Annotated in this window: 50 protein-coding genes (2 of these 50 running past the window's edge); 18 read left to right on the top strand and 32 right to left on the bottom strand. The window is 67.6% G+C overall.

What is annotated here, in order from left to right:
- The 3 genes in view from ABE485_RS03970 to ABE485_RS03960 are tightly spaced (each overlapping or abutting the next) and all read left to right on the top strand, a layout consistent with a single transcriptional unit that may run on beyond the window.
- A protein-coding gene (locus tag ABE485_RS03970; protein ID WP_346513624.1) for a TetR/AcrR family transcriptional regulator crosses the window boundary here: on the top strand, positions 1-73 show its final stretch. 542 nt of this gene lie to the left of the window's left edge; 73 of the gene's 615 nt are visible here — the last part of the coding sequence; its start codon lies beyond the left edge, outside the window; the stop codon is at positions 71-73.
- On the top strand, positions 70-513 hold the full coding sequence (locus tag ABE485_RS03965) for a PaaI family thioesterase (protein WP_346513622.1): 444 nt from the start codon (positions 70-72) through the stop codon (positions 511-513). The genes ABE485_RS03970 and ABE485_RS03965 overlap by 4 nt, the downstream gene beginning before the upstream one ends.
- Entirely contained in the window at positions 510-944 is a 435-nt protein-coding gene (locus ABE485_RS03960) for an NAD(P)-binding domain-containing protein (RefSeq protein WP_346513621.1), read from the top strand. Before ABE485_RS03965 ends, ABE485_RS03960 begins: the two co-directional genes overlap by 4 nt.
- On the opposite strand, the gene ABE485_RS03955 is transcribed toward ABE485_RS03960, so the two are convergent.
- From ABE485_RS03955 to ABE485_RS03905, 11 genes are all read right to left on the bottom strand, one after another.
- Positions 915-1682 (bottom strand): phosphatase PAP2 family protein, encoded by a 768-nt coding sequence (locus ABE485_RS03955; RefSeq protein WP_346513620.1) that lies wholly within the window; start codon positions 1680-1682, stop codon positions 915-917. The genes ABE485_RS03960 and ABE485_RS03955 overlap by 30 nt on opposite strands.
- Before the next feature lie 47 nt (positions 1683-1729).
- Entirely contained in the window at positions 1730-2521 is a 792-nt protein-coding gene (locus tag ABE485_RS03950; RefSeq protein ID WP_346513618.1) for a metallophosphoesterase family protein, read from the bottom strand.
- Positions 2518-3492: a diacylglycerol/lipid kinase family protein gene (locus ABE485_RS03945; RefSeq protein WP_346513617.1), complete on the bottom strand. Its 975-nt coding sequence runs from the start codon at positions 3490-3492 to the stop codon at positions 2518-2520. The genes ABE485_RS03950 and ABE485_RS03945 overlap by 4 nt, the downstream gene beginning before the upstream one ends.
- An 88-nt stretch (positions 3493-3580) precedes the next feature.
- A complete protein-coding gene (locus tag ABE485_RS03940; RefSeq protein WP_346513615.1) occupies positions 3581-5380 on the bottom strand; it encodes a gamma-glutamyltransferase family protein in 1800 nt (599 codons plus the stop codon).
- Positions 5381-5698: 318 nt separating this feature from the next.
- Positions 5699-7192 carry an ABC transporter substrate-binding protein gene (locus ABE485_RS03935; RefSeq protein ID WP_346513613.1) on the bottom strand — a complete coding sequence of 498 codons (1494 nt, stop codon included), beginning with the start codon at positions 7190-7192 and terminating at the stop codon, positions 5699-5701.
- A gap of 245 nt (positions 7193-7437) precedes the next feature.
- Entirely contained in the window at positions 7438-8337 is a 900-nt protein-coding gene (locus ABE485_RS03930) for a LysR family transcriptional regulator (RefSeq protein ID WP_346513612.1), read from the bottom strand.
- Complete coding sequence (locus tag ABE485_RS03925) at positions 8334-8993, bottom strand: helix-turn-helix transcriptional regulator (RefSeq protein ID WP_346513611.1); 660 nt, start codon at positions 8991-8993, stop codon at positions 8334-8336. The genes ABE485_RS03930 and ABE485_RS03925 overlap by 4 nt, the downstream gene beginning before the upstream one ends.
- Before the next feature lie 57 nt (positions 8994-9050).
- Positions 9051-10538, bottom strand: a complete 1488-nt coding sequence (locus tag ABE485_RS03920; protein ID WP_346513610.1) for a TolC family protein — start codon at positions 10536-10538, stop codon at positions 9051-9053.
- 16 nt (positions 10539-10554) lie between these two features.
- Positions 10555-13659: a MexW/MexI family multidrug efflux RND transporter permease subunit gene (locus ABE485_RS03915; protein WP_346513608.1), complete on the bottom strand. Its 3105-nt coding sequence runs from the start codon at positions 13657-13659 to the stop codon at positions 10555-10557.
- A 15-nt stretch (positions 13660-13674) separates the two neighbouring features.
- Positions 13675-14799, bottom strand: a complete 1125-nt coding sequence (locus tag ABE485_RS03910; RefSeq protein WP_346513607.1) for an efflux RND transporter periplasmic adaptor subunit — start codon at positions 14797-14799, stop codon at positions 13675-13677.
- Positions 14800-14950: 151 nt separating this feature from the next.
- On the bottom strand, positions 14951-16918 hold the full coding sequence (locus ABE485_RS03905; RefSeq protein ID WP_346513606.1) for a BCCT family transporter: 1968 nt from the start codon (positions 16916-16918) through the stop codon (positions 14951-14953).
- A 138-nt stretch (positions 16919-17056) separates the two neighbouring features.
- Here ABE485_RS03905 and ABE485_RS03900 point away from each other — a divergent pair, with 138 nt between their 5' ends.
- On the top strand, positions 17057-17437 hold the full coding sequence (locus ABE485_RS03900; RefSeq protein WP_346513604.1) for a VOC family protein: 381 nt from the start codon (positions 17057-17059) through the stop codon (positions 17435-17437).
- A gap of 30 nt (positions 17438-17467) precedes the next feature.
- Here the strand turns inward: ABE485_RS03900 and ABE485_RS03895 are convergent, their stop codons facing one another.
- Positions 17468-18091, bottom strand: coding sequence for a TetR/AcrR family transcriptional regulator (locus ABE485_RS03895; protein ID WP_346513602.1), 624 nt, complete (start codon positions 18089-18091; stop codon positions 17468-17470).
- 153 nt (positions 18092-18244) lie between these two features.
- Between ABE485_RS03895 and ABE485_RS03890 the strand changes: the two genes are divergently transcribed.
- The 3 genes from ABE485_RS03890 to ABE485_RS03880 are packed head-to-tail and all read left to right on the top strand — an operon-like array spanning position 18245 to position 24070.
- A complete protein-coding gene (locus tag ABE485_RS03890; RefSeq protein ID WP_430795387.1) occupies positions 18245-19417 on the top strand; it encodes an efflux RND transporter periplasmic adaptor subunit in 1173 nt (390 codons plus the stop codon).
- Entirely contained in the window at positions 19414-22587 is a 3174-nt protein-coding gene (locus tag ABE485_RS03885; RefSeq protein WP_346513601.1) for an efflux RND transporter permease subunit, read from the top strand. The genes ABE485_RS03890 and ABE485_RS03885 overlap by 4 nt, the downstream gene beginning before the upstream one ends.
- Position 22588: 1 nt before the next feature.
- Positions 22589-24070: an efflux transporter outer membrane subunit gene (locus ABE485_RS03880; protein WP_346513599.1), complete on the top strand. Its 1482-nt coding sequence runs from the start codon at positions 22589-22591 to the stop codon at positions 24068-24070.
- A 44-nt stretch (positions 24071-24114) separates the two neighbouring features.
- Here ABE485_RS03880 and ABE485_RS03875 read toward each other — a convergent pair whose 3' ends face one another.
- Positions 24115-24885 carry an IclR family transcriptional regulator gene (locus tag ABE485_RS03875; RefSeq protein WP_346513598.1) on the bottom strand — a complete coding sequence of 257 codons (771 nt, stop codon included), beginning with the start codon at positions 24883-24885 and terminating at the stop codon, positions 24115-24117.
- A gap of 222 nt (positions 24886-25107) precedes the next feature.
- Here ABE485_RS03875 and ABE485_RS03870 point away from each other — a divergent pair, with 222 nt between their 5' ends.
- From ABE485_RS03870 to ABE485_RS03850, 5 genes are all read left to right on the top strand, one after another.
- Positions 25108-26127, top strand: a complete 1020-nt coding sequence (locus ABE485_RS03870) for a Bug family tripartite tricarboxylate transporter substrate binding protein (RefSeq protein ID WP_346513597.1) — start codon at positions 25108-25110, stop codon at positions 26125-26127.
- A complete protein-coding gene (locus tag ABE485_RS03865) occupies positions 26127-27026 on the top strand; it encodes a polysaccharide deacetylase family protein (protein WP_346513596.1) in 900 nt (299 codons plus the stop codon). Before ABE485_RS03870 ends, ABE485_RS03865 begins: the two co-directional genes overlap by 1 nt.
- Positions 27023-27799, top strand: a complete 777-nt coding sequence (locus ABE485_RS03860) for a polysaccharide deacetylase family protein (RefSeq protein ID WP_346513595.1) — start codon at positions 27023-27025, stop codon at positions 27797-27799. The genes ABE485_RS03865 and ABE485_RS03860 overlap by 4 nt, the downstream gene beginning before the upstream one ends.
- Before the next feature lie 86 nt (positions 27800-27885).
- Entirely contained in the window at positions 27886-29022 is a 1137-nt protein-coding gene (locus ABE485_RS03855) for a C45 family peptidase (protein ID WP_346513593.1), read from the top strand.
- 35 nt (positions 29023-29057) lie between these two features.
- Entirely contained in the window at positions 29058-30620 is a 1563-nt protein-coding gene (locus ABE485_RS03850) for an ABC transporter substrate-binding protein (RefSeq protein WP_346513592.1), read from the top strand.
- A gap of 63 nt (positions 30621-30683) precedes the next feature.
- Here ABE485_RS03850 and ABE485_RS03845 read toward each other — a convergent pair whose 3' ends face one another.
- The 9 genes from ABE485_RS03845 to ytfE form a co-directional block, all read right to left on the bottom strand.
- Entirely contained in the window at positions 30684-32243 is a 1560-nt protein-coding gene (locus ABE485_RS03845) for an ABC transporter substrate-binding protein (RefSeq protein WP_346513591.1), read from the bottom strand.
- A gap of 189 nt (positions 32244-32432) precedes the next feature.
- Positions 32433-33053 (bottom strand): GntR family transcriptional regulator, encoded by a 621-nt coding sequence (locus tag ABE485_RS03840; protein ID WP_346513590.1) that lies wholly within the window; start codon positions 33051-33053, stop codon positions 32433-32435.
- An 84-nt stretch (positions 33054-33137) separates the two neighbouring features.
- Positions 33138-34793: an ABC transporter ATP-binding protein gene (locus ABE485_RS03835; protein ID WP_346513588.1), complete on the bottom strand. Its 1656-nt coding sequence runs from the start codon at positions 34791-34793 to the stop codon at positions 33138-33140.
- A complete protein-coding gene (locus ABE485_RS03830) occupies positions 34790-35611 on the bottom strand; it encodes an ABC transporter permease (protein ID WP_346513587.1) in 822 nt (273 codons plus the stop codon). The genes ABE485_RS03835 and ABE485_RS03830 overlap by 4 nt, the downstream gene beginning before the upstream one ends.
- Positions 35608-36552 carry an ABC transporter permease gene (locus ABE485_RS03825; RefSeq protein ID WP_006223711.1) on the bottom strand — a complete coding sequence of 315 codons (945 nt, stop codon included), beginning with the start codon at positions 36550-36552 and terminating at the stop codon, positions 35608-35610. The genes ABE485_RS03830 and ABE485_RS03825 overlap by 4 nt, the downstream gene beginning before the upstream one ends.
- A 16-nt stretch (positions 36553-36568) precedes the next feature.
- The gene (locus tag ABE485_RS03820; protein WP_346513586.1) at positions 36569-37438 is read right to left on the bottom strand and encodes an alpha/beta hydrolase; all 870 of its coding nucleotides are present in this window, start codon (positions 37436-37438) and stop codon (positions 36569-36571) included.
- A gap of 187 nt (positions 37439-37625) precedes the next feature.
- Positions 37626-38543 carry a DUF808 domain-containing protein gene (locus tag ABE485_RS03815; protein ID WP_346513584.1) on the bottom strand — a complete coding sequence of 306 codons (918 nt, stop codon included), beginning with the start codon at positions 38541-38543 and terminating at the stop codon, positions 37626-37628.
- A 130-nt stretch (positions 38544-38673) separates the two neighbouring features.
- Positions 38674-39084, bottom strand: coding sequence for a hemerythrin domain-containing protein (locus ABE485_RS03810; RefSeq protein WP_346513583.1), 411 nt, complete (start codon positions 39082-39084; stop codon positions 38674-38676).
- Positions 39085-39144: 60 nt separating this feature from the next.
- Positions 39145-39816, bottom strand: coding sequence for an iron-sulfur cluster repair protein YtfE (gene ytfE / locus ABE485_RS03805; protein WP_346513581.1), 672 nt, complete (start codon positions 39814-39816; stop codon positions 39145-39147).
- A gap of 151 nt (positions 39817-39967) precedes the next feature.
- Between ytfE and norR the strand changes: the two genes are divergently transcribed.
- The gene (norR, locus tag ABE485_RS03800) at positions 39968-41497 is read left to right on the top strand and encodes a nitric oxide reductase transcriptional regulator NorR (protein ID WP_346513579.1); all 1530 of its coding nucleotides are present in this window, start codon (positions 39968-39970) and stop codon (positions 41495-41497) included.
- Between the two features lie 68 nt (positions 41498-41565).
- Here norR and ABE485_RS03795 read toward each other — a convergent pair whose 3' ends face one another.
- The 3 genes from ABE485_RS03795 to ABE485_RS03785 all read right to left on the bottom strand — a co-directional run bounded on the left by ABE485_RS03795 (position 41566) and on the right by ABE485_RS03785 (position 42625).
- Complete coding sequence (locus ABE485_RS03795) at positions 41566-41910, bottom strand: gamma-glutamylcyclotransferase family protein (RefSeq protein ID WP_430795386.1); 345 nt, start codon at positions 41908-41910, stop codon at positions 41566-41568.
- Positions 41911-42122: 212 nt separating this feature from the next.
- Entirely contained in the window at positions 42123-42380 is a 258-nt protein-coding gene (locus ABE485_RS03790; RefSeq protein WP_346513575.1) for a hypothetical protein, read from the bottom strand.
- A gap of 41 nt (positions 42381-42421) precedes the next feature.
- Positions 42422-42625 (bottom strand): cold-shock protein, encoded by a 204-nt coding sequence (locus tag ABE485_RS03785; protein ID WP_346513574.1) that lies wholly within the window; start codon positions 42623-42625, stop codon positions 42422-42424.
- A 451-nt stretch (positions 42626-43076) separates the two neighbouring features.
- Between ABE485_RS03785 and ABE485_RS03780 the strand changes: the two genes are divergently transcribed.
- Positions 43077-43514 carry a hypothetical protein gene (locus tag ABE485_RS03780; protein ID WP_346513572.1) on the top strand — a complete coding sequence of 146 codons (438 nt, stop codon included), beginning with the start codon at positions 43077-43079 and terminating at the stop codon, positions 43512-43514.
- A gap of 54 nt (positions 43515-43568) precedes the next feature.
- Here ABE485_RS03780 and ABE485_RS03775 read toward each other — a convergent pair whose 3' ends face one another.
- Positions 43569-44021, bottom strand: coding sequence for an RcnB family protein (locus ABE485_RS03775; protein ID WP_346513570.1), 453 nt, complete (start codon positions 44019-44021; stop codon positions 43569-43571).
- A gap of 193 nt (positions 44022-44214) precedes the next feature.
- Between ABE485_RS03775 and ABE485_RS03770 the strand changes: the two genes are divergently transcribed.
- Both ABE485_RS03770 and ABE485_RS03765 read left to right on the top strand, forming a co-directional pair.
- The gene (locus tag ABE485_RS03770; RefSeq protein WP_346513568.1) at positions 44215-45501 is read left to right on the top strand and encodes a hypothetical protein; all 1287 of its coding nucleotides are present in this window, start codon (positions 44215-44217) and stop codon (positions 45499-45501) included.
- A gap of 85 nt (positions 45502-45586) precedes the next feature.
- Positions 45587-46522, top strand: a complete 936-nt coding sequence (locus tag ABE485_RS03765) for a LysR family transcriptional regulator (protein ID WP_346513566.1) — start codon at positions 45587-45589, stop codon at positions 46520-46522.
- 65 nt (positions 46523-46587) lie between these two features.
- On the opposite strand, the gene ABE485_RS03760 is transcribed toward ABE485_RS03765, so the two are convergent.
- From ABE485_RS03760 to ABE485_RS03735, 6 genes are all read right to left on the bottom strand, one after another.
- Entirely contained in the window at positions 46588-48132 is a 1545-nt protein-coding gene (locus ABE485_RS03760) for a M81 family metallopeptidase (RefSeq protein ID WP_346513564.1), read from the bottom strand.
- 11 nt (positions 48133-48143) lie between these two features.
- A complete protein-coding gene (locus ABE485_RS03755; protein ID WP_346513562.1) occupies positions 48144-49736 on the bottom strand; it encodes an ABC transporter substrate-binding protein in 1593 nt (530 codons plus the stop codon).
- Positions 49737-49782: 46 nt separating this feature from the next.
- Positions 49783-51633: a dipeptide ABC transporter ATP-binding protein gene (locus ABE485_RS03750; protein WP_346513560.1), complete on the bottom strand. Its 1851-nt coding sequence runs from the start codon at positions 51631-51633 to the stop codon at positions 49783-49785.
- A gap of 3 nt (positions 51634-51636) precedes the next feature.
- Positions 51637-52470, bottom strand: a complete 834-nt coding sequence (locus ABE485_RS03745; protein WP_346513558.1) for an ABC transporter permease — start codon at positions 52468-52470, stop codon at positions 51637-51639.
- The gene (locus tag ABE485_RS03740; protein WP_346513556.1) at positions 52470-53411 is read right to left on the bottom strand and encodes an ABC transporter permease; all 942 of its coding nucleotides are present in this window, start codon (positions 53409-53411) and stop codon (positions 52470-52472) included. Before ABE485_RS03740 ends, ABE485_RS03745 begins: the two co-directional genes overlap by 1 nt.
- 250 nt (positions 53412-53661) lie before the next feature.
- The gene (locus tag ABE485_RS03735) at positions 53662-54561 is read right to left on the bottom strand and encodes a LysR family transcriptional regulator (protein WP_346513554.1); all 900 of its coding nucleotides are present in this window, start codon (positions 54559-54561) and stop codon (positions 53662-53664) included.
- A 100-nt stretch (positions 54562-54661) separates the two neighbouring features.
- Between ABE485_RS03735 and ABE485_RS03730 the strand changes: the two genes are divergently transcribed.
- Together ABE485_RS03730 and ABE485_RS03725 are read left to right on the top strand one after the other, a co-directional pair.
- Positions 54662-55993 (top strand): arylsulfatase, encoded by a 1332-nt coding sequence (locus ABE485_RS03730; RefSeq protein ID WP_346513552.1) that lies wholly within the window; start codon positions 54662-54664, stop codon positions 55991-55993.
- 42 nt (positions 55994-56035) lie between these two features.
- On the top strand, positions 56036-56439 hold the start of the coding sequence (locus tag ABE485_RS03725; protein WP_346513550.1) for a Bug family tripartite tricarboxylate transporter substrate binding protein. 565 nt of this gene lie beyond the right edge of the window; 404 of the gene's 969 nt are visible here — the first part of the coding sequence; it begins with the start codon at positions 56036-56038; its stop codon lies off the right edge, out of view.

Below are 56439 nucleotides of genomic sequence, written 5' to 3'. Positions count from 1 at the left end.
CCGCCTGAAATCCCTGGGCCAGCAGGCCGAGGCGCTGCTGGACAACTACTGCCACGCCCTGGAGCAACGATGACCGCGACCACCCTTGCCGCCGAGTCCGGCGGGCCCCTGATCAGCCTGGCCGACTTTCACATCCTGCTGGCCGACCAGCATCCGTTCTCGCTGCTGCTGGGCATCGACGTGCTGCATATCGGCCGCGGCACGGCCCACGCCGTGCTGCCGGCGCGCGACATGCACCAGCGCCTGGGCGGCATCGTCGCCGGCCCGATGCTGATGGGACTTGCGGACCTGGCCATGTATGCCGCGGTGGTGGGCGCCACCGGGCAGGCCCACGCGGTCACCGCCAGCCTGACGATCAATTTTTTGCGCAAGAGCCCGGCCGGCGCCGTCCATGCCCACGCCCGCCTGCTGAAGGTGGGCCGCCTTTCCGCCGGCGAAGTCACCCTGACGGGCGAAGGTTCGGACGAGCCGCTTGCCCATATCGTGAGCACGTGGTCGGTGCCCAAGCCATGAGCCTGCGCGTCAGCATCGTCGGCATGGGCCGCGTCGGCACGCTGGCCGCCCGGCGCCTGCTCGCGGCGGACCCGGATATCGCACTGACGCTTTATGACATCGAGGCGGAGCGCTGCGAGGATTTCCGGGGCAGCGCCACGCTGGCCACATCGGCGCGGGAAGCGCTGGCCGAGTCGGACACGATCGTGCTGGCCCTGCCCCGCGAACGCGAGATCGACCGCACGCTGGAACGGTTCAGCGACGGCCAGGTCACGGCCCCGATCGCCGGAAAGCTGGTCGTCGACCTGGCGCCGCCGCCCGCCGAGCAGGCGCTGCGCCTGGCGCGAGCCATCGCCGGCGCGGGCGGGCGCTACACCTGCGCCCCCCTGCCCGCCGTCGGCGCCGACATGCCCGAAGCGCGCCTACTGGATGCGTTGCGCCGGGCTGCCTGAGAGGCGCAGGCGTTCGACCGCGGCGATGCAGATCCCCAGCCAGCCCAGGCTGACCGCCAGGCCCGCCACGACGTCGCTCGCGAAATGCACTTGCAGCAGGACGCGGCTGAGGCCGATCGCCATGATGAGCGCGGCCATGAGCGCCACGCAAGGCATGCGCCATGCCGGCGGCGCCAGGCGCCACAGCAGATAGCATGCCGTGCCGTAGACGGCCATGGAGGCCGACGAGTGGCCGCTGGGAAAGCTCCAGCCGGTCGCGCTGACGTAGCCGTGGTCGTGCTCGGGCCGGACGCGTTCGAAGGTGTGCTTGAGCAGCCAGTTGAGCGCGCCGCCCAGGCCGGTCGTGACCGCGCAGAACAGCGCCAGCCCCCACAGGCGGCGCCAGAGCAGGCCGATGGTCATCAGCACGCCTAGCACCGTGAGGAGCGTGCGGTCGCCCAGGTAGGTGAACCAGGACAGCAGCCACAGCATCGATGTCGACATCGACATGCTCAGCGCGTTGGCCAGCGCGCCGTCAAACGCCACCACGACGCCCTGGCTCCCGACCGCCAGGGCCAGCATCAGGAAGATGGCGAGGGAGACGCCGATGGTCGTGGCGGACAGCACTGCGCGGCCGCCCGGAGACAGCCGGCGGTAGCCGTGCATGAACAGCAGAGCCCCGCCGGCCGACAGGAGCGGCAGGGCAATGAATAGTTGCAAGGCATGGGCCGCGGCCCATGCCGCGTAGACGTCGGTCATGAATGCGCCATCAAGAGGAAAGGGGCGCGGCGGGGCCGCGCCAAACGCTACAACGTGACAAGGGTCTTGTCGACGGGGGCAAACGCATGCGTTCCGCCGGCGTAATCCCACCGCTCGACATGGCACACCAGCGCTCCGTCCTGCTCCTGCCGGGTAATCACGCCAAGCGAATTGGGCACGCTGCCCCGCACGCGGTGCGAGCACGCGGTTCCGGCCTGGACGATCCAGCCGGCCGGCCCGGATGCCGCCGTCAGGGGCAGCACGTAGGGCAAGTGTATGTGACCGCCCAGGACCAGGTCGACTCCCGCCTCGGCCCAGGCCGCAAGCGCGCGCTCCCTGCCGATGAGGAGATTCGACAGATCCGACTCCACCTTGGCGCGCACGGGATGGTGCGCCACCACGATCCGCAACTGGCCGGGCCGTGCCTGCCGCAGGCGCTGGGCGACCCGGGCAATCTGCGCATCGGATATTTCGCCGTCCTTGTGCCGCCTTGGCCGCGTGGTGTTGATGCCAATCGCCAGCAGGCCGTCGCTTTCGAAGACGGGCTCCAGGATCGGCCCCAACGCGCGCTTGTAGTTGCCGTAGGGGTTCAGCGCCCGCGCGAACACGTTGAACAACGGGATGTCGTGATTGCCGGGCACCGCCAGCACGGGCAGCGCCAGCCGTTCGATGAACCGGCGGGCGGCGGCAAACTGGCCGCGCCGGGCTCGCTGCGTGATGTCGCCGCTGAGGACGACGAGGTCCGGCGCCAAAGAGCGGGCCAGGTCCAGCACGGCCTCGACCACCGCCTTGCGTTCGGTGCCGAAATGGGTATCGGATATGTGCAGGATCCGCGTCATGAGCGGTCCAGGTACTGCGAATCCGAGGGCACAACCAGCGGCAGGCGATCTGGCGCCACCTTGAATTCGAGCGGCGTATCCATCCAGGAGATCTCGCCGTCCATCGCCACCTTGACGCGGCGGCGGCCCCGCACGCGCACCGTCAGGCGATCGAAGGCGAAGCTGACGACGTGTTCGGCGTCGCCCAGGCGGCTGAGCAGACCGCGCACCAGCAGGCCATACAGCGCCAGGGTGCCCACGGGCCGCGCCGCCATGGCAACGAGCCGGTTGCGGTCGAGTTCCTGGGACTCGATGCCGATGTGTTCGAGCTGCAGCTTGTTGTTGCCCACGACCAGCGTCGGGGACCGCAGGCTGCGCGCCCTGCCCTCGTATTCGAGCTGCAGGCCGAGCTGGCGCGGCTCGCGCAGCAGCGTGACCAGCCCCGACCACAAGGCAACCCAGCGCTTGCGGCCGAATCTCTGCTTGTAGGCCTCGCGGTCTTCCAGCAACTGCGGATACAGGCCGAGGCTGGCATTGACCAGAAACAGCCGGCCATTGAGCATGCCGACCTGCACAGGCCGCACGCTGCCCTGCAGGAAGCCGCGCAGGGAGACTTCCGTATCCTGGGAAATGCCGTAGGTGCGGCCGAAGTAATTGAACGTGCCTTGCGGGAGGATGCCGAATGGCACGCCCTGGCCCAGCACCGTGCCCGCCACCGCGTTGAGGGTGCCGTCGCCGCCGGCGGCAATGACGACGCCCTGCTCCTGCTGCGCTCTCGCGACAGCCTGGCGGGCGACGTCGGTCAGGCGAGACGGATCGTCCACCGCCAGGAGCTCGTAGCGCCGGCCGGCTTCGTCCAGGATGCGACGGATGGTGTCCTGCAGGACCTGCGCGTCGCCGCGCCCCGATCCAGTGTTGAGGACGATGAAGAGGGGTTCGTTTCCCGTGAGGGGTCGAGCCGCTGGTGCCGGGCTCTGCTCAGAAGGCGTCATGCGACAAACATACCCCATGCGAGCAAAGCGCCGCAAGAAGCCGGGCGGCGCACGGTGTCCGGATGATCGAAACCGTGCGCCGCCGCGTTCAACGCCCGATGGCGTACGCCTGCATCAGGCGCGGCGTGGCCGCCGCGTGCAGCAGCCCGTCCGGATCGCGCGAAGCCGCGGTCAGGCGGCCCACCGACCATTCGGGCACCTCCTCGATATCGTGCCCGCGCTGGCGCAGGGCGTCGATGACGTCGCGGCCGAAGCTGGCCTCGAGCGCCAGGTGGCCCGGTTTGCGGTCCCTGGGATAGAAGGACGTCGGGAAGTGCATGGTGTGCGACATGGGCAGGTCGATGGCTTCCTGCAGGTTCAGGCCGTGGTGCACATGGCGCAGGAAGAACAGCAGTTGCCATTGCTCCTGCTGGTCGCCGCCCGGCGTGCCGAACGCCAGGTAGGGCTTGCCGTCGCGCAGCGCCAGCGACGGCGTCAGCGTGGTGCGGGGCCGCTTGCCCGGCGCCAGCGTGCCCGGCAGGCCTTCTTCCAGCCAGAACATCTGCGCGCGGGTGTTGAGGCCGAAGCCCAGTTCGGGGATGACCGGCGAGGACTGGAACCAGCCGCCCGAGGGCGTGGCCGAGATCATGTTGCCCCAACGGTCGATGACGTCCACGTGGGTGGTGTCGCCGCGCTTCGCGGAAGCGCGCATGTCGGCCAGCGTGGGCTCATTGGTGGCGCTGCCGGGCGCGGTCACCGGGGACAGGCGTTCGAGCGTGTCCATGACGCGCGCGACCTGAGCCTCGAAGCCCGGCACCAGGCCGGGCTGCAGGTCCCGCGACGCGGTCTCGCCGATGAGCTTGCGACGTTCGGCGCTGTACTCGTCCGACAGCAGATGGGCAAGCGGCACGTCGATGAAGGCGGGGTCGCCGTAATAGGCCTCGCGGTCCGCGAAGGCCAGCTTCATGGCCTCGGTGACGCGGTGGACGAATTCGGCGCTGGTGGGACTCACGCCCGCCAGGTCCATGTCCTTCAGGATGGCGAGCGTCTGCAGGAACACCGGCCCCTGGCTCCAGGCGCCGGCCTTGGCCACGGTGTAGCCGTGGTAATCGTAGGTCAGCGGCTTGTCGTAGCTGGCGGACCAGCCGGCCAGGTCGTCCGCCGTGATGACGCCGCGGTGGGTCGTGCCGCTTTCGTCCATGACGTCGGTGTTGCGGGCGAACCGGTCGATTTCTTCGGCGATGAAGCCGCGGTAGAAGGCGTCGCGGGCGGCCTCGATCTGGCGTTCGCGGTCGGCGCCCGCGCTCTCGGCCTCTTTCAGCACCCGCGTCCAGGTGCGGGCAAGCGCCGGATTGCGGAACAGCTTGCGCGCCTGCGGCACCTGGCCGCCCGGCACGTAGACCTGGGCAGTGGTCGGCCAGTGCGTTTCGAAGAAGTCCTTCAGGCCCGCGATGGTGTTGGAGATGCGCGGCATCAGCGCGTGGCCGTGCTCGGCGTAATAGATGGCGGGCTCGAGCACGTCGCGCACGCGCATCGTGCCGTGGTCGCGCAGCAGCAGCATCCAGGCGTCGAACGCCCCGGGAATCACGGTGGCCAGCAGGCCGTTGCCGGGAATGAGCTTGAGGCCTTCGGCGCGATAGCGTTCGAGCGTGGCGGCGGCCGGCGTCGTGCCCTGCCCGCACAGCACTTCGACCTTGCCGGTGCGCGCGGAATAGAACACGGCGGGCACCTCGCCAGCCGGGCCGACCAGGTGGGGTTCCACCACCTGCAGCACGAAAGCCGACGCCACGCAGGCGTCGAACGCGTTGCCGCCGCGCTCCAGCAGCGACATGCCGGCCGCGCTGGCCAGCCAATGGGTGGACGTCACGACACCGAAGGTGCCGAGGATTTCCGGGCGAGTCGTAAACATGGTGAATCCTGGTAGGTAGCGGGTGCCTGGCACCCGCCTGACATCAAGTAGGCAAAGGCCGCCGCGTCCGGGTGTCAGACACGGGGGGACAACATTCCTGCGGGTGTCTGACACCCGTGTGGCATCGAGCCAGGCACAGGCCGGCGCATCTGGGTGTCAGACACCTAACCAATCCGACGCGTCCGGCGAGTTCCAGACCTCCGGCGACCGAGACACCCGACACCAGCAAGCAACGCCCTCCGGGACGCCGCGGATCCGGCTCCGCCGGTCCGCTGGCGTCGCCCCCTTGAGGGGGCCCGCGCCAGCGGGTAGGGGGGGCTACTTCCTTACACCCTTCAGGCGGATCAGGCCGTCGGGATACGGCACGAAGCCTTCCACCTTCTTCTGCACGCCGAACGTCCACGGCAGGTAGAACAGGTACACGATGGGACGCTGGTCCTGCATGGCGGTCAGCACCTGGTCGTACATGGCGCGGCGCTTGGCGGTGTCGGCCTCGGCGCGGGCGTCGTTGAGCAGCTTGTCGACGGCGGCGTCGCAGAACTTGCCGTCGTTCAGGTTGCCCTTGCAGCTGAGGTACTGGTGGATGTTGCCGCTGGGATCGACGCGGCCGGACCAGCCGCTCTGCCCCACCTGGAAGTCGCCGCGGGCAAGCGACGACTGCAGGGAGGCGAATTCGACCGGGCGCAGGGTGATGTCGAAGCCGGCCTCGGCGCCCATGGCCTGCACCAGTTCGAACACCTGCTGCATGGTGGTGTTGTTGCCGAAGGTGATCTCGAACTTCACGCGGTCGTAGCCGGCTTCCTTCAGCAGCGCCTGCGCCTTCTTGGGATCGCGGCCCTGGCGCTCGAACGACTTGTTGTAGGCAAAGCTGGCCGGCGGGAACGGCTGGTAGGCGGGCTGGAACATGCCTTCGCCGATCACCTGGTTCAGCACGTCGCGGTCGATCGCCAGGTCCAGCGCCTGGCGCACGCGCTTGTCCTTGGCCAGCGGATTGTCGGCGCGCGCGCCGTTGGCGAGGTTCACGGAAATGGACTGGAAGCCCAGGCCGGTCACCGGCGCCAGGCGCAGGCTGGGGTCGTCCTTGACGGCCTTGGCGTCGCTGGGCGCCACGCGCTCGATGATGTCCAGGTCGCCGGCGCGCAGGTTGTTCAGGCGCACGGTGTTGTCCGGGATCGGCGTGTAGACCAGGCGATCGAAGTGGTAGTTGGCCGCGTCCCAGTACTTGGGGAATTTCTCGAGCACGATGCGGTCGTTCTGCACGCGCTCCTTGAATTGATAGGGACCCGAGCACACGGGCTTGCCGCCGGGATCCTTGTCGAAGCTGGCGGGCGAAATCATCATGCCGGCGCGGTCGGACAGCTGGGACAGCAGCGAGGCATCCGGCTCCGACAGGTTCAGCACCACGGTCTGGTCGTCCGGCGCGTCCACGCTGGCGACGGTGGCCAGTTCGCTCTTGCGGTTGCTGTCGGGCAGCGTGCGGGCGCGGTCCAGGTTGGCCTTGACCGCGGCGGCGTTCACGGGGGTGCCGTCATGGAAGACGGCGTCGGTGCGCAGCTTGAAGGTCAGCGTCTTGTTGTCCGGACCGACGGTCCAGGACTGCGCGAGCTGGGGCACGATCTTCAGGTCGGGCGTGATGTCGACCAGCTTGTCGCACAGCGAGGCGAACACGATGCGGCCGACAAAGGTGCGGGCGCGCGCCGGATCCAGCACGTCCGGGTCGTCCTGCAGGCCGATACGCAGGGTGGACTGCGCTTGCGCCAATCCGGTAGCCAGCATTCCCGCCATGGCCATGGCGAGGCAAAGTTTACGCATGAATGATCTCCGTGATTCTGATGGACCTGTTTCTTTCCGCGCCGCCGGCGCATCGCCTGGCAAGAAGAAACAGACCCTGACCCGTGCCGCATCGCCGGGCCCATCCCCCCGCTGCGCACGTTCTTGTTGGATTCTGCGCCAGGCGCGCGGCGATTGTATAGACCGGCGGCTGTCGCGCCGCCAACTATACGCCTGCGACGACCGTCATGCGGGCGCCGGCGTCAAAGCAGGCATTGAGGCAAGCGTCAGGGAATCCGGCACGGCGCCGAAAAATCGGCGGCGTCGGCCACCGCATCGCGCAGCCTGGCGACCAGCGGCCGGGCGTCGTCGCGCCGGTACTGGAAGGTGTAGGGCAAGGCGCCCAGTTCCGGTTCGCCATGCAGCACCCGCAGGCTGCCTTCGGCCTGCAGCGCGTCCGCCCAATGGCTGGGCAGCAGCCCCACCCCGGTGCCTTCGATCAGCAAGCCCGCGATGGCGCCCCAGTTGTTGCAGCAGAGGCGTTCGCCCGCGGCCTCGCGCCCGCCCAGCCAGTCGTCGATGATGCGCGAGGTGCCCGCCCCCTGCGGCAGCGTCACCAGCGGCAGGCGGGCCAGCAGCGCCATGGTCATGCGGGTGTCGCCGCCCTGCAGCGCGGACGGCGCCGCGACCCAGGAAAAGCGCGCTTCGCCGATCGGCGAGGAGGCGATGCCGGGGCGTGACGAACGCCCGGCGATCACGGCGAAGTCCAGTTCGCCGTCCGCCACGCGCTGCTCCAGCACCTGGCCGATATCCACGTAAGGTTCCAGCACCAGCTCGGGCCAGGCGGCGCGCACCACGCCGATCAGGCGCGGCAGCCAGGTCAGCGCGGTCAGTTCGCCCACGCCGAAGCGGCAGCGGCCGCGCAGGCCGGGCGTTTCGGCCATGGACGCGCGGACCTGGTCGGCCGCGGACAGCAGGTCGCGGGCCAGCGGCACCAGGCGCTGGCCCGCGTCGGTCAGCACGGCCTTGTGGCCGCTGCGGTCGAACAGCGGCTGGCCCAGCGCCTCTTCGAGTTCGGAGATGCGCTTGGACAAGGACGACACCGACAGGTGCAGGCGTTCGGCGGCCACGGCGAAGCTTGCGCAGGTGGCGGCCCAGTAGAAGGCTTCGAGCTGCTTGAGCGTCATGGGCGTTCGCTGACCCTGTACGCGCAGCGGCGCGCGCCCGCCAGGATGTGCTCTTCGCGCTCTACCCGCGTCGCCGGGCCAAGCACCTTGCGGAAGAGTTCAAGTTCGCTGCGGCAAAAGCCCATGCAGGCTTTCGCGGCCGAACAGATGGGACAGTGGTTCTCGATGAAGACGAAATCGGCGCCGTCCTGGCGCAGTTCAGCCATGTAGCCTTCCGCGCAGCGCACGTCCACCAGCCGTTCCAGCCGCCCCTTCAGGCTTCCGGCGCCCTGCATGGCCTGCTGGTAGCTGTTGAGCATGGCGCCTTCGCGAACCTGGATGAGCTTGTCGATGCCGTCGTCGCCGAACACCTGGCGCACGGCGCCCAGCATCTGCACCGTCATCTCGGCATGGGTGTCCGGAAAGCGGCCATGGCCGGCGTCGGTCAGGCGCCAGATCTGGGTGGGCCGGCCGCGCCCGGCGCTATGGCTTTCGGAATCGACCAGCCCCTCGTCGTGCAGGCGCGTCATCTGCTGGCGCACGGCTTCGGCCGTCACGTCCATGGCCCGGGCGATGACCGCAATGGATTGCGGCCCGCGCGTCTTCAGCGTCATGAGCACGCGGTCGGCGGGCTGATGCGGCATCGCGGCCACGGGTTGGGACAGGCTGTCGGACATGACGATGAAGATGCTCCGTAAGAAGTTCCTATGGTGCCACGGACGGGGCGCGGGCGGTCAGCCAGCGCCGGGCGTCCCCACGGCCGCAGCCCCGGTCCGGGCGGTGGCGGATGTGTCGTCCGCGCCGGCCGGCGGCGCCTCCCAGCCCCCGCCCAGCGCCTTGTACAGCGCGATCAATCGGGTGTAGGACTCGCTCTCGGCGACGGCCACGGCGTCCTGGGCGCGCAAAAGCGTACGCTGCGCGTCCAGCACGGTCAAATACGGCGCGCTTCCCTCACGGTAGCGCAGCGCGGCCAGTTCGGCGGCGCGTCCGCTGTGCTCGGCGGCCTGGAGCAGGTTGGCCAGGCGCTGCTGCGTCTGGCCGAACTCCGTCAACGCCGACTCCAGCTCCTGCACCGCGCGCAGCACCACCTGTTCGTAGCGCGCCGCCTCGCCCTGCAGGCGCGCGGCCGCCCCGCGCTTGCGCGCCAGCGCCGTGGGCAGGTGGAAGGCGGGCCAGTCCGCGGCGGCGGCCACGCTGAAGCCCCGGCTGGCGGCCGTGCCGAAGTCCGCGCCGCGCAGCGCGACGAAGCCCAGGAAGCCGCCCAGGTCGATCCTGGGATAGAGGTCGGCGGTGGCCACGCCCAGGTCCGCATTCGCCGCCGCCAGGTTGCGTTCGGCGGCCAGCACGTCGGGACGGCGCGACAGCAAGGCGCCGGCGTCGCCGATGGGAAGGCGGGCTGCCAGGGGCGCGAGCGGCTTACCCGCGTCCAGCTCGCCCAGTTCCGCCGGCCTCAGCCCGGCCAGAACCGCGATGCGATAGAGGGCCAGGCGCCGCGCAGTCTCCTGCACGGGCACGCTCGCCAGCACCGTCTCAAGCTCGGCCCGCGCGCTGGCGAGGTCGCCCTCGTCCCCGCGGCCCGCCGACACCATGGCCTGGGTCACGCGCAGGCTGTCGCGCTGGCTGGCGAGGTTGGCGCGCGCCACGGCCAGGCGCTGCTCCGCCCCCCGCAATTCGAAGTAGTTGCGCGCCACTTCGGCCGCCACCACGATGCGCGCCTGGGCCAGGTCGGCGGCCTGAGCCTCGCTGCGGGCGGCCGCTCCCTCGGCGGCCCGGCGCAGCCTGCCGAAAAGGTCCACCTCCCAGGTCGCGTCGAAACCGGCGCGATAGCTTTCCGCCAGGTTTCGCCGGCCCGCCGCGCCGGGGTTGGCCTGCGACAGGCTGCGCTCATAGCCGCCGCTCAGCGTCACCGCGGGCAACTTGTCCAGTTCCTTTTCGTCCAGCACCGCGCGGGACTCGGCAAGACGCGCCTGGGCGATGCGGATGTCGGCATTGCGGACGAGCGCCAGGTCGATCAGGCGGTCCAGCTGCGGGTCCTGCATCTGTTTCCACCAGTCGCGCTGGAGCCGGTCGCTGGAGAACAGCGCCTGTTCAGGGCTGACGAGGGATACGGGCGCCGGCCGGGGCTGCTGGTAATCGGGCCCGACGGCGCAGCCGGCTGCCAGCAGGGTCAGCAGCGCCGCGGCGCCGCGGCGCAGGTGTACATAAAAATGAACGTTATCCATGATTGATTCCTCGAGGCTAGGCCGACGCGCCGGCGGCACGCGCGTCTTCGGCGTCGGCCTGCGCCAGTTCGCGGGCGCGCGGCGTGTCGTTGGCCGCGCGGTGATCGCGCGCGAACACCGTGTAGACGGTGGGCAACACGAACAGCGTGAAGAGCGTACCCACCAGCAGGCCCACGACGATGACCAGTCCCAGGCTGTAGCGGCTGTGGGCGCCCGCCCCCGTGGCGAACAGCAGGGGGATCAGCCCCATGACCATGGCCGCGGTGGTCATCAGGATGGGGCGCAGCCGGATGCGCGCGGCCTGCTCCATCGCGGCGCGCCGGTCCAGGCCGTGGCTGACCTGCATCTCGTTGGCGAATTCGACCATCAGGATGCCGTGCTTGCTGATCAGCCCGATCAGCGTCACCAGGCCGATCTGGGTGTAGATGTTGACGGTGGCCATGCCCAGCGCCAGCGGTATCAACGCGCCGCAGATCGACATGGGCACGCTCACCAGGATGATGAACGGGTCGCGCAGGCTTTCGTACTGCGCAGCCAGCACCAGGTAGATGACGATGATGGCGAAGATGAAAGTGATCATCAGCGCCGAGCCTTCCTGGCTGAACTGGCGCGCGTCGGACTGCCAGTCATGGCTGAAGCCGGCCGGCAGCGCCTGGGCCTGCCGCGTAAGGAACTGCACGGCGTCGCCCATGGTGACGCCCGGCATGGGGATCGCCTGGAAGGTGGCGGCGTTCAACTGGTTGAACTGGGTGAGCTTGTTGGGTTCCACGCCCATGGACACCGTCACCAGGTTGGACAGCGGCACCTGCGCCCCGCTGGCGCTCTTGACGTGGAACTGCGCCAGCGACTGCGGCGATATCCGCTGTTCGCGCAGGCTTTGCGGAATGACGTCGTACGAACGCCCGTCCATGCCGAAGCGGTTGACATAGTTCTCGCCCACCAGCACCGCCAGGGTGTCGCCGATGGACTTCATGGTGACCCCCAGGCTGTTGGCCTTGGCGCGGTCCACCTTCAGCTGCACGACGGGATTGTTGTAGTCCAGGTCGCTGTCCACCACCATGAACAGGCCGCTTTCGCGCGCCGCCTTCTTCAGGCCTTCCATGGCCTCATAGACCACGGAATAATCGGCGGCGCTCATCAGGACCATCTGCACGGGCAGGCCGCCGGTGGACCCAGGCAGGGACGGCAGCTGGAAGGCAAAGATGTTGCTGCCTTCGACCTGGTTGGCCATCGACTGCATGTCCGCCTGGATCTCGTCGGCCGAGCGCCTGCGGTCCTGCCAATCCACGAAGTCCACGCCGCCGATGCTATTGGACACGCCGTCGGATCCGTTGATCAGCCAGCGCCCCTTCTGTTCAGGCAGGGTCTTCATGACGTCGTCCCACTTCTTGCCGAACTTTTCGACGTAGTCGATGTTGGCCTGCTGCGGCGACTTGATCGCCGTCAGCACCGTCGACTGGTCCTCGACCGGCGCCAGCTCCTGCTGCGCCGCGTTGTACAGGAATGGCAGGCTGGCCAACACCGCCACCGCAAGCACGCCGGTGACCCAGCGGTGATGCAGCGACACGTCCAGCACCCGCCCGTAGGCGTCGCCCAGGCGGCCGAAAAAGTGTTCCGCGCGGCGCGCCATCCAGCCGTCCGACACGCGGGTGTTGAGCAGGAAGGAGCTCATCACCGGCGACAGGGTCAGGGCGATCACGCCGGACACGACCACCGCGCCCGCCAGCGTGAAGGCGAATTCCTTGAACAGCGAACCGGTCAGCCCGCCCATCAGCCCGATCGGCGCATAGACCGCCGCCAGCGTGATGGTCATGGCGATCACGGGGCCGGCCACTTCGCGGGCGCCGATCAGGGCGGCGCGCACGGGCGACTTGCCCTCTTCGATGTGGCGGTGCACGTTTTCCACCACGACGATGGCGTCATCCACGACCAGGCCGATCGCCAGCACCATGGCCAGCAGGGTCAGCAGGTTCACGCTGAACCCGAACAGCGCCATGATGGCCGCGCCGCCCAGCATGGACAGGGGGATGGTCACGACCGGAATCAGCACCGCGCGCAGCGATCCCAGGCACAGGAAGATCACCGCCACCACGATGGCGATGGCCTCCAGCAGCGTGCGCGTCACGCCGTCGATGGAAGCGCTGATGAAGCGGGCCAGCTCGAACGGCACCTGCACGCTGGTGCCGGGCGGCAGGTTCTGTTTGATGTTGGGCAGCAGCTCGTTCAGGCGCTTCACGATGACCAGGGGACTGCCGACCGGCGTGGCGTTCAGGCCGAAATACACGGCGGGTTCGCCGTCCATCAGGCCGCTGGAATCCGCGGACGCCGCCCCCAGTTCCACCGTGGCCACGTCGCCCAGCCGGACGATGGCGTCGCCGTCGCGCTTGACGACCATGTCGCGGAATTCCGCCACGCTGACCAGGTCGGTGTTGATCTGGATGTTGGACACGACGTACAGGCCCTTGGCCTGCCCGGGCGCGGCCTGGACGTTGTTGTCGCGCAGCGCGCCTGCCAGTTCGCCGGCCGAGATCCCGCGCGCCGCCATGCGGTCCGGATCGAGCCAGACCCGCATCGCCAGTTTCTGGCCGCCGTACAGTTCGACGCTGGCCACGCCGTCGATGGACGACAGCTGGGGCTGCACCACCCGCGACAGGTAGTCGGTCAGGGCGGCCAGCGACAGGTTCGTGCTGGAAAAGCCCACGTAGGCCACGGCCGTGGCCTCGCCCGCAGACTTGACCAGGACGGGGTCGTAGACGTCCTGCGGCAGACGGTACTTGACCTCGTTGACCTTGGCCATCACTTCGGTCATGGCTTTGTTGGAGTCCGCGTTCAGCTTCATCCGCACCGTGATGACGCTGCGGCCCTGCGTGGACGACGAGGACAGGTAGTCGATGCCCTCGACCGTGGCGACGGACTGGGCGATGGGTTGCGTCACGAAGCCCTGCATCAGGTCGGGCGAGGCGCCCGGATACTGGGTCGTGATGGTGATGGTGGTGCTCTCGGTCAGCGGGTACTGCCTGACGGGCAGCCCGCTCAGGGCCTTGATGCCCAGCAGCAGGATCAGGGTGCTGACCACCAGGGCCAGCACCGGCCGGCGCACGAACAGATCGGTGAACTTCATGTCTGCCTCCGCGCCTTACCGGACCTGCGCCACGGCCTGCCGCGCATCGCCCAGCGCCACGGTGTCATCGGGAAGGATCTCGACCGGCGCGCCGTTGTGCAGGCGCAGCTGGCCGGAGGTCACGACGCGGTCGCCCGCCTGCAGGCCCTCGGTCACCACCACCCTGCCGCGCTGGCGCTCCGCCGTTTTCACGTAGGCCTGGCGGACGGTCGGCCCTGCCGCCTGCTCGCCCGGCGCCACCACATAGACGGAATCCCCGTAGGCGCTGTAGCTGACGGCGGTCTCCGGCACGGTGATCACGCCGGGCCGGTCGGGCAGGCTGACCCGCCCGTGCGCGAACATGCCGGCCGCCAGGGCGCCGTCGGCGTTGTCCAGCAAGGCCTGCACGCGCACGGTGCGGGTGCCCGGATCGACCTGCGGCTCCACGGTCGTCACCTTGCCCGGGAACTCGCGCCCGGCGTGCGCGTCCACGGTGACCGTGACCTGCTGGCCCGCGCGCAGCACGCCCAGCGCCTGCTCGGGCAGGGTGATGTTGGCGTACATGGCGGCGCCGTCGGTCAGCGATACCAGGGGGTCGCCCGCCCGCGCGAACTGGCCCAGGTTCACTCGGCGCACGCCCAGCACGCCGTCGAACGGCGCCCGGATCCGCTTCTGGTCGATCAGCGCCTGCACGCGCCGGATGTCGCCCGCGGCCTGTTCATAATCGGCCTGCGCCTGGTCCAGCTGCTCGCGCGTGGCGGCCTGCAGCGGCACAAGGCGGCGGGTGCGCTCCAGCAGCGCCCGCGCATTGCGCGCCTGGGCCTGCAGCCGCGCCAGCTCGCCCTGCTCGGGCGCGTCGTTCAGCGCCACCAGCAGTTGGCCGGCCTTCACGTGTTCTCCTGGCGTGAACAGAATCTGCGCCACCCGGCCGTCCACTTCGGCCGGCACCAGCACCTGGCGCGTGGCCTCCAGCGACCCGATGCCGGCAAGGACCACCGGAAAATCGGCCTGGACCGCGGCCGCCACCGCGACCTTGGCCGGCGCCATCGCCCAGCCTGCGCCCTGCTGCGTGCCGCCGGCCTTCCAATAGAGCACCCCGCCCCCCAGCGCCGCCGCCAACGCCAGGACGCCCGCCGCCCATGCTCCTGATTTCGCCTTCATGATCTGCTCTCTTCATTTAACCAAGAATAAGCTTGGATAATCCATGATCCCGGCGTTTTCGTCAAAGCGGCTTACGCAATGGCGGGGATAGGCAAGCGCTATGGAAAAAAAACGCCACGCGGCGCGTGGCGTTTCCAAGTGGGGGGCAGTGTCAGCCCCGCACCATGTGCAGATAGTGCCGGTGCCTTTCGTATTGATCGAGGATGTCGCCGATGACGGCGTCCCGGCTCCAGCCCATGATGTCGTAGTCCTGCCCGCCTTCGCGCAGATGGACCTCGGCGCGGAAATACTTGCGCTCCTCTTCATCCGCGGCCTCGTCCGGGGTCAGGCTGGGCCGCACGAAGGCCTGTGGCTGCACGGCATAGGAAAAATCCAGGTGCTCGCCGTGGGAGACTTCGAGGATTGCGCCCTCGTCATCGCTTTCGCGCACCTGGACGGCGTAGCCCTGCTTGCGCAGTTCGTCCGCGACGTCCTCGAACGCGGGCCGCGCGACATCGGAGATGAAGCGCATCACATGAGCCCGACGCGGCATCATGACCATGTTGCGCAGCCGGCGCTCCCAGGATTGGCCGCCCCGCGCGGGCCGCGACAGCGTCAGCGACTGATAGCGGATGCCGCGCTTGGTCGCATCCAGCTTGAGCGCCTTGAACAGGCCCCACAGCGACAGCAGCAGGATGATGGAAAACGGCAGCGCGCTGGCGATGGTCGCGGTCTGCAAGGCGGTCAGGCCGTCCGCCAGCAAGAGGGCGATCGCCACCGCACCCATCAGCAACGACCAGAAGATGCGCTGCCAGACGGGCGTGCGATCCTGGCCACCGGAAGCCAGCAGGTCGACGACCAGCGCCCCCGAGTCCGCCGACGTCACGAAAAACACGGCGACCATCGCTATCGCCACAATCGAGAGCACGCCGCTCCAGGGCAGGTGCTCAAGAAAAGCGAACAGCGCCAGCGAGGAATCCGCATCCACCACTTCCGCAAGCCCCTGCACCTTGCCGACCAGAATCATGTGGATGGCCGTGTCTCCGAACACGGTCATCCAGAACAAGGTAAAGCCGGCCGGCACCAGCAACACGCCTGTCACGAATTCGCGTATGGTCCGCCCGCGCGAGATGCGCGCGATGAACAAGCCCACGAAGGGCGACCACGCGATCCACCAGCCCCAGTAGAACAAGGTCCAGCCCCCGATCCAGTCGGTGGGTTCATAGGCATAGAGATTGAAAGTCTTGTTGACGATGTCGGACAGATAGGCGCCCGTGTTCTGCACGAACGTCTGGAACAGGAATACCGTCGGTCCCACAACCAGCACAAACAGCAGGAGCACCACGGCCAGCGCCAGGTTGGTTTCCGACAGGATGCGGATGCCTTTGTCCAGGCCGCTCGCCACCGACACCGTCGCCAGCCCGCATGTGATGACGATGAGAATGATCTGCGAGGTCACGCCAACCGGAATGCCAAACAGATGATTCAGGCCGCTATTGATCTGGGCCACCCCCAGGCCCAGCGACGTCGCCACGCCGAGAACCGTGCCCAGGATCGCGAAAATGTCCACGGCATGGCCGATCGGCCCGTGGATCCGGTTGCCGATCAGGGGATACAGCGCCGAACGCAACGTCAGCGGCAGTCCGTGCCGATAGCTGAAGAACGCCAGGATCAGCGCCACCACGGCATAGATCGACCAGGCGTGCAGCCCCCAGTGAAAGAATGTGATCTTCATCGCTTCGCGCGCGGCGATGACGGTCCCGCCTTCTCCCACCGGTGGCGACATGAAGTGCATCACGGGTTCGGCCACGCCGAAGAACATGAGCCCGATGCCCATGCCGGCGGAAAACAGCATCGCGAACCAGGTGAAATTGCGGTAGTCGGGCTCGCTGTGGTCGGGTCCCAGCTTGATGTCGCCATACCGGCTCACCGCCAGAAACACCACGGCCAGCAGGATGATGGCAACCACCAGGATGTAGAACCAGCTCACATTGCCGAGAATCCAGCGCTGCATGGCTTCGAACAGGCTCTGCGCGGACTCGGGCGCCAGTATCGCGAAGCCGACGAGCAGCAGGGTGAATATGGCTGCCGGAAAGAACACGGGCCGATTGATGCTGGGTGTCCGGGTTTCTGAAGTCATGCGGCCGCTCCTTACGCCCGAGGGACTAGAGGTACGGCGCAAATCCCCCTCAGTCCGGCTTCGCGCCCCCGGCTATTACTATCATGGGACAAACCTGCCTGACAACTTTTCCCGGATCCCCCCCTGCGGAGACAAACGATGATCGATCACCTGGACCACCTGGTCCTGACCTGCACCGACCCCGACGCCACGGTGGATTTCTACACCCGCATCCTGGGCATGCGCCTGGAGACGTTCGGAGAGGGCCGCCAGGCGCTGCGCTTCGGCAACCAGAAGATCAACCTGCATGTGCGCGGCCGCGAGTTCGAACCCAAGGCCCATCTGCCCGTGCCGGGCGCGCTGGACCTGTGCTTCATCGCCGACCGGCCGCTGGACGAGGTGATCGCCCGGCTGGAGCAGGCGGGCGCGGACATCATCGAAGGCCCCGTGCCGCGCACGGGCGCCACGGGCAGGATCCGCTCGGTCTATCTGCGCGACCCGGACCTGAACCTGATCGAAATTTCGGAACTGCTGGGCTAGGGCCTGTTAACGGGCCCTAGCCCGGGCGCCCTATTCCGGCTTGGGATCGCCAAAGACCACGCGGCGAAAGAACCCCGCCAGCACGGCTTCGGTCATCTCGGGGGTGACGGCCTGGGGATCGAAGGCATAGCTGAACTGCATGCCGTCCGACAGGGCCAGCAGGCCCAGCGCAAGCTGTTCGGCCGGCAGCGGCAGCGGCGTGCCCACGTGGGCCGAGAACTGGCGGATGTATTCGGTGGTGGCCTCGCGCAGTTCGCGCAGGCAGGCCGTGAAGCCCACCCGGAAATCCGGATCGCGGGCAGCCTGCAGCTTGGCTTCCATCCAGAGCAGGAAACAGTCGTTTTCGCGGTAGTGCGTGCTGTAGTACTCGAGCACGCGGGCTTCCATCTGCGAGCGGGTTACGCCGTCTTCGAAGATGGCGCGCATGTCGGCCATGACGCTTTCGTGGTCGCGCTTGAGCAACTGCAGGAACAATTCGGACTTGCTGCCGAAATTGGAATAGAACGCCCCGCGCGTATAGCCCGCCTGTTCGGCGATGTCTTCGACGCTGGCGGCCACAAAGCCCTTGGAAAGAAATATCGATTGCGCGGCGTCGAGCAGGCGCTGGCGCGTCTGGTCGCGGCTTTGCTCTCGGGTTAGGCGGACTTTTGACATGGCGCGAGTTTAGCACTGGCGGGCATTTGGGATTCAATATTGAATCCAGATACATGACTGTATTAGAATCCAGTCCGTATCGAGTCCGACCCGGTTTTTTTTTGCGCCCCTTTCCGCGCCGCGAGGTGTTTCGTGAACTGCCCTGGCCCCTGCGTGCGCCCCATCGCCCGCCCTGCCGCTGCCGATGCGGCGCCGCCTGTACCAAGCTCCGCGCTCCGCCGCCGGACGCGCCTGCTGGCCGTGCCCGCCGCCGTGGTCCTGGCCGCCGCCCTGGCCGGCTGCGGCCGCAAGGAAGCCCCGCCGCCGGCGCCCCGCCCGGTGGTCGCCATGCCGGCGCAGGCCGACGCCAGCCTGCCCGCCTGGACCCTGCCGGGCGAAGTGCAGGCGCGCTACAGCACGCCGCTGTCGTTCCGGGTGGGCGGCAAGATCATCGAACGGCAGGTCCGCCTGGGCGACACCGTCGCGCCCGGCCAGATCGTGGCCAAACTGGACCCCGCCGACGCCGCCAAGAATGCGGCCGCCGCCCGCGCGGCCCTGTCGGCCGCGCAGCACCAGTTTGACTACGCCCGCCAGCAACTGGAGCGCGACCGCGCCCAGGCGCGCGAAAACCTCATCGCCGCGACCCAGCTGGAACAGACCCGCAACGCCTACGCGTCGGCGCTGGCCCAGCGCGACCAGGCCGCCCAGCAGGCCGCCCTGGCGGCGGACCAGCTCAACTACACCACGCTGCAGGCCGACCACGCCGGGGTCATTACCTCGGAAGAGGCGGACACCGGCCAGAACGTGGCGGCGGGCACGCCCGTCTACCAGCTGGCGTGGTCGGGCGACGTCGACGCGCTGTGCGACGTGCCCGAAAGCGTCCTGGCGGGCCTGGCCATCGGCCAGCGCGCCACCGTCACGCTGGGCCCCCTGCCCGGCCAGACCTTCGCCGCGGTGCTGCGCGAGATCGCGCCGGCCGCCGATCCGCAAAGCCGCACCTACCGCGCCAAGCTCACGCTGGAGTCGCCCTCGCCCGAGGTCCGCCTGGGCATGACCGCCAACATCAGCTTCGACAACCGCTCGGCCAACGGCCGCGCCACCTATACCGTGCCGGCCACGGCGCTGTTCCACGACGGGCGCGAGCCGGCGGTCTGGATCGTCAAGCCGCAGGAAGACACGCTGGAGCTGCGACGCGTGCAGGTGCTGCGCTACGACGCGCGCACCGTGACGCTGGCGCAGGGCCTGGAGGCCGGCGAACGCGTGGTGTGGCAGGGCGTGCACACGGTGTCGGCCGGCGAAAAGGTCCGCCCGGTGCCCCCGCTGCATCCCGAGGACTTCGCGTCATGAGCGCGCCCGGCATGGACGCCGGCCCCGACGCGCACCGCCACGAGGAAGGCAGGTTCAACCTGTCCGCCTGGGCCTTGCGGCACCAGCCGCTGGTGATTTTCATCATCACGCTGGTGACGCTGTTCGGCGTGCTGTCCTATTCCCGGCTGGCGCAGTCCGAGGATCCGCCGTTCACCTTCCGCGTCATGGTCATCCAGACGCTCTGGCCGGGCGCGACCGCGCAGCAGGTGCAGGAACAGGTCACCGACCGCATCGCCAAGAAGCTCCAGGAAACGTCCAACACCGATTTCCTGCGCAGCTATTCGCGGCCCGGCGAATCGCTGATCTTCTACACGATGAAGGATTCGGCGCCCGCCAGCACCGTGGCCGAACAGTGGTACCAGGTCCGCAAGAAGGTCGGCGACATCCGGGCCACCCTGCCGCAGGGGGTGCAGGGCCCGTTCTTCAACGACGAATTCGGCGACGTCTACACCAATATCTATACCCTGCAGGGCGACGGCTTTTCGCCGGCGCAACTGCACGACTATGCGGACAAGCTGCGCACCGTGCTGCTGCGTGTGCCCGGCGTGGCCAAGGTGGACTACTTCGGCGACCAGCTCGAGCACATCTACATCGAAATCGCCAATACCCAGCTGACCCGGCTGGGCGTGTCGCCGCAGCAGATCGCCCAGGCGATCAACACGCAGAATGCGGTGCAGGGGTCAGGCACGCTCACCACCGCCGACGACCGCATCTTCGTGCGGCCCACCGGCCAGTTTCCCAACAGCCGCGCGCTGGCGGACACGCTGATCCGCGTCAACGGCAAGTCCATCCGGCTGGGCGACATCGCCACGATCCACCGCGGCTACGAGGATCCGCCGTCGCAGCAGATGCGCTTTGCCGGCGCGACGGTGCTGGGCATCGGCATCACCATGCAGCCCGGCCAGGACGTGGTGCGCCTGGGCAAGTCGCTGGGCGCCAAGTTCCAGGAGCTGCAAGCCCAGCTGCCGGCGGGCCTCATGCTGACGGAAGTCTCCAGCATGCCGAAGGCCGTCTCGCATTCGGTCGACGAATTCCTGCGCTCCGTGGGCGAGGCGGTGGCCATCGTGCTGGCCGTAAGCCTGGTGTCCCTGGGGCTGCGCACCGGCATGGTGGTGGTGATCTCGATCCCCGTGGTGCTGGCCGTCACCGCGCTGTTCATGGACATGTTCGGCATCGGCCTGCACAAGGTGTCGCTGGGCACGCTGGTGCTGGCGCTGGGCCTGCTGGTGGACGACGCGATCATCGCCGTCGAGATGATGTCCGTGAAGCTGGAGCAGGGCTGGAGCCGGGCGCGCGCCGCGGCCTTCGCCTATACCAGCACGGCCTTCCCCATGCTGACCGGCACGCTGGTCACGGTGGCGGGCTTCCTGCCCATCGCGCTGGCCAAGTCCAGCACGGGCGAATACACGCGGTCCATCTTCCAGGTGTCCGCCATCGCGCTGATCGTGTCCTGGTTCGCGGCGGTGGTGCTGATTCCGCTGCTGGGCTACCGACTGCTGCCCGAGCGCAAGCGCGAGGCCCACCTGCCCGACGACCACGAGCACGACATCTACAACACTCGCTTCTACCTGAAGCTGCGCGGCTGGGTGGCCTGGTGCGTGGACCGCCGCTACCTGGTGCTGGCCGGGACCGTGGTGGTGTTCGTCGTCGCGATGGCCGGATTCAAGTTCGTGCCGCAGCAGTTCTTCCCCAGTTCGGACCGCAGCGAACTGCTGGTGGACGTGCGCCTGCAGGAGGGCGCGTCGTTCGCGGCGACGCTGCGCCAGGTCGAGCGCCTGGAAAAGACGCTGGAAGGCCGGCCCGAGATCGACCATTCCGTCAGTTTCGTCGGCACCGGCGCGCCGCGCTTCTACCTGCCGCTGGACCAGCAGCTGGCCACGCCCAACTTCGCCCAGCTGGTGATCACCGCCAAATCGGTGGAAGACCGGGAGGCGCTGGCGCAATGGCTGGAACCGATGCTGCGCAGCGACTTCCCCGCGATCCGCAGCCGCCTGTCGCGGCTGGAGAACGGGCCGCCCGTCGGCTACCAGGTGCAGTTCCGCGTCAGCGGCGACAAGATTCCGGACGTGCGCGCCGTCGCCGAAAAGGTGGCCGCCGAGGTCCGGGCGGACAAGCGCTCGGCCCACGTGCAGTTCGACTGGGACGAGCCGTCCGAACGCTCGGTGCGCTTCGAGATCGACCAGCAGAAGGCGCGCGAACTCGGCGTCAGTTCCAGCGACATCTCGGACTTCCTGGCGATGACGCTGTCTGGCTACACGGTGACGCAGTACCGCGAACGCGACAAGCTGATCAACGTCAGCCTGCGCGCCCCGCGCGAAGAGCGGATCGATCCCTCCCGGCTGGCCACCCTGGCCATGCCCACCCCCAACGGCCCGGTGCCCCTGGGCAGCCTGGGCCAGGTGCGCTACGACCTTGAATACGGCGTCATCTGGGAGCGCGACCGCCAGCCCACGATCACCGTCCAGGCCGACGTGACCGGCGGGGCCGAGGGCATCGACGTCACACGCGCCATCGACAGGAAGCTCGACGCCCTGCGCGCCGACCTGCCGGTGGGCTTTCGCATCGAAGTGGGCGGCCCGGTCGAGGAAAGCGCCAAGGGCCAGTCGTCCATCAACGCCCAGATGCCCCTGATGGCGGTGGCCGTGCTGACCCTGCTGATGGTGCAGCTGCAAAGCTTCGCCCGCGTGCTCATGGTGGTGCTGACCGCGCCGCTGGGGCTGATCGGCGTGGTGGCCGCCCTGCTGCTTTTCGGCAAGCCCTTCGGTTTTGTCGCCATGCTGGGGGTGATCGCGATGTTCGGCATCATCATGCGCAACTCCGTCATCCTGGTGGACCAGATCGAGCAGGACATCCACGCCGGCCACAAGCGGGTCGACGCGATCGTCGGCGCCACGGTGCGGCGTTTCCGCCCCATCACGCTGACGGCCGCCGCGGCGGTGCTGGCCCTGATTCCGCTGTTGCGCAGCAACTTCTTCGGCCCCATGGCGACGGCCCTGATGGGCGGCATCACCAGCGCCACGGTGCTGACGCTGTTCTTCCTGCCGGCGCTGTACGCGGCCTGGTTCCGCGTGCGCCATGATGAGCGCGACGAACCCGAAGGCGTGCCGCCCGGCGCCAACGCGGGCGACACGGTGGAACGAGGAGCCTGACATGCCCATCCATTTTTCCCGCCATGCCGGCCGCCTGGCCGCCCTGCCCCTGCTGCTGACGGTGGGCGCCTGCGCCTTCGCGCCGGACAGCCGGCCGCCCGCCGTGGCGCAGCCCGCGCAGTATGGCGTCGAACCCGCGCCGGCCGCGGGCGCTGCCGCCCAGGGCGTGGCGCAGCGCTTCGAGCGGGGCGCGCAACCGGTGCCGCAGTGGTGGAAGCGCTACCGCTCCGACGCGCTGGACGCAATGGTCGAAGAGGGCCTGGCCAACAGCCCCGACCTGGCCGCCGCGCAGCGCAACCTGGCCGGGGCGCGCGAGCAGTTGCGCGGGCAGGTGAATTCGTCGCTGCTGCCGTCGGTGGACGCCGGCGCCAGCGCCACGCGCAACCGCGCGCTGACGATGCCCAACCTGCCGCAGCCCACGGCGCTCTACAACGTCTTCACGGGCCAGGTCCAGGCCACGTACGACCTGGACCTGTTCGGCGCCGCCCGCTACGCCAATGCCTCGCTGGCGGCGCAGGTCGACCAGCAGGCGTTCCAGTTCGAATCCGCGCGGCGCTCGCTGGCGGGCAACATCGTCACGGGCGCCATCACCTCGGCCTCGCTGGCCGAACGCGTGGCCCTGACGGAAAAGCAGGTGGTGCTGCTGCGGCAGGTGGCGCGCGACACGCAGCGCCGGTATGAGCTGGGATCCGCGTCGCAGAACGATGCGCTGGATGCGGACCAGGACGCCGCCACGCTGGAGGCGTCGCTGCCCGGACTGCGCGCGCAATGGCACGCCACGCGCCACGCGCTGGCCGTGCTGATGGGCCGCAATCCCGATCAGGCGCCGCCCGACCTCGCCTTCGGCGCGCTGGCCGTGCCCGAGCAGGTGCCCGTGGTGGTGCCGTCCGAACTGCTGGCCGCGCGACCGGACATCCAGGTGGCCGAGGCCGTGGTCCAGGCGGCCGCGGCCGACGTGGGCCTGGCCACCGCGCAGCTGTTCCCCAGCCTGTCGCTGTCGGCGTCCATGGGCAAGGGCGGATTCGCCTGGGCGGATGCCCTGTCGGGCGCCGGGTCCATCTGGGCCATCGGCGCGTCGCTGACGCAGCCCATCTTCCACGGCGGCGCGCTGCTGGCTGAGCGCAGCGCGGCCAAGGAACGCTACGAGGCTGCTTTCCTGCAATACAAGCAGACAGTGCTGACGGCCTTTCGCGACGTGGCCGACACCCTGTCGCGCCTGGAAGCCGGGGGACAGGCGCTGGCGTCGGCCGAAGCCTCGCGCCAGGCGGCCGAGCAGTCCTACCGCAATACCGCCAGCCGCGTGCGGCTGGGCGCGCTGGCGCCGTACACGGAATTCGCGTCCGAACAGCACTATGTGGCGGCTCGCCTGCGCGAGCTGGAATACGCGAATGCGCGCCTGACCGAAAGCGCCGCGCTGTTCCAGGCAATGGGATCGCCCGCGTCGCCCGCAAGCGCTCCGGAGGTCGCCGCGCGGCAACCCTGAGGCCGGGCCGCTCGGCCCGCCCTGCAGTCCCCAGGCCCCCGCGCTTACGCCACGGGGGCCTGTTCTTTCATGCGCGAGGCCAGGGCCAGCGATTCGATGCGGCGCGCAGCCGACTGCAGCAGCGCCGTGGTCTTGTCCTGCGCAATCGTGTTCAGGCGCGTCGCCAGGAAAGTGACGGTCAGCGCGCCGAAGATGCGCCGGTCTTCCTGAAAGACCGGCACGGCGATGCCCGCGCGCTCGGGCGAGATCTCGCCCACGCCCAGATAGAAGCCCTGCACGCGGATCGTGTCCAGCGCGGCCGTGAATTCGGCTCCCGTTTCGCCCAGCCCCGCCGCCCGGACTTCGTCGGGGTGCGCCTCATACAGCTTGCGCTGATCCTTGCGCGGCAGGAACGCAATGATGGTCTTGGCCGTGGCGCCGCGGAACAAGGGATGGGCGCGGCCGCGGCCGTGGGGAATGCCCAGCGCGTCCGGGCCGCGTTCGTGATGGATGTTCAGGATGCGCAGGCCGTGGATCACGCTCAGGAGCACGTCGCCGCCCACCTGGTCGACCACCTCGCGCATGATCGGCCGCGCCACGCCCAGCACCGGGTCCGCGTCGATGATCAGGTGATCCAGTTCGATGATGCGCGGCCCCAGCTTGTAGCCGCCGCCCGTCATGCGCAGCAGATAGCCCAGGTCGGACAGGTCGCGGATGTATCGGTAGCCCGTCGGCGCCGAATAGTCCAGGCGCGAAATGATGTCTTCGGCCGTGAGCACCGGGGTGTCTAGGCTGAAGAGGTCAAGAATCGCCAGGGCTCGCTTCAGGGTGGACATGGGTTTGGGAGGCATGGGACGACGGTGGAACCGGGGGAGCGTATCACAGGGTTCGGCGCGGTCGGCGCCGCCTATTGACCGTGCCTATCGGGCCCGTTCGACAGTCTGGATTCTGACTATCGACTTTGGCATTTTTATCATTTATAGATAAATACTAATTGGTAGAACAACATATTTATCGAATAATGATATTTCAGACAAAGCAAAACCCAAGGGGAATCCATGAAACAGCATCGCAGCAGTGCACCGCAAAGCGGCATGAACCGTCGGCATTTCCTGGCCGCCTCGGCGGCCGCCATGGCCGGCGCGGCCCTCGCCCGCCCGGGCCGCGCCTGGGCAGCGGGGTATCCCGCCGACCACCCCATCCAGTTCATCGTGCCTTTCCCCGCCGGCGGCGGCACGGACCTGGTGGCTCGGCCGCTGGCCCAGGGCATCGGAGAAGCCCTCAAGCAGAGCGTGGTCGTCATCAACAAGGGCGGCGCGGCAGGCATCATCGGCACGCAGCAGGCGGCGCGCTCGGCGCCGGACGGGTACACCTTGGCGCTGGGGTCCACCGGCACGCACACCGTGAACCAGAGCCTGTACGAAAACATCGCCTACGACCCGATCAAGGATTTCGAGCCGGTGTCGATGGTCTGCTACTACAACAATGTGCTGGTCGTGCACCCATCGTTTCCGGCGCGCACGCTGCAGGAACTGGTGGCCATCATCAAGGCCAACCCGGGCAAGTATTTCTACGGCATCACGCAGAACGGCAGTTCGGCGCACCTGGCCATGGAATTGCTCAAGGCCACGGCCGGCCTGGACCTGCCCGGCGTGCCGTACAAGGGCGCGGCGGCGGCCGTCAATGATTTCCTGGGCGGTCAGTTCCCCATCCTGATGGATGTGGTGATCAACCAGCAGCAATTCATCCAGGGCGGCAAGTCCCGCCCGCTGGCCGTGACCTCCGCGCAGCGCGCGCAGGCCCTGCCCGACGTGCCCACCGTGGCCGAGTCCGGTTTTCCCGGCTACCAGGCCATCGGCTGGAACGGCGTGTTCGTGCCCGCCGGCACGCCGGCGTCCATCGTCCAGACGCTGAACGGCGCGGTGCAAAGCGCGCTCAAGCTGCCGGCCCTGGCGCAGCTGACGCAAAACGGGCTGGAGCTGCATGGCGGCACGCCCGAAGAACTGGGCCGCTTCGTCGCCACCGAAAGCGAGAAGTGGCGCGCCCTGATCAAGAACGCCAACATCAAGGCCACCTGATGCATCGAATTCCCTATGGCGCTCCTGCCGGCGCCTTTCCCAATCCCTGGCAGGAACTGGATCGCGAACTGCGCGGCCAGGGGCTGCGCGCGGCGCACGCCCCCACCGTGCGCGCCGTGGTCTGCGTCACGGTCCACGTGGACGGCCCGGCCGTCGAGGTGGGCCGCAAGCAGTTCCCGGCCGGGCCCCACACCGCCGGCCGCTACGCCATCCGCCGCGGCGTGCCCCGGCATCTGGAAATCCTGGCGCGCCACCGCATGCCCGCCACCTTCTTCGCCTGCGGCTACGACGTCGAACACTATCCCGCCACCTTCCACGACATCCTGGCGGCGGGCCACGAGATCGCCGCGCACGGCTATGTGCACGAAGCCTGGGATCTGGGCGACGAAGAACCCGCATTGCTTGAGAAAACCCACCGCATCATCCAGCACGAACTGGGCGTGACCCCGGTGGGCTGGTGCTCGCCGTCCGGCCGCAAGAGCCACCGGACGCTGCCCGCGCTGCGCGCGCTGGGCTATTGCTACGACGCCAGCGAAAAGGACCAGGACCGCCCCTATCTGCCGGATGCCCCGGCCGGCGACGGCGATCCCGGCTTCGTCATGCTGCCCAACAACACCGTGTCGCTGGACGACTATCCCTTCTACTTCTCCGGCCATGCCCTGGCGTCCGAGGCCTGCGACAACTGGATGCAGGAATTCGAGGCGCTGCGGCAAGCAGAAGGCTATGTGCACCTGACCGTGCACCCGAAGGCGGCGGGCGGTTCCGGCACGCCCGCGCGCGCCGCCGCGATGGACCGTTTCCTGGCGTTCATCGCCGCGCAGCCCGATGTGCATGTCATGACGCTGGAAGCGCTGGCCCGCCACTGCCTGGCCCACCCCGACAACTGGAGACGCGCATGAGCGCCGCCAAGACCGTACTGGTCACCCTGAACGTGCACGGCATCGGCCCCGAGGCCGCCACGCAGGACGAGGCCGCGCTGCACGGCCGCGACGCGCACGGCCGCTATGCCTATGGCGGCGGCCTGGCCCGCGTGCTGGACATGCTGCGCCGGCAGGATATCCGCGCCACGCTGTTCTGGCCGGTATTCGAGGCCGAGCGTTGCCGCGGCCTGCTGGAGCAAAGCCTGCGCGACGGCCATGAAGCCGCCTCGCACGGCAATGCCTTCGAAGACCTGAGCACCCTGGGCGAGCGCGAAGGCGAGGTGCTGGCGCGCGCCCGCGAGCGCCTGGCCGAACTGACGGGCGCCGCGCCGCAAGGCTTTCGCCATGCCAGCAGCGGGTTTTCGGCACGCACCATCCCCTTGCTGCAACAGCTGGGCTATCGCTACGACAGCAGCGCCATCGACGACGACGCCCCCTATGCGCTGGATGCCGACGGCGGCGCGGGCATGGTCGAGCTGCCCTGGAGCGAAGGGCTGTGCGACGCCACGCACTTCAGCCGCCGCGTCACGCAGGACCGCGCCTACGCCCACTGGGTGGAACAGGGCGATGCGCTGCTTGCCGCCGACGGCTACGCCTGCCTGACCCTGCACCCGCGCGCCGACAACGGCGTGGGGCGCGCGGCCCGGCTGCAGAAAGTGGAGCAGCTGCTGGAACGCTTTCGCGCGCAAGGCGCGGCGTTCGTCACCGGCGCCGAGCTGGCGTCGCGCCATGCCGCTTTGGGTAAACCCTGAGCAATATTGGCGCCAAAATAAGCTAACATTTTTTCCATCCTGATTTCCTTCCCCGATCACGCGGCGCCCGGCGCCGCTTTCCGTCCATGACCCAGACCACGCAATTTCCCTTCGTATCGGTTTCCGGCACGCCCGAAGCCCGCGGCCGTTCCTACGGCCAGCAAGCCGCCGCGCGCGTGCGCAAAAGCGCCGCGATGTACGGCCAGACGCTGGTCGACCTGGGCTACGACGCCATGGCGCGCACCCAGCTCATCGCCCACTTCGCCCGCGAAATCGAAGACTTTGCCCCGCATTACCTGGAAGAAATGCGCGGCATCGCGGCCGGGGCCGACGTGCCGTTCGAAGACATCGTGATGGTCAACGCCCGCACCGAGGTCGTGGCCAAGGCCCGCGCCGAGAAAAAGAAGGCCGCCGAACTGGAACCCGGCGACGGCTGCACCGGCGCGCTGATCCTGCCCACGCGTTCGGCCAACGGCAACCTGATCCACGGCCAGAACTGGGACTGGCGCGCCGAATGCGCCGAAACGGCCATCGTGCTGCGCGTGCGCAACGACAACGGCCCGGACATCCTGACCTTCGTCGAAGCCGGCGGCCTTGCCCGCAGCGGCCTGAACAGCGCCGGCGTGTCCATCACCGCCAACTACCTGGAATCCGACCGCGACTTCCGCCAGCTTGGCGTGCCGCTGTCGCTGATCCGCCGCAAGGTGCTGGAGCAGCAACATTTCGCGCTGGCCATCAAGGCCGTCGCCACGACGCCCAAGTCCTGCTCGAACAACATCATGATCGGCATGGCCGCGGGCTTTGGCGTGGACTACGAGTGCACCACCGATGAAGCATTCCCCATCTACCCGGGCAGCGACGACCTGATCGTGCATGCCAACCACTGGGTCAGCGAAGTGGCGCTCTCGAAGCTGCGCGACACCGGGCGCGCCAGCACGCCGGAAAGCGCGTACCGCGACTGGCGCGTGCGCCGCCTGCTGAACGAAAAGACGCAACTGACGCGCGAAGACCTGAAGCGCGCGCTGTTCGACGACTTCGGTTCGCCCTACTCCGTTTGCCGCCCGCCGCGTCCCGGCAGCCACGACAACCTGTCGGCCACGGTCGCCATGGTCGTCATGGAGCCGGCCGCGGGCCTGATGGAAGTCGCGCCGCTGCCGGCGCTGAACCGCACGTTCACGCGTTACAGCCTCACCGCCGAACCTGAACTGCTGGCCGCCGCCTGATCGTCGGCGCGCCCGCGCAACCCGAGGAAGTATCAATGAAAGTCCATCAATTGAGCGCCGCGGTTGCGCTGGCGCTTGCCGGCCTGGCCGGCGCCGCCTGTGCACAATCGGCCCCGCCGCTGCGCATCTCGCTCACCGCCGACATCCGTTCGACCGAACCCGGCGTCAACCGCGACAGCAACAGCGACGCCGTCGTCCTGCACATCGTCGAAGGCCTGGTCGCCTACGGCGAAGACGCCGAAGTGCGCCCGCTGCTGGCCAGGTCGGTCGACATCAGCCCCGACGGCAAGACCTACACCTTCACGCTGCGCGACGGCATCAAGTTCCACAACGGCAAGCCGATGACATCCGCCGACGTGCTGTGGAGCTGGCAACACTACACCGCGGCCAATTCGGGCTGGCGCTGCGCCAGCGAATTCGACGGCCGCGGCACCGTCAAGGCCACCGGCGTGGAAGCGCCCGACGCGCAGACGGTCGTCTATCACCTGGAAAAGCCCAGCAGCCTGTTCCTGGCCTCGCTGGCGCGCATCGACTGCGGCGGCACGGGCATCCTGTCCAAGGATTCCGTCGGCCCGGACGGCGCGTGGATCAAGCCCATCGGCACCGGCCCGTTCGAGCTGGCCGAATGGAAGCGCGGCGAATACATCCGCCTGACCCGCTACGCGGGATACGCCAACCTGGACGGCAAGCGCGACGGCTACACCGGATCCAAGCGTCCGCTGGTCGACGAAGTGCGCTTCATGATCGTGCCGGACGATTCCACCGCCAAGGCCGCCTTGCAGCGCGGCAACATCGACATCATCGAAGACGTGTCGAACAACGACGTGCCCGTGCTGCAAGGCACGCCCAACGTCAAGGTGGCCTACGCGCCGGTCATGAGCATGACGGCGCTGCTGCTGCAAACCCGGGATCCGGTGCTGTCGAACCCGAAGATGCGCCAGGCCCTGGCCCACGCCATCGATTACAAGCAGCTGGCCGCCGCCGTCACCGAAGGCCTGGCGCAGCCGAACAACTCCATCGTGCCGCTGGTGTCGCCTTACCATGACGCCGTGCAGAAACAGGGCTGGGACTACGACCCCGCGCTGGCGCAGAAGCTGCTCAAGGAGGCCGGCTACAAGGGCCAGGCGCTGTCGATCCTGACGACGAAGCGCTATCCCCAGTCGTACAACTCGGCCGTGATCGTGCAGGCGATGCTGCAGTCTATCGGCATCAACGCGCAGCTGGCGGTGGTGGAATGGGCGACACAGCTCGACCGCTACAACGCCGGCACCTACCAGATGATGACGTTCCCGTATTCCGCGCGCCTGGACGCGGCGCTGAACTACGAAATGGTGACGGGCGACAAAACGAAGCAGCCGCGCAAGGTCTGGGACAGCGCCGAGGCATCCCGGCTGGTGGAAGCGGCATCCGTCGACACCGACCATGCGAAACGCCAGGCGTCGTTCGATCAGCTGCACAAGCTGTTCCTGGCGGACGTGCCCAGCATTCCGCTCTACAACGGCCTGGACATCGGCGCGTACCGCAGCGATGTGGTCGGCTACCAGCCCTGGGCCGTGAAAAAGCCACGCGCCTGGGAAGTGGAACGCGTGGCCAAGTAAAAGGGCTGAGGCGCGATCCGCATTGCAGGAATGCGGATCGCGCCCCCCAAGGCGCAAACCTGCTTATTTATCCGCCAGGACCCGGGTCTCCCAGACCCGTGGCTTTCCTTCCCACACCGAGAACCCCTGCACGCGCTTGCTGCTCGCCCAGGCATCCGCTCCGTTGTAGAGCATCAGCATCGGCGTCTGCTCCAGCATCAGCGCATGCAGCTGATCAAACAGCGCCTGCCGCTTCGCGGGCTCGGACTCCAGGAAGCTCTCATCGATCAGTTTCTGCGCGGCCGGATCGTCCCAGACCTTGCGCGGCTGCTTTTCCTTGTCGCCCGCGAACTGCTCGAAGCTCAGCGACGGATCCAGCCGCGAAGAAAACGAGAACGAGCTGATCTGGTACTTGCCCGTGTTGTAGCGGTCGAGCTGCGTCGCCCATTCCAGGACCTCGATCTTCGCGTTGATGCCGACCGACTGCATCATCGCCTGCGCGATCACCGCGACCTGATAGCTCGGCACGTGCGCCCGCTTGTTCGCATAGATGACCACCGGCTCGCCCTTGTAGCCGGCTTCCTTCAGCAGCTGCTGCGCGCGCGCGGGGTCGTACTTGTAGCCCCGCTTCTCCGCGTCCTTGTAGTAGGCGGACCCCGCGTACACGGCGGAATTGTTCAGCTGGCCCAGGCCTTCCGACGCCGCCGCCACCACCTGCGGAATGTCCAGCGACGCGGCGATCGCCTGGCGCACCTTCACGTTCTTCAGCACCCCGTCCTGCGTCTGGAACAGCAGCACATGCTTGACCGCGTCGTGCGGGCTGAACACGGTCAGGTTCCTGGCGCTCTTGAGTTCGCCCACGTCGGTATTGGTGATCTGGCTGGCGTCGATGGCGCCCGACAGCAGGCCGGCCTTGGACGTGGACGGGTCCGGCACGACCAGGAACTTCACCTCATCCACCAGCGGGCGCTTGGAGCCCACGTAGCCATCGGCCTTGTCGCCTTCGGGCGACACATAGTCCTTGAACGCGGACAAGAGGGTGTATTCGCCGCGCTTCCACTCCTTGAACTGGTACGGACCCGTGCCCACCGGCTTGATCCAGGAGCCGTCCGCCGCCACCGAATCCTTCGAGAGGATCGCCGTCATGCCGCAATCGGTGCGCGCCAGCGAATCCAGGAACACCGCCGACTTGCGGTCCACCTTCATCACCACCGTCTTCGCATCCGGCGCCGACACGTCCGTCACCTTCAGGCCATTGCGGCCGTCGAAGTCGCTGCGGCAGCGCCAGTCCGTCTTGGGATCCATGTAGCGCTGCCAGTTCCACAGCACATCCGCCGAGGTCAGCGTCGCGCCGTTATGGAACTTCACGCCCTCGCGCAACGTGAAGGTGTAGGTCAGGCCGTCTTCCGACAACGACACCGACTTGGCCAGCAAGGGGCCCACGGTGCCGTTCTCGCGGTATCCCACCAGGCCTTCGACCATGTTGAGCACCACGCCGTCGGTCGTGTTGTCGCGGTTGACGCCCGGGTTGGTCGAGCGGATGTCGGCGGGCTGGGCGACGGTCAGCACGGCGGCATGGACCGGAGCGGTGGCGGCCAGCGCCAGGGAGAGCGCGAGCGCTCTGGGAACGAAATGGTGGTGCATGCAAAAGACTCCCCGGCGTGTGGCGCAGAATTCACGCATATTTTGGCGCCAAAATAATATGCTAATTATGGAGGCTACGCTGCGCGCCGCCATCCGGGGTATCCCTGAACGCTTGCCATGAAAAAAAGCGGCGGCCCCTGTCCGGAGGGCCGCCGCGATGGCGCTGCGAATGTCGGCAGGAAAACGGCGTCAGGAAATATCCTGCCCCACGTGCTGCGCGATGATCTTTTGCAGCCGTTTGACGTCGCGCGCTTCCAGCGCGTCCACCATGTCGAAGTGCTCGCGCGCCGAGATCTCGATGCGCGAGCGGGTCACCCATTCCTTGGCGGGCGCCGCCGGCCCGCGCGCACGCATTTCCTGGATCAGCGCCGTCAGTTCCCGGTTGCCGCACAGGTCATACATGCCGGCATGGAACGCCAGGTTGACTTCGTACTGTTCCAGCAAAGTGCCGTCCTGCAGCAGCTTGGCGAAACGTTCGGCCAGCGTGCGCAGGGCGCGCACCTTGGCCGCCGTGACATTGGGCATCAGATCCGCCGCCGCGCCCGTTTCCAGCAGGATGCGGATGTCCCGGATCTGCAGATGCTGGTCGGGATCCATGGCGTAGACGTGATAGCCCCGGTTCGGGATATGCGCAATCAGCCGCTTGGCGGCCAATTGGTCTAGCGCCCGCCGAACGTCCAGACGCTTGGCGTCATAACGCTCTTGCAGGTCGATCTGCTTCAACCAGGCGCCGGGACCATACACGCCCGACTGGATATCATGGGCAATGCGGTCCACCAGGCCGGGTTGCGTCGCCGCCGCTTTCGGCATGGACCACTCCCGTCTATCAGTTCCAAAGCGCGTATTTTAGGCATAACTTCCCGCCGCGCATGAGAGGGAATTTCCCCCCTTCCCTCATGCGATGGCGCGTTGCGGCTCCAGTCCGTCCAGCCGCCAGCGCAGCCGCACGCCGCCGGTATCGGTGGACTCCAGGGCCGGGATCGCCGACAGCAGGCTGCGCGTGTAGTCCTCCTGCGGGCGGTCGAACACAGCATCGCGCGAGCCTTGCTCGACGATGGCGCCGTCACGCATCACCACCACCCGGTCGGCCACCTGTTCCACCACGCCCAGGTCGTGGCTGATGAACAGGCACGAAAAACCGTGCCGTTCCTGCAGGTCGGCAAACAGGTCCAGCACCTGCGCGCGAACGGTCACGTCCAGCGCCGACACCGGTTCGTCGGCGATCACGAATGACGGCCGGCGCACGATGGCGCGAGCGATCGCCACCCGCTGGCGCTGGCCGCCGGACATCTCGTGCGGAAAGCGTTTGGCGTATTCCGGACCCAGGCCGACCTCGGCCAGCACTTCGTCCACGCGGCGGCGCTTGTCCGCCGACGACATGTCCCCGAGCATGCGCAGGCCTTCGCCGACAAGCTGGCCGATGGTCATGCGCGGATCCAGCGAGGAATACGGATCCTGGAACACCATCTGGCAGTTCAGGCGGTAGTCGCGCCATGCCGCGGAGCGGCGGTTGACGGGCTGGCCGCGAAACAGGATCTGGCCGGACGTGGGCGACAGCAGGCCGGCGATCGCCCGGCCCAGCGTGGTCTTGCCGGACCCCGATCCGCCCACCACGGCCACGACTTCACGCGGCTTCACGTGCAGGTCGATGCCGTTCAGGGCGCGCTTTGCGCTCGTGCGCGAGAACAGGCGCTGGTGCCCGGCGTAATCCACCACCAGGTTCCTGACCTCGACAATGGGCGCGTCCTGCGTCAGCTTGCGGGCCGGCAGGCGGCGCGGCATCGCATCCAGCAGTTTGCGCGTGTAGGGATGCTGCGGCCGTTCCAGGATGCCGGCAGTGGTGCCGGTTTCCAGCACCTTGCCGTGTTGCATCACCACCATGCGCTCGGTGTAGCGCGCGACCATCGGCAGGTCGTGGCTGATCATCAGCACGGCCGTGTGATGCTCGCGCGTCAGGTCCACCATCAGTTCCAGCACGTCGCGCTGCACCACGGCGTCCAGCGCGGTGGTGGGTTCGTCGGCGATCAGCAGCGCCGGCTCCAGCAGCATCACCGAGGCCAGCATCATGCGCTGGCGCATGCCGCCCGAGAACTCGTGCGGCCAGGCGTCCATCGCGCCCTGCGGATCGCGAATGCCCACGCGGCGCAGCATCTCCAGGATGCGTTCGCGGCGCTGCGCGCCGGACAGGTCCCGGCGGTGCAGCTTCAGGCCTTCATCCAGCTGGCGGCCGATCGGCATCGACGGGTTCAGGGAGGTCATCGGCTCCTGGAACACCATGCCGATGCGGGCGCCGCGCAGCTTGCGCAGCACGGCCGGATCGGCCTTCGTCACGTCCACGCCTTCAAACAGGATGGACCCGCCCGCCACCACCAGCGGGGCGGGGGTCAGGCCCATGATGGCGCGCGCAGCCTGCGTCTTGCCGCTGCCCGATTCGCCGACGATGCCCACCATTTCGCCCGGCGCGACCTCGAAGGACACGCCGCTGACGATCTCGCGGCCGCCCGGGCCGACGGTCAGGGTCAGGTTTGATACGGTTACCAGTGCGCTCATTGCACGCCCCTCATGCGGGGGTCGAGACGGTCTCGGACCGCGTCGCCCAGCAGGTTGATCCCCAGCAGCGCGAGCGCGATGGCCAGGCCAGGAAGGATGGATAGATACGACGCCTGCGCCATGAACGGACGCGCCGCGGCCAGCATGTTGCCCCAGGTCGGCGCGGGCGGCGGCACGCCCAGGCCCAGGAAGGACAGCGCGCTTTCCGCCAGGATCACCCACCCGAACATGGAGGTGGCCAGCACCGTCAGCGGCGCCACGCAGTTGGGCAGCACATGGCGGAACATGGTGTAGAGCTCGGAGTTGCCCAGCACGCGCGACGATTCGATGAACTCCTTCTCGCGCAGCGACAGCACCGTGCCGCGCACGATGCGCGTCACCGACGGCGTATAGGCCAGGCCCAGCGCCAGGATGATGCCGTACTTGTTGGCGCCCACCACGGCCAACAGGCCCAGGGCGAGCAGCAGGCCGGGAAAGGCCAGCAGCGCGTTGTTGAAGGCCATGATGACGCGGTCGGTCCAGCCGCGCACGAAGCCGGTCAGGGTGCCGATGGCGGTGCCGGCGACGATGGCGAAGGTCACCGTCAACAGGCTGATCCAGACGCTGCTGGACGCGCCGGCCAGCAGGCGCGACAACTCGTCGCGGCCGAACTCGTCCGTGCCCAGCAGGAAATCGCCGCCGGGCGGCTTCAGGCGCGCGACGAAGTTGATCTTCAGCGGATCATGCGGCGTCCAGAGGACGCCCATGATCGCGGCGATGAGCATCGCGCCCACGATCAGGCCGCCCAGGAGCGCATTGGCGGGAATTCGCTTTTTCATTCGGCGGTCACTCTCGGGTCGAAGATGGGATAGCACAGGTCGATGAGCAGGTTCACGATCACATACACCACGCCCACGAACAGCAGGCAGCCCTGGATGACGGGGTAGTCGCGGGCGAAGATCGAGTCCACCAGCAGCCGGCCCAGGCCGGGGATCGTGAACACGGTTTCCACCACCGCGATGCCGCCCAGCAGGTTGCCCAGCACCAGGCCGATCAGGGTCCAGGTGGGGCCGAACGCATTGCGGAAGGCATGGCGCATCAGCACGGCGGATTCGGACAGGCCCTTGGCGCGCGCATGCGTGATGTAGTCCAGCCGCAGCACTTCCAGCGTGCTGGCGCGCGCCATGCGCATCAGCACGCCGATCTCGTGCAGGAACAGCGTCAGGATGGGCATGGCCAGGTACAGCAGGCCGGCCTTCCAGTCTTCACCGATCGACACGTAGCCCACCACCGGCAGCCACTGCAGCTTCAGGCCGAAGAAGATCAGCAGCAGCAGGCCCAGCCAGAAGGTGGGGATGGACACCAGCAGCGTGGCCGAGCCCACCAGGAACAGGTCGGGCCACTTGTTCTGCTTCCAGGCGGCGATCATGCCGGCCGGCACGGCCACCAGCGCGGCGAACAGCACCGCCACCAGCACCACGCGGCCGCTGATCAGGAAGCGGTCCCACACCAGCGGCAGCACGGGCTGGCCGGTGTTGATGGACGAACCCAGATCGCCGTGCAGCATGTTGCCGAACCAGATGCCGAACTGGGTCAGCCAGGTCTGGTCCAGCCCCAGGCGCGCACGCAGGTCCGCCAGCGCGGCCGGCGTCGCCAGGTCGCCCAGCAGCAGTTGGGCGGGGTCGCCCGGGATCAGCCGGATCATCACGAACACCGCCACCGCCACGATCAGCAGGGTCGGCACGGCCATGACAATTCGGGATAGCGCGAAACGCAGCATGGCCGTCTCCTATGCCTCAGTGATTCGCATGCCGCAGCTTGCGCAGGGCGTCGGCCAGGAAGTCCTGCACCTGGCCCACGCATTTCAGGCCGTCGTGCGGCACGTTGTCCACCACGTCCAGCACCGCCTTCACGCCGGCGGCCTCGAACGAACGGCGCAGCGATTCCAGGCGTTCCGGACGCGTCTTGCCGGCGTCGTTGGCGCCCGGCATGTAGAACTTGCCGCCTTCGCGATGAGTGATTTCCCAGGTTTCCAGGTCGGCCTTGCCCACGATCATGTGCACCGCCACCTGCTTGAGCGCCTCGATGTCGATGCGCTTGCCAAAGCGGGCTTCCGCGTCGCGCACGCCCACCCACCAGTCCTGGCTGGGGTCGAGCAGCGTGACCGAGCCCGGGGCGCCGATCGACACGGCCCACAGGCTTTCCGGATGCAGGTAGGCAAAGCGGTTCACAAACTGGCCGCCGCCGGAATAGCCGAACAGGCCGAACTTCTTGAACGTCATGCCGAACTTTTCGCCGACTTCGGCCACCATGTCGAGCAGGATGTCGTCGTAGCGGATGTCGCCTTCGCGCAGCTGCTTGAAGCCGTCGCGGTTGCCGTCGCCCAGCGGGCCCACGGGGAACAGCGGGCACAGCACGATGCAGTCGTTCCAGCGCGCGAATTCGGCGAACGCGTCGCGGTATTCCACGAAGGCGCGGCCCGTGCCGTGCATGATGACGACCAGTTCCATCGGATGCCGGGCGGTGTCGATATGCGGCGGCACGTACATGCAATAGGAAAAGCGCGGGTCGGTGCGCGCGGCGAAGACCGTGCTGTGGCCCAGGTCGTACATGGCCCGCGCCAGGGCGGCGTCGGGTTGAAGAGCGATAGCTGCGTTGGACTGCATGATTTCCTCGTTCCCATGGCCGCTCGCGGCGCATGGTGGATGCCGGTGGTCGAAACAATAATCACATAAATTGGCGCCAATTTTAGGCGCGACTGTTTCGACGCAACAAGGCAGGGGATTCCCTAGTCCGGCACGGTGGCGCCGCCCGGGCGCCGCCGGCGCCCGGGCGGGCAATGCCGGATGTCGCTCACGCTTTCTTGAACAGCCGCCGGGCCGCGGCGACCACGCCCAACACCACTGCGCCGGCCGCGATGCCGAACAGGGCATTGAGCACCGTGGCCGTCAGGGCCTGGACCACGCCGCCCCCGCCCACCGCGGCGGCGGCATGTTCAACGGCGGCATGGACGGGAGGGATGCCGTGGGTCAGGATGGCCCCGCCCACCATGAACATGGCGGCGGTGCCGACCACCGACAGGGTCTTCATCAGGTAAGGCGCCGCGCCCACGATCCGCTTGCCCAGCCAGGCCAGCGCCTGCGAGGACTTCCGGCTCAGGTACAGGCCCAGGTCGTCCAGCTTGACGATGCCCGCCACCAGGCCGTAGACGCCGACGGTCATGGCGATGGCGATGATGGACAGCACCGCGACCTGGCGGGTGAAGTCGGCGCCGGCCACCGCCCCCAGGCTGATGACGATGATTTCCGCCGACAGGATGAAGTCGGTCCGGACCGCGCCCTTGATCTTGGTTTTCTCGAACGCCACCATGTCGACCGCCTGGTCCTGCAGAGCCTGGGCGCGCGCGGCGTGATGGCCTTCGGGGGATTCGCCGTGCGACAGGTATTTGTGCGCCAGCTTTTCGACGCCCTCGTAGCAGAGGAACGCGCCGCCCAGCATCAGCAGGGGCGTGATCGCCCAGGGCGCGAAGGCGCTGATCAACAGCGCCGCGGGCACCAGGATCAGCTTGTTGACGAATGAGCCCTTGGCCACCGCCCACACCACGGGCAGCTCGCGGTTGACCGGCACGCCGGTGACCTGCTGGGCATTGAGCGCCAGGTCGTCGCCCAGCACGCCGGCGGTCTTCTTGGCCGCCACCTTGGTCATGACGGAGACGTCGTCCAGGATGGTGGCGATATCGTCGAACAATGCGAAGAAACTGCTTCCGGCCATCAGGAACCCCTCTTGCCCTGGTAAGGTCCTCCGAGTGTACAGGCGGCAAGCGCCGGATTCCGGCAACGCGCGTTGCCGTTTTCATTCCCTTTGTGTCCGGATCGGATGTGGCCGGGCGGACCGCTGGCAGCTACATGGCTTCGATGCGCGGATACAGATCGCGGTTTTCGCGCTGCATCCGTTCGTGGACCCGGCGCAGCACGGTATTGGCGTCGTCCCGAAAGCCGCCTTCGTCCAGTTCCAGGCTGCGGGCGTTGTTCCAGCGCTTGGCGAAGGCCTCGTAGGCCGCGGCGATCGCGTCCATCTCCTGCTGGAATTCTTTGCCCTTGCGCGCCAGGTCGACGTCCGCGCTGCGCGCCACCGCGGGATACAGCGCGCGGTCCTCGACGGCCAGATGCAGCTTGATGGTTGCGCTCATGGACACGATGCCCCGCGCGATCTCGGCCGCGTTGCGCGCCACGCCGGCCAGAGCCAGTTTGCGCAGCGACGCGATGCCTTGCAGGATATCCACGTGCTGCTGCTTGAATTTATCGATATTCATACGGACCTTCCCGACTGATGCGGCGGGGCCGAACGGCCCCGCCCTTGCTTTGCGCGCCCCTCAGGCCTGGACGCGCGCTCCCGCGTTTTCGAACAGGATGTTGTTTTCCAGGTGGATGTGCGCCATCAGGTCTTCCTTGAACTGGCGGATGCCCAGGTACAGCGCCCGCCAGGTGTTGCAGGCGGCGCGCGGCAGCGTCGCATTGTTGGTCAGCGCCATCAGCCGCTCCAGCGCCACGCCGTGGTCGTCGTGTTCCATGCGCATCACCATGATCGGCATGGCGGCCATGCCGCCGTGGCCGCGCGCCAGCATCGGGAACAGCACCTGTTCTTCCTTCTGCATGTGGCTTTCAAGCTCCTGCTGCATGGTGCGCAGGTGGTCGGCCAGGCCGGCCGGACAATCCGGACTGTCGGCATGCACCTGCTCCACCTTCAGCGCCAGGCGGATCAGCTCGGGCAGCTGCTGGCGGTGCACCTCGTGGTAGCGCGCCAGGATGTGGTCCACCAGTTCCGCGGGGGAGGCCTCGCCCCAGTCCCGTTCCTGCGACGGATTCTGCGCCAGCGCGATCAGGCGCGCCTCGATCTGGGCCGGATCCAGGGAACGCTGGGCCGCGGCCTCGGCCAGGCTTTTTTTGCCGCCACAGCAAAAATCCAGCTCGAATTCGTGGAAAACCTGCGTGGCCCCGGGAATGCTGCGGGCCAGCTGGCCCAGGGATTGCTCAACCATGCTCATCGCGTCTCTCCATTGATCATGACGGTATTTGCTCAGACGCGAAAACCGTGCCAGGAAAAACTTGCGATTTATCAATCACCTGCAAATTAAAGGGTAGATATCACCCTATTCGGGTAGGGTTCTATTCACCCCGCGACGGTAGAATCCACCCATGCAAAACCTGCTGCTTGCCGACTTGGTCGCCGACCTTCCCCCCGCCATCCGCCTACAGCGGCTGGTGTCCAGCCTGCGCACCCACTTTCGCTGCGGGGCCGTCGCGCTGCTGCAGCTCGAGGAAGACCACCTGCGCCCCATCGCGGTCGACGGGCTGACCCAGGATGCGCTGGGCCGGCGCTTCGCCGTGCAGCAGCATCCGCGGCTGGCCGCCATCCTGGGACGGCGCGGGGTCACCTGCTTCCACCACGACAGCACCCTGCCCGACCCCTACGACGGCCTGATCAACGGCATGGCCGGCGAACCGCTGCCGGTGCATGACTGCATGGGAACCAGCCTGCACATCGAGGGCAAGACGTGGGGCGTGCTGACGCTGGACGCGCTGGAGGTCGGCACGTTCGACATGGAAGCGCAGGCCGACCTGCGCGATTACATCGTGCTGCTGGAAGCCGCGCTGCGGACCACCCGTCTGGAAGCCGAGATCCGCGCGCTGCGCGTGGCGCGGGGGCAGGCGCCCGCCGACAACGCCGCGCCCGCCGGCAGCGACATCCTCGGCCAGAGCGAATCCATCGGCCGCCTGCTGCACGAAATCGACGTCGTGGCCGATTCCGAATTGCCCATCCTGCTGCTCGGCGAAACCGGCGTCGGCAAGGAGCTGTTCGCGCATCGCGTGCACGGCCTGTCGCGCCGCCGCGACAAGCCGCTGGTGCACGTGAACTGCGCCGCGCTGCCCGAATCGCTGGCCGAAAGCGAACTGTTCGGCCACGCCAAGGGCGCGTTTTCCGGCGCCGTCGCCGACCGGCCCGGCCGGTTCGAGGCCGCCAACGGCGGCACGCTGTTCCTGGATGAAGTCGGCGAACTGCCGCTGCTGGTGCAGGCCAAGCTGCTGCGCACCCTGCAGAACGGCGAAATCCAGCGGCTGGGCGACGACCGCCCGCGCACCGTGGACGTGCGCATCGTGGCGGCCACCAACCGCAGCCTGCGCGACCTGGTGCGCGCGGGCGACTTCCGCGCCGACCTCTATCACCGCCTGTCGGTCTACCCGATCCCCATCCCTCCCCTGCGCGACCGCGGCAACGACGTGCTGCTGCTGGCGGGCCGCTACCTGGAGCTGAACCGGGCCCGGCTTGGACTGCGCAGCCTGAGGCTGTCGCCCGACGCCGAGGAAATGCTGCGCCGCTACCGCTGGCCCGGCAACGTGCGCGAACTGGAGCACGTCATCAGCCGCGCCGCCATCAAGGCGGTCAGCCACGGCGCCAGCCGCAATGAAATCGTGACGCTGGGCGTCAAGCTGCTGGACCTGTCCGATGGCGACATGCCCGAGTCCCGGGAAGACGATGCGGCCGACACGCCCGAACCCGGCACGGCCGCCCAATCGCTGCGCGAGGCCGTGGACGCCTGCCAGCGCCAGTCGATCCGGCGCGCGCTGGCGGCGAACCAGGGCAACTGGGCGGTGGCCGCGCGCGCCCTGGACGTGGACCCCAGCAACCTGCACAAGCTGGCGCGGCGCCTGGGCCTGAAGGCCTGAGCCGCGCCTGCAAGTCTGCGCAATGCTGCCCGCCGGCGGCGCATCCCGGCGCCGGCGCCCCTGGCCGTTCAGGCCTTGATATACACCCAGGCGTGCGCGCCGGACTTCAGCAGGACGGACACGCGCTTGTAGTCGGCGACCTCGTAATCGTCCGCCGCCTGCAATTCCTTTTGCGTGATCTCGAAGACCGTGCCGCGCACCTCGTCCTTGGGATCGTAGCTGGCGTGGACGATGGGATGCTGTGCCTTGCCGCTGGTCTTGAGCACGGCGGGATCGGTGATGTCCACCCAATTCAGCACATAGCCCGTCATGGCATCGGGCCGCCCGTTGAGTTCGCGGCCGAAGTTGGCAAGCTGCACGGCCTTGTCCTGCAAGGTTCCGTAGGAAAAAAGCAGGATCGCGGGTTCATTCAATTCGGGCACGATCGTGTCCTTCAGGAAAATTTGGTATCCCGAGGGACTTTACACCCAGCGGCGAACCGCGCCCCGTCGAATGCCGTCGGATTTCGTCAGGCGAATATCGGCGCCGGCCGGCAGCAAGGCCGCCCGGCGCATTCCGGACGGTCAGTCAGCGGCATGGAATTCCCGTGGCGCCGCGCGCCGACGCTACGCCACGCGGTGAAATATCAAGCTGGCCCGCCATGCGAATCCACCATCAGACGGCCATGGTTGATCGCGGCATCCACGGCCATTCCCGGGCTGGAAACAAACCCGCCCGACGCGAACAGCGGCACGGGATGCGGTTCGCCAAGCTTGTCCTGGTCCCCCGCGAGTTCGACTGCCACCGTTGCCGTGAACGCCGGCCGGCTCGTGCCCGCGACCGAAATCCGCGAAACACTGGCAGTCAGCCTGTAGCCCTTGTAGACCATGTTGTTGTGAAGCATGAATCCCCCAATGCGGGATCAATAGGCCTTGCGGCCTTTGATCACAATGCGCGGATCTGTGTAGCGTGCGGGCCTTTGGCGCCTTGGGCGGTCACGTAGCTGACGCGCTGATTTTCAAGGAGCACTTTGTGGCCGTCACCGACGATTTCCGAGAAGTGCGCGAACAGGTCCTTGCCGCCGTTCTCGGGCATGATGAAGCCAAAACCCTTGGCGTCGTTGAACCACTTAACAATTCCGGTTTCCATGGTCTCTTTCCTTTCAATGCGGACTGCGCCCGCGAAATGAGCCAGTCAAGGAAAGGACCGCGAACAATGATGCGCCCTGAGGGGGGGCAAGACCGGACGAAAATCACGATGCTCGAAAAGCTTCCAGTCCACTATGGACGTGATGCCGGTGGAAAGTCAACGAACGTTTCCAAATACCACCTCAATGCGACGAAGACGGCGTTTTCGCGCATTTTCCGGCCAGAATCCGGATCATTCGGGCTTGCGCCGCACGAATGCGTAACTATCCCCGCATTTGCGGCGTCCCGCCGGATAAAGCGCGTATCCTCGAGACGTGGTGCTTGAACGCGCGTCGCCTCGCCGTATCGCCATATCGGAGTACAGCAATGGTCAAAGCACGCAAGCCCACCGCGCAGGTCCGTCCGGGCATGCCTATCCCTCGCAAAGCACGCGCGTTGATGGCGGCTTTCGCGTGAGCGCAATCAGAAGGTCTATCGCCAGATTTGCGAACGCCTGCGTCAAACTGCTGCCTTCGTCCCCCACGCTGCCGCGCGGCGGCGAATTCGAGCATGACGCGCGGCACAGCAACGCCGCGATCTCGTCGCCGTGGCGCATCTACCGGATTTACGCGCGCCCCGGCCATCTGCTGATGCGCAACGAGCAAGGCCGCATTCTGGACCTGGGCGTCATGAAGGGCGCCGAACCCAATCTGAAGTACCGGCTATTCGCCCGCGACCTGCAAGGCAGGGGGTTCGCCACGCGCACGCAGTTGCTGGACGACATCGCGCGGCGCATCGAAGCGGGCGAGGTCAGCAAGGAACTGCTGAACCTGCCCGAATGGGGGCAACCGCTGGGCGCGGACCTGGATCGCGGCACCCACATGGACGTGTCGATGAAGCACGGGCGCTAGGAACGCCCCACTGGGGCGCCCCCGCCCGGCGGCGCGAACGCGTCGATGCGCCGTTCAGCGCCCGAACACCGATTCCAGCACCACGCCGGTGGCCACGCCGATCAGAAAGTAGTCCGCGCCCACGCCGATCCACTGATAGCCGCGCGGCGGCTGCTTCAAGTGATAACCGCGCCAATCGTCGATCACGTATTGCGGACCGCGATACGGCTGCGGCACGCGTTCACCCTTGCCCCAGCGCGCCGGCGCGGGATCGGGCCGGCCCGGGGGCTGGCCGCGGCCATGATCCGGCCCGCGCTGCTGGCTGTGGCCGGGACCGGCCTGCGGCGACTTTCCAGGCGGCCCGTTGTGACCGTTGCCCGGTCCCTTGCCGGGGCTATTGCCGGGTCCGCCGGCAGGGCCGGACGAACCGGGACCGCCGGGGCCTCCCCGATCGGGCTGAGCCTGCGCCAGGGCGCTGCTCGCCGCAAGCACGGCAACCAGAAGCGTGGAGATGAGCTGTTTTTTCACGTCTTACCTTTTCTATCCGCGGCATATGCCGACGCCATGAATTCTAGGCAGCCGATGTCTTGCAATAACGACCAAGCGTTACAGCATGTCAGGCTCAGCCGATTTCGAAATCCACTGTGACAGCTATCCGCGCCGGCGGTCCCCTTGCGCAGCCGTCGGATATGCTTGCGGCTCGAAAAAAACAGGTCCGACGATGATGAACGCCGCTGAAATCCTGGACGCCTGCGAGCGCCTGGGCTGGAAAAACAACGACCCCATGGCGCAGACGCTGCAGTTGCGCCGCACTGCGCCCGAAGCATTGGCGGAACTGGTCCTGCAGGCCCTGGACCGGCCCCTGAAGAACGCCACCTTCATCGACGCCGCGCTGGACCTGATGGACGACGATGCCTATGCGGCCACGGTCGCCAAGGTCTGGCGGCTGGGTGCGGATTCCGAACTCGCCTGCGCAATCCTGGACTCGGCGGCCCTGCAGCATCCCGACGTCTTCGCCCCCGAATGGGAGCGGCTGCTGACGGCCGTGCAAAATGGCCATGGAGGCCCGGAGTATCTTGCCGACCACGCGTGGCGCGCCCTCGACGGCGCGACGCTGGACGACTGGCTGGAACGGCTGGGCCCGGACCTGTCCGAAGGCAGCCCCGGTCGCGCGCGCGCCGTCGCACTGCTGCGATCGCGCCGGCCCGGAACGGTGCACGAGGCCTGGCGCCGCCTGTTTCCCGACGCCTCCGATCCCGAAGCCGCGGCGTGGCTGAAGCAGGCCGGCTATGCGGCGCACGCGGGCGGCCTGCGCGCGCTGCATGGCGAGCAGCCCCTGCATATCGGCTTCAGCCGCGCGCAACGCAAGCACATGCTGGCGCAGCAGCCGGCGTGGCGGCGCGAAATACAAAACGCGCATCCCACCTGGAACGCAGGCGCGGCCCCCGCCACGCGGGCGCGCATGGGCGGCACGCTGACGGCCGTCTGCGGCCTGTGTCACGCCCGCCTGCACCGGTTGCTGGCGCTGCCCGATGCCGCCGCGGCCGGCATCGCCAGCGACACCGGCGTCGAATTCGCCACCTGCCTGTCATGCCAGGGATGGGAGGCCGACGGCGCGCTGTTCTACCGGCACGACCAGGACGGCGCGCCGGCCGCTCACCCGAGCCAGCGGCGCGACGCGCCATTGACGCCCGAGCAGGTCGCAAGCCCCTTGCTGGAAGCCGACGTCGACCTGTTCGCGGCGCCGGCGCGCTGGCGCTGGCAGGACTGGGGCGAATCCAATGGCAGGCAGAATCTCAGCCGGGTGGGAGGCGCCCCGAGCTGGGTGCAATCGGCGGACTATCCCGCGTGTCCCGATTGCGGCCAGGCCATGGACTTTGCCATGCAGCTGGATTCCGGCCTGCCGCAAGAAGAGGGTGACGAATGGCTGTGGGGCAGCGGCGGATGCAACTACACCTTCTGGTGCAAGGATTGCCGGGTGAGCGGGCAGCTCTGGCAGTGCACCTGAGGCCACTGCAAGGCCGGTGTTTCACCAGGGTGCAGGGGCGTGCTTTTCCGTTAGTATGGAGCGCGCCGCAACCCTACCCGCCGTCATGCTCAACACCGCCCTGCGCTATTTCCTGGAAGTCGTGGACTCGGGCTCGCTGACCGTCGCTGCCCAGAAGCTGCACGTGGCGCCGTCGGCGGTAAGCCGAATGGTTCGCAAGCTGGAAGAGGAACACCAGACGCTGCTGTTCGACCGCCACGCGCGCGGCATGGTCCTGACCGAAGCCGGCCAACTGCTGAAGGCCTACGCGCGCCGGGCTTCGCTGGAGGCCGAACGCGCCCGCGCCGAAATCCGCGACCTGAGCCAGATCGGCCAGAAGCTCATCCGCATTTCGGCCAACCAGGCCTTCGGCCGCGAGCTGCTGCCGCGCGTCATCGGTGAATTCCGCGCGATCGAACCGTCGGTGCGCTTCGAGCTGAACATCCTGCAGTCCTCGGAGATCAACCGGCGCGTGCGCGAAGGCGAAGACGATATCGGCATGAGCTACAACCTGTCGCCGCCCCAAGGGGTGCATGTGCAGTATGCGCGCCGCATGCCGGTCATTGCCGTCATGGCGCCGGACCATCCGCTGGCCGGCCGCAAGACGCTGTCGATGCGCGATATTGGCGATCACCCCGTGGTGCTGATGGGTCCGGGCAGCACCATCCGCTTCATCATCGACCTGTGCTGCATGCACGAGAAGATCGAACTCAACGTGGCGATGACCTGCAACAACCAGGGCGCGATCGAGACAAGTTGCCGGCGCTGGGGCGCGATCAGTTTTTCCGGCGACCTGACGGTCATGACCTCCACCGAACGCGGTGAACTGATCAAGATTCCGATGACCAACACCGAGTTGCACCAGCGCAATATGCATATCCAGACGATGGCGGGCCGCCAGCTGCCCGCCAGCGTCACGCGCTTCGTGGAATCGCTGGGCGCGCACATCGACGCCGCCTACGACCCCGCCTGGATGGCGGCGGGGCTGGACATCGGCCGCTAGGCGCGACGCTGCAGCTGGCCGCCCGCAGCTCGCCGCGCGCACCGCGCACGGACCCCGCGTCGTTCCTACGCCGCCAGGCCCGCGGCCCATTCGGGTTCGAGCCAGGCCGCCCCGTCATCCAGCGGGCACACGGGCCGGGGCAGTCCCTTGAAGTCGATCTGCTTCAGGTTCGGCGTGGTCAGCCCTGGACTGTCGACGTCGTGGATGCGCTCGTTCGGGAAGAACTCGTCGAAGCCCGCCCGATAGTGGCCGCGGCTCTTGACGATCACATGCCCCGCCTGCCCGATGTCGATGCCATGCATCTCCAGCATCGCGGGCTCGGCCAGTTGACGACGCAGACTGCCCACCACCACCTTCATGCCGGAATCCACCAGCTCCAGCAGGCAGGTCGCGCCCATCGAGAACTTGCGGCCGCGCAGAATGCCGCGTCGGCCCATGCCCTCGCCGTCCGTGAGTTTCAGCACGCGCGCGCGTGCCGTGTAACGGCGCGAATATTCGCTCTCGACCTGATTGAACACCGCATCGAACTCCGCCCCGACACCCACTTCCCCGGCCCGGGCCGCCAGGGCGGGATCGACGAACACACCAAGCACCACGCCCGGGATGCGCGCCTGATCGAACGCGCGCAGCAACCAGGTGGTATTGCCCCGTCCGCCGCCGCCCGGATTGTCGGCCACGTCCGCGAACAGCAAGGGCTGCGCGGCATCGCGGGCCAATTCCACCGCGCGCTCCACGGCGACGGTATTGGCGATGTAGCGCTCCCGATCGGCCCAGCCCGCGCGCGCCACCTGCATGGCCGTGCGGCGAGCCGCCTGCAGATCGCCCCGCGCAGTCACCGTGATGGTCACGCCGCATTTCGGCAGATCCGAAAACACGAATCCGGCGCACACGGCCACGTTGGCGATCGGCCCATCGCCGGCCTTCTGCGTCAGCGATGCGCCCAGCGCCACCAGGTCGGCATACGGTCCGCTGGCGGTCGACAGCGTCACGGAAGGCGGCGTCAGGGGCAGGCGCACGTAGGCCGTGACCATGCGCGTGCCATCCAGAATTTCGTGGATCATGTCGGCGGCCTCCGCCGCCCGCTCGCGCTGGTCCACGTGCGGGTTGGTTCGATACGCGATCAGGCCATCCAGCGCCTCTACCGTTTGCGCCGACACGTTGCAGTGCAGGTCGTGCGTGGCCACGATCGGAACGTCCGGGCCGACGATGGCGCGCAGCCTGCGCATCAGCACGCCTTCCGTATCGTCCTCGCCTTCCGCGGACGAGGCGCCATGGTTCGCCACGTAGACGGCGTCCACGGGCATGGCGGCGCGCAGGCGCTGTTCCACCTCGGCCAGGAAAGTGGTCCAGACGCCGGCGCTGGCCGGGCCTCCCGGCGGCGCGGCAATCACGATCAGCGGCGCCGGCGTCCAGCTTCCGCGCTGGTTCATGCGGTCATAGAAGCCCGCCACCTCGCTAGGCAGGCGGCTGGGACCGCTTGCAAGCGCGGAGATGACTTCGCCCTCTTCCCAGCATTGCGCCTGGAAATCCGCCTCGACCGACAGCGGGCAGAACGCGTTGGATTCCAGGTGAAAACCAAGAATGGCGACCTTGGGAGCCTTGCTGCTCATACGAAACTCCCTCAGGCCTTGTGCAAGGTGTAGAACAGCGACATCTGGGGCTGGAAATCCTTCCAGTCGCGGCGCAGCGCGCTGACCGGATAGCTCGCGCCCAGCGGAATGTAGGGCACGTCCTCAAACACCTGCAGCTGGATCTCGCGGCAGATCTTCTTCTGCGCTTCCAGGTCGGGCGCATTGAACCAGTCCAGGCGCAACTGCTCCAGGCGTTCGCTGGTGGGCCAGCCGAACCAGGCCTGCTTGCCGTTGCCGCGCAGCGGCAGGTGGCCCGCCGGGTCCAGGTTGTTGGGGCCGGTGTTGCCCGTGAACGCCACGCTCCAGCCGCCCGCCGTGGGCGCTTCCTGGTTGTTTCGGCGCTGCACGGCGGTGCCCCAGTCCATGGTCTGCAGGTCCACCTTGAAACCCAGGCGCTTGAACAGGTCCGCCGTCACGAGGGCGGCGGCGTGCCAGGTCGGGAAGTCCACCGGATCCAGCAGCACCACGGTTTCGCCGTTGTAGCCGGCCGCCTTGATCGCGGCGCGCGCGGCGTCGATATCGCGCTTGCCGGTCAGCTTCTCCATGCCCGCGTCGCTGTCCATCGGTGAGCCCGGCACGAACACGCCGCAGCGGTCGCTCCAGTATTCCGGGAAATCGGCGCCGTTCATCGCCGTCATGTATTCGGTCTGGTTCACCGCGCTGAGCACCGCGCGGCGGATCGCCGGATTGTCGAAAGGCGCGTGCAGATGGTTAAAGCGCATCACGCCGATGGTCGGCAAACTGCGCTTGACCAGCTGGATGTTGGGATCCTGGCTCAGGATGGGCAGGAAGTCGCTGTCCACCATCTCGACGCCATCGACCTCGTTGGCCTGCAGCGCCGCGATAGCCGTGGCGCGGTCAGGGATGATGTGCCAATGCACCTCGTCCACGTGCGCAAGCTTGGGGCCGGCCGTGAACACCGGCTTCCTGTCGTCCTTGCGCGGCGCATAGCCCGCGAACTTCTCGTACACCACGCGCGAACCGGACACCCACTTGCTGGCGGCAAACGTGAACGGGCCGCTGCCGACCATTTCCTTGACCTGCTCGGTCTCCGGCAGCTTGGCCAGGCGTTCCGGCATGATGCCGGCCATGTTGCCGGACTGGCGGCCCAGCGCGTGAAGGATCAGCGGGAACGGCTTCTTGAGCTGGAACTGGATCGTCTTGTCGTCCAGCGCGGTCAGCGACTCGGTCGCCTGCATCAGGGAACGGCCCATCAGGTCCTTCTTGGCCCAGCGCTGGATGCTGGCCACCACGTCCTGCGCGCGTACCGGCGCGCCGTCATGGAACTTCAACCCGTCGCGCAGCGTGATCTTCCACAGCAGCCCGTCGTTCTCGCTGGTGTGGCCGGCGGCCATCTGCGGGCTGGGCAGGTACTGCTCGTCCAGCCCGTAGAGCGTGTCGAACACCAACTGGGCATGCACCTGGGTCATGGCCACGGTCGTGAACATGGGATCCAGCAAGGTCAGGTCCGCCTGGGGTACCCAGCGGAACAACGATTTCGCGGGCGCGGCCCACGACAGACCGGGCAAGGCCCAGGCGGCCGCCGAAGCGGAAGAAGCCAGCAGAAAATTCCTACGATCCATTTTCTATCTCCGGGATAAAAAGGAAAAAAACGATGTCCTGTTGCCGCTAGTACGCGCCGCCGATGCGGTGCCGCGCCACGAAATGCCCCTCCCCCACTTGCACCAGCGGCGGCACCACCGGTTCGTCGCCCACGGCCCGCGCCGGACTGGGGAGTTCGCTCAGTTCCAGCTTTGCGCCCCGGCGCGAGGCGGGATCCGCGATGGGCACCGCCTGCATCAGCTTCCTGGTGTAGGCATGCTGGGGGTTCTCGAAAATCGCCTGGCGCGGGCCGATCTCGACAATCTGGCCCAGGTACATCACCGCGACCCGGTGGCTGATGCGTTCCACCACCGCCATGTCGTGCGAGATGAACAGGTAGCTCACGCCCAGGTCGCGCTGCAGGTCGATCAGCAGGTTCACGATCTGCGCCTGGATCGATACGTCCAGCGCGGACACGGATTCATCCGCGATCAGCACCTTGGGGTCCACCGACAGCGCCCGCGCGATGCATATGCGCTGGCGCTGGCCGCCGGAGAACTCGTGCGGCCAGCGCCGCATCATCGACGCGTCCAGGCCCACCCTCTCGAACAGCTCGGCCGCGCGCCGGTCCGCTTGCGCGCCGGTGTGGAGGTTGTGGATCAGCATCGGCTCCTTGACGCACTCCCCCACCCGCATGCGCGGATTCAAGGAAGCGAAGGGATCCTGGAAGACGAACTGCATGTTCCGGCGCAGCGCCAGCAGCGACGCGGGGTCGTCCTGGCGCACGGGTTTGCCCTGGAACTCGATGGTGCCCCGCGACGTCCTGGCCAGCCGCAGCAGCGAACGCCCGGTCGAGGTCTTGCCGCAGCCTGACTCGCCCACCAGCGACAGCGTCTCGCCTGCGTGCAGGTCGAAGCTGACCTGCTCCACCGCGTGCACCCGTTTCTTGACGCGGGCGAACACACCGCCGCGTACGTCAAAACGGGTCACCAGGCCCCGCACGCTCAGCACCACCTCGTCCTTGGCCGCCAGGGCGGGCGGTTTCGCGGGATGCCCCGCATCTTCGTCGGACAGCAGCGGAAAGCGCGCTGGCAGCGCAGTGCCCCGCATCGCGCCCAATCGGGGCACCGCCGACATCAACGCCTGGGTGTACGGGTGCCTCGGCGCCTTGAACAGGCCCAGCACATCGTTGTTCTCGACGACGTCGCCCTTGCGCATGACCATGACCCGGTCCGCCACTTCCGCCACCACGCCCATGTCGTGCGTAATGAAGATCACGCCCATGTCCATCTCGCGCTGCAGTTCGCGGATCAATTGCAGGATCTGCGCCTGGATCGTCACGTCCAGCGCGGTGGTGGGTTCGTCGGCGATCAGCAGCGCCGGCTTGCAGGACAGCGCCATCGCGATCATCACGCGCTGGCGCATGCCGCCCGACAGCTCATGCGGGTAGCGCCCCATGATGGCGGCGGCATCCGGGATGCGCACCTGGTCCAGGATCCGGCGGGCGGCGGCCGCGGCCGACTTCGCGTCGCCGGGCTGATGCAGCCGGATGGCTTCGATGATCTGCGAGCCCACCGTGAACACCGGGTTCAGCGAAGTCATGGGCTCCTGGAAGATCATGCCCAGGTCATTGCCGCGCATGGCGCGCATGCTGTCCTCGGACGCCGCGACCAGGTCCACCGATTGTCCGGGCGCCCGATGAAAGGTCATGCGCCCGCTTTCGATACGGCCGCCTCCGAATTCCACCAGCCGCATGACCGCCAGCGACGTCACGGATTTTCCCGAGCCGGACTCGCCCACGATCGCGAGCGTCTCGCCGCGATCCACATGCAGGCTCAGCGACTTGACCGCACGGAAGGTGCTGTCGCCGCGGCCGAAGGCAATCGACAGGTCTTCGATTTCCAGCACGCGCCGGTTCTGTGTCGTTGTCGTGTTCATCGTTCAGATCCTCTTGGCCATGCGCGGATCCACCGCGTCGCGCAACCCATCGCCCAGCATGTTGATCGCCAGGATCGTGATGGACAGGAACACCGCCGGGAAGGCGATCAGGTGCGGCTTGATCTGCCAGAGCGCGCGCCCTTCGGCCATGATGTTGCCCCACGACGGCACCGACGGCGGAACGCCCGCGCCGATGAACGACAGGCTGGCCTCGGCCAGGATCGCCACGCCGCAGATATACGTGGCCTGCACCATCAGCGCCGCCAGCGTGTTCGGGAAGATATGCCGCAGTACGATGCGCAGGCGGCTGGCGCCCGCGGCGACAGCCGCCTCCACATAGGGTTGTTCGCGCAGCGTCAGCACCAGGCCGCGCACCAGGCGCACCACGCGCGGCACCTCCGCAATGGTGATCGCGATGATCACGTTCTGCAGCGACGCGCGGGTCAGCGCGATCAGCGCAATGGCCAGCAGGATCGTCGGGATCGACATGAAGCCGTCCATGATCCGCATCACCACCGCATCCACCCAGCGCACGAAGCCCGCCGCCAGGCCGATCAGCACGCCGATCACGGTGGACAGCGCCGCCACGGTGAAGCCCACGATCAGCGACACCCGCGCGCCGTAGATCACCCGCGAATACACATCCCGTCCCAGCAGGTCCGTGCCGAACCAGAACTGCGCATTGGGCGAGCGCGTGCGATGGATGGGGGACAGCGCCGTGGGGTCCACCGTTCCCAGCCAGGGCGCACAAAGCGCCACCAGGAACAGCATCAGGAGCAGCGCGCCGCCGACCGCCGTGGTCGGATGCCGCTTGAGAAAGCCGATAAAGGTATTCATCAGTACTTGATCCTCGGGTCAAAGGCGCGGTAAAGCAGATCGACCAGAAGGTTGACCAGCACGTACATGAAGCTGAACAGCAGGATCACCCCCTGGATGACCGGGTAGTCGCGCCGCAGGATGGCGTCGACCACGAGGCGTCCCAGGCCGGGAATGGAGAACACGGTTTCCGTCACGACCGTGCCGCTGATCAGCAGGGCCACGCCGCTGCCGATGACGGTGATGATGGGCACCGCCGCGTTCTTGAGCGCATGGCGGAACAGCAGGCCGCGATTGCCCACCCCCTTGGCGCGGGCGGTGCGCACGTAGTCCTGGCTCAGGGTTTCAAGCAAGGTCGCCCGCGTGATGCGGGTGATCAGCGCGACGTAGACGCTGCCGAGCGCCAGGGCCGGCAGCACCAGCGTGTGCACGGATGCCCAGAAGCCCGTGGACAGCGGCACATAGCCCTGCACCGGGAACCAGCGCAGTTGCAGGCCGAAGACCCAGGCCAGCAGATAGCCCACCGCGAACGAGGGCACGGAAAAGCTGAACACCGCCAGGACCATGATGCCGCGGTCCTGCACGCGGTTGTGCTTCCACGCCGCCAGCGCGCCGATGGGGATGGCCACGGCGACCGAGACTATCAGCGTCATCAGCATCAGCGAGAACGTCGGCACCAGCCGCTGGCTGATCATGTGGCTGACCGGCAAGCCGGTGAAGAGCGACGTGCCCAGATCACCGTGCAGCACATTCCAGCCCCATTCTCCGAAGCGGTGCAGAAAGGGCTGGTCCAGCCCCAGCGTCGCGCGGATTCGCGCAATGTCCTGCGGCGTGGCGTCCTCGCCGGCCAGCAGCGCTGCCGGATCACCCGGCGCGAGGTCCAGCAGGCCGAATACGAACAGCGCGACAAACAACATGACGGGCAGCGTCATGAGCAGCCGTCGCAATGTGTACGAGAGCATTGATTCCCCTTGTCTATTTCCGACCCGGTGCGGTGCCTGGCCGTGATTCCGAAAAATCGTCCTGCGTGACAGCGCAAGCCGATTTGCGGCGAATTCTAGATAGCGGGGAGGTTTCCAACCATATCAATATTTTTACAAAACCGTTGCCTTAATTAGAATCGTCTCCGAAAGCCTCGCCGGCATTGGATATGCGTTCAACGGTCAGGATCGGTGGCTAGGGAATTCCCCTAGCAAGAAACAGACGGAAAACTCAGGCCTGCCTGGCGCAATCCAGGACGGCGCTGCGGAACTCCGTCATCAACGGCGACCAGATCGTGGCATGGCGTGAAATCAGCGCGATACGGCGCTGCAGCGGCTTGCCCAGCGCAAGCGGCAACACCGCGATCTCCTGGTCAGCGCCCAGCGCGCTCTGCGGAACGATCGCCAGCAGGTCGGAATGGGCCAGGAGATCCAGTGTGCCCTTCGAGAAATGTTCGACTTCCAGCGCGGCGGCCGGCAGGCTCAGGCCCGCCTCGGCGTAGCACGCATCCAGCGCCTTGCGGGCGATGGCCGTGGGCTTGGGCAGGATCCAGCGCTGGCCTTGCAGGTCGCGCAGCGACAGTTTGCGGCGGGCGGCCAGCGCATGGTTGCGGCTGGCGGCCACACACAGCCTGTCTTCGAGGATAGGTTCCTGGTGCAAGGCCGCCGGCACGTCGGCGTAGATCGGCGTGACGGCCAGGTCCAGCTTGCCGCCGGCGACCTGCTCGTTCAGGTCATCCGACAGCCCCTGCGACAGTTGAATGCGCAGCGCCGGCCGGCGAGGCAAGAGCAGCCCCAGCGCGGGCATCACGATGCTGTCCACGGTGGCTCCCGTTGCGCCGACACGCAGCAGCCCCGCTTCCCCGACCCGTAGCTCCATCGCGTGCCTGACCGCATCCCGATACTCCGCCCAGAGCTTCTTCGCGTGTTCCAGAAACACCATCCCCGCCGAGGTCAGGCGCAGGCCGCGACCGCTGCGATCCAGCAGCGCCAGCCCCGTGTCGGCCTCCAACCGCTGCAGCGACTTGGACAGCGCCGGCTGGCTGACGCCGCAGTGCACGGCGGCGCGGTCCAGATTGCCGTGCTCGACGGCGGCCAGGAAATACTCGATGTCCCGCAACGACAGATTCATAACTTTTATTTATCTACATCTTCACCATTAGGAATATTACGACCGCCGCCGCCTCCTAGAATCCTGGGATCAACCCGAGCATCCCGAGAGGCGCAGCACAGTGGAAAAAAAGCCGAATATCGTATTGATCGTGGCCGACAACCTGGGATGGGGCGAGCTTGGCTGCTACGGCGGCGGGGCCCTGCGCGGCGCGCCCACGCCGCATATCGACCGGCTTGCCACGGAAGGCCTGCTGCTGCAGAACTTCAACGTGGAAAGCGACTGCGTGCCCACGCGCTCGGCGCTGATGAGCGGCCGTCATCCGATCCGGACCGGCTGTCTGCAATCCGTGCCGCCCGGCTTGCCGCAAGGCCTCACGCGCGACGAAATCACACTGGCGCAACAGTTGTCGGGCCAGGGCTACGCCACCGCGCACTACGGCAAATGGCATCTGGGCGACGTGCCGGGCCGCTATCCGTCCGACCGCGGCTTCGACGAGTGGTACGGCATTCCCCGCACCACCGACGAAAGCCAGTTCACGGCGTCGATCGGCTTCGATCCCACGGTGGCGGACATCCCGCACATCATGCAGGGGCAGGCCGGCGGCCCGTCGGAGAACGTCAAAGTCTACGACCTGGACACGCGCCGCGGCATCGACGCCGAACTGGTGGACAAGTCCATCGGCTTCATGCGCACGCACGCCGAGGCCGCGCGCCCTTTTTTCCTGTATCTGCCCCTGGTGCACCTGCACTTTCCCACCCTGCCGCACCCCGACTTCGCCGGCCGCACCGGCGCGGGCGATTTCGCGGATTCCATGGTCGAAATGGACCACCGCGTCGGCCAGATCGTGCAGGCCGTGGATGACCTGAACCTGCGCGACGACACCGTATTCATCTTCTGCAGCGACAACGGCCCGGAATACCGCAAGCCCTACCGGGGCACCGCCGGGCCCTGGAGCGGCACGTACCACACCGCCATGGAAGGCAGCCTGCGCGTGCCCTTCATCATCCGCTGGCCCGGCCGCGTGCAGCCCGGCCAGGTGTCCAACGAGATGGTCCACGTCACCGACCTGTACACCACGCTGTCCCGCATCGGCGGCGCGGACATCCCCAGCGACCGGCCCATCGACGGCATCGACCAGACGGATTTCTTCACGGGGGCCAGCGCGAAGTCCCTGCGCGAAGGCTTCCTGTTCTATATCAAGAACGATCTGCGGGCAGTCAAATGGCGCGACTGGAAGCTGCACTTCTACTGGGAACCCGAAGTCAACGAAGGCAAGGGCAAGCTGGAATCGCCCTACCTGTTCAACCTGAAGCAGGATCCCAAGGAAGAAAGCGACATCCTCATCTTCAACACGTGGGTGCTCGGCCCCATCCTGAAAATGGTGCAGGCGTTCAACCAGTCCTGCGCCGCGCACCCGAACACGCCGCCCGGCAAGCGGGATCCCAGCTGAGGCCGAGGCGGTTCATCCGATAGCAATAATCAAGGGGAAAACATGAAATTCGCTATCCAATGCTGCGCAATGCTGCTCTGCGCCGCGCTGCCCGCCGGGTCGGCCAGCGCGGCCGACGACAAGCCGCAGTGGCCGGCCCGGCAGATCACCTGGGTGGTGGGCTTCGTGCCGGGCGGCACCGCGGACGTGCTGACCCGCATCGCCGCCCAGGAACTGGCGCGCAAGACCGGGCTGAATGTCATCGTCGAAAACCGCCCCGGCGCATCCGGCGCGATCGCGCTGCAGCTGGTGGCGCGCAGCAAGGCCGCCGACGGGTATCTCCTGACGGTGCCGGGTCCGCTGATCTATCCGACGCCCCAGCCCGAAATCGGCCGTGAACTGGCGCCCGTGATGCTGATGGCGCAAGGCCCCATGGTGATCGTCGGCCCCGCCCGCGACGCCAGGGA

This window comes from Achromobacter spanius (assembly GCF_039673305.1).
Lineage (GTDB): Bacteria > Pseudomonadota > Gammaproteobacteria > Burkholderiales > Burkholderiaceae_B > Achromobacter > Achromobacter spanius_F.
This window is presented reverse-complemented; position numbering and strand designations above follow the sequence as displayed.

What these genes read in the sequence shown, in the direction of transcription:
- ABE485_RS03885 (WP_346513601.1), top strand. Translation starts at nt 19,414, where the DNA reads ATGAGCGCGCCCGGCATGGACGCCGGCCCCGACGCGCACCGCCACGAG.
- ABE485_RS03915 (WP_346513608.1), bottom strand. Translation starts at nt 13,659, where the DNA reads ATGAAGTTCACCGATCTGTTCGTGCGCCGGCCGGTGCTGGCCCTGGTG.
- ABE485_RS03835 (WP_346513588.1), bottom strand. Translation starts at nt 34,793, where the DNA reads ATGAGCGCACTGGTAACCGTATCAAACCTGACCCTGACCGTCGGCCCG.
- ABE485_RS03860 (WP_346513595.1), top strand. Translation starts at nt 27,023, where the DNA reads ATGAGCGCCGCCAAGACCGTACTGGTCACCCTGAACGTGCACGGCATC.
- ABE485_RS03925 (WP_346513611.1), bottom strand. Translation starts at nt 8,993, where the DNA reads ATGTCCGACAGCCTGTCCCAACCCGTGGCCGCGATGCCGCATCAGCCC.
- ABE485_RS03850 (WP_346513592.1), top strand. Translation starts at nt 29,058, where the DNA reads ATGAAAGTCCATCAATTGAGCGCCGCGGTTGCGCTGGCGCTTGCCGGC.
- ABE485_RS03740 (WP_346513556.1), bottom strand. Translation starts at nt 53,411, where the DNA reads ATGCTCTCGTACACATTGCGACGGCTGCTCATGACGCTGCCCGTCATG.
- ABE485_RS03950 (WP_346513618.1), bottom strand. Translation starts at nt 2,521, where the DNA reads ATGACGCGGATCCTGCACATATCCGATACCCATTTCGGCACCGAACGC.
- ABE485_RS03870 (WP_346513597.1), top strand. Translation starts at nt 25,108, where the DNA reads ATGAAACAGCATCGCAGCAGTGCACCGCAAAGCGGCATGAACCGTCGG.
- ABE485_RS03820 (WP_346513586.1), bottom strand. Translation starts at nt 37,438, where the DNA reads ATGCAGTCCAACGCAGCTATCGCTCTTCAACCCGACGCCGCCCTGGCG.
- ABE485_RS03895 (WP_346513602.1), bottom strand. Translation starts at nt 18,091, where the DNA reads ATGTCAAAAGTCCGCCTAACCCGAGAGCAAAGCCGCGACCAGACGCGC.
- ABE485_RS03790 (WP_346513575.1), bottom strand. Translation starts at nt 42,380, where the DNA reads ATGCTTCACAACAACATGGTCTACAAGGGCTACAGGCTGACTGCCAGT.
- ABE485_RS03750 (WP_346513560.1), bottom strand. Translation starts at nt 51,633, where the DNA reads ATGAACACGACAACGACACAGAACCGGCGCGTGCTGGAAATCGAAGAC.
- ABE485_RS03910 (WP_346513607.1), bottom strand. Translation starts at nt 14,799, where the DNA reads ATGAAGGCGAAATCAGGAGCATGGGCGGCGGGCGTCCTGGCGTTGGCG.
- ABE485_RS03735 (WP_346513554.1), bottom strand. Translation starts at nt 54,561, where the DNA reads ATGAATCTGTCGTTGCGGGACATCGAGTATTTCCTGGCCGCCGTCGAG.
- ABE485_RS03955 (WP_346513620.1), bottom strand. Translation starts at nt 1,682, where the DNA reads ATGACCGACGTCTACGCGGCATGGGCCGCGGCCCATGCCTTGCAACTA.
- ABE485_RS03765 (WP_346513566.1), top strand. Translation starts at nt 45,587, where the DNA reads ATGCTCAACACCGCCCTGCGCTATTTCCTGGAAGTCGTGGACTCGGGC.
- ABE485_RS03865 (WP_346513596.1), top strand. Translation starts at nt 26,127, where the DNA reads ATGCATCGAATTCCCTATGGCGCTCCTGCCGGCGCCTTTCCCAATCCC.
- ABE485_RS03930 (WP_346513612.1), bottom strand. Translation starts at nt 8,337, where the DNA reads ATGACGCTCAAGCAGCTCGAAGCCTTCTACTGGGCCGCCACCTGCGCA.
- ABE485_RS03935 (WP_346513613.1), bottom strand. Translation starts at nt 7,192, where the DNA reads ATGCGTAAACTTTGCCTCGCCATGGCCATGGCGGGAATGCTGGCTACC.
- norR (WP_346513579.1), top strand. Translation starts at nt 39,968, where the DNA reads ATGCAAAACCTGCTGCTTGCCGACTTGGTCGCCGACCTTCCCCCCGCC.
- ABE485_RS03855 (WP_346513593.1), top strand. Translation starts at nt 27,886, where the DNA reads ATGACCCAGACCACGCAATTTCCCTTCGTATCGGTTTCCGGCACGCCC.
- ABE485_RS03825 (WP_006223711.1), bottom strand. Translation starts at nt 36,552, where the DNA reads ATGCTGCGTTTCGCGCTATCCCGAATTGTCATGGCCGTGCCGACCCTG.
- ABE485_RS03905 (WP_346513606.1), bottom strand. Translation starts at nt 16,918, where the DNA reads ATGACTTCAGAAACCCGGACACCCAGCATCAATCGGCCCGTGTTCTTT.
- ABE485_RS03770 (WP_346513568.1), top strand. Translation starts at nt 44,215, where the DNA reads ATGATGAACGCCGCTGAAATCCTGGACGCCTGCGAGCGCCTGGGCTGG.
- ABE485_RS03875 (WP_346513598.1), bottom strand. Translation starts at nt 24,885, where the DNA reads ATGTCCACCCTGAAGCGAGCCCTGGCGATTCTTGACCTCTTCAGCCTA.
- ABE485_RS03840 (WP_346513590.1), bottom strand. Translation starts at nt 33,053, where the DNA reads ATGCCGAAAGCGGCGGCGACGCAACCCGGCCTGGTGGACCGCATTGCC.
- ABE485_RS03810 (WP_346513583.1), bottom strand. Translation starts at nt 39,084, where the DNA reads ATGAATATCGATAAATTCAAGCAGCAGCACGTGGATATCCTGCAAGGC.
- ABE485_RS03880 (WP_346513599.1), top strand. Translation starts at nt 22,589, where the DNA reads ATGCCCATCCATTTTTCCCGCCATGCCGGCCGCCTGGCCGCCCTGCCC.
- ABE485_RS03845 (WP_346513591.1), bottom strand. Translation starts at nt 32,243, where the DNA reads ATGCACCACCATTTCGTTCCCAGAGCGCTCGCGCTCTCCCTGGCGCTG.
- ABE485_RS03965 (WP_346513622.1), top strand. Translation starts at nt 70, where the DNA reads ATGACCGCGACCACCCTTGCCGCCGAGTCCGGCGGGCCCCTGATCAGC.
- ABE485_RS03900 (WP_346513604.1), top strand. Translation starts at nt 17,057, where the DNA reads ATGATCGATCACCTGGACCACCTGGTCCTGACCTGCACCGACCCCGAC.
- ABE485_RS03920 (WP_346513610.1), bottom strand. Translation starts at nt 10,538, where the DNA reads ATGGATAACGTTCATTTTTATGTACACCTGCGCCGCGGCGCCGCGGCG.
- ABE485_RS03940 (WP_346513615.1), bottom strand. Translation starts at nt 5,380, where the DNA reads ATGTTTACGACTCGCCCGGAAATCCTCGGCACCTTCGGTGTCGTGACG.
- ABE485_RS03760 (WP_346513564.1), bottom strand. Translation starts at nt 48,132, where the DNA reads ATGAGCAGCAAGGCTCCCAAGGTCGCCATTCTTGGTTTTCACCTGGAA.
- ytfE (WP_346513581.1), bottom strand. Translation starts at nt 39,816, where the DNA reads ATGAGCATGGTTGAGCAATCCCTGGGCCAGCTGGCCCGCAGCATTCCC.
- ABE485_RS03745 (WP_346513558.1), bottom strand. Translation starts at nt 52,470, where the DNA reads ATGAATACCTTTATCGGCTTTCTCAAGCGGCATCCGACCACGGCGGTC.
- ABE485_RS03960 (WP_346513621.1), top strand. Translation starts at nt 510, where the DNA reads ATGAGCCTGCGCGTCAGCATCGTCGGCATGGGCCGCGTCGGCACGCTG.
- ABE485_RS03815 (WP_346513584.1), bottom strand. Translation starts at nt 38,543, where the DNA reads ATGGCCGGAAGCAGTTTCTTCGCATTGTTCGACGATATCGCCACCATC.
- ABE485_RS03945 (WP_346513617.1), bottom strand. Translation starts at nt 3,492, where the DNA reads ATGACGCCTTCTGAGCAGAGCCCGGCACCAGCGGCTCGACCCCTCACG.
- ABE485_RS03785 (WP_346513574.1), bottom strand. Translation starts at nt 42,625, where the DNA reads ATGGAAACCGGAATTGTTAAGTGGTTCAACGACGCCAAGGGTTTTGGC.
- ABE485_RS03830 (WP_346513587.1), bottom strand. Translation starts at nt 35,611, where the DNA reads ATGAAAAAGCGAATTCCCGCCAATGCGCTCCTGGGCGGCCTGATCGTG.
- ABE485_RS03755 (WP_346513562.1), bottom strand. Translation starts at nt 49,736, where the DNA reads ATGGATCGTAGGAATTTTCTGCTGGCTTCTTCCGCTTCGGCGGCCGCC.